At 67.4% G+C, this 47,421-nt stretch carries 47 protein-coding genes; 16 read left to right on the top strand and 31 right to left on the bottom strand.

Annotated elements, in window-relative coordinates:
* Nucleotides 1-19 precede the first annotated feature (19 nt).
* The gene (locus WB508_RS06875) at nt 20-844 is read right to left on the bottom strand and encodes a hypothetical protein (RefSeq protein ID WP_423844140.1); all 825 of its coding nucleotides are present in this window, start codon (nt 842-844) and stop codon (nt 20-22) included.
* A gap of 7 nt (nt 845-851) precedes the next feature.
* Complete coding sequence (locus WB508_RS06870) at nt 852-1,457, bottom strand: TetR/AcrR family transcriptional regulator (protein ID WP_423844139.1); 606 nt, start codon at nt 1,455-1,457, stop codon at nt 852-854.
* A 182-nt stretch (nt 1,458-1,639) separates the two neighbouring features.
* Between WB508_RS06870 and WB508_RS06865 the strand changes: the two genes are divergently transcribed.
* Nucleotides 1,640-2,386 carry a PspA/IM30 family protein gene (locus tag WB508_RS06865; RefSeq protein WP_423844138.1) on the top strand — a complete coding sequence of 249 codons (747 nt, stop codon included), beginning with the start codon at nt 1,640-1,642 and terminating at the stop codon, nt 2,384-2,386.
* Between the two features lie 9 nt (nt 2,387-2,395).
* Nucleotides 2,396-2,884 (top strand): DUF2505 domain-containing protein, encoded by a 489-nt coding sequence (locus WB508_RS06860; protein ID WP_423844137.1) that lies wholly within the window; start codon nt 2,396-2,398, stop codon nt 2,882-2,884.
* Here WB508_RS06860 and WB508_RS06855 read toward each other — a convergent pair whose 3' ends face one another.
* Genes WB508_RS06855 through WB508_RS06840 form a run of 4 tightly spaced genes read right to left on the bottom strand, consistent with a single transcriptional unit; the run spans nt 2,885 to nt 6,368 of the window.
* On the bottom strand, nt 2,885-3,190 hold the full coding sequence (locus tag WB508_RS06855) for a hypothetical protein (protein ID WP_423844136.1): 306 nt from the start codon (nt 3,188-3,190) through the stop codon (nt 2,885-2,887).
* A gap of 10 nt (nt 3,191-3,200) precedes the next feature.
* Nucleotides 3,201-4,601 carry a WS/DGAT/MGAT family O-acyltransferase gene (locus tag WB508_RS06850; RefSeq protein WP_423844135.1) on the bottom strand — a complete coding sequence of 467 codons (1,401 nt, stop codon included), beginning with the start codon at nt 4,599-4,601 and terminating at the stop codon, nt 3,201-3,203.
* Nucleotides 4,602-4,638: 37 nt separating this feature from the next.
* On the bottom strand, nt 4,639-5,760 hold the full coding sequence (locus WB508_RS06845) for an AAA family ATPase (RefSeq protein WP_423844134.1): 1,122 nt from the start codon (nt 5,758-5,760) through the stop codon (nt 4,639-4,641).
* Complete coding sequence (locus WB508_RS06840) at nt 5,760-6,368, bottom strand: hypothetical protein (protein WP_423844133.1); 609 nt, start codon at nt 6,366-6,368, stop codon at nt 5,760-5,762. The genes WB508_RS06845 and WB508_RS06840 overlap by 1 nt, the downstream gene beginning before the upstream one ends.
* Before the next feature lie 165 nt (nt 6,369-6,533).
* Between WB508_RS06840 and WB508_RS06835 the strand changes: the two genes are divergently transcribed.
* Nucleotides 6,534-6,758 carry a helix-turn-helix domain-containing protein gene (locus WB508_RS06835; protein ID WP_423844132.1) on the top strand — a complete coding sequence of 75 codons (225 nt, stop codon included), beginning with the start codon at nt 6,534-6,536 and terminating at the stop codon, nt 6,756-6,758.
* On the opposite strand, the gene WB508_RS06830 is transcribed toward WB508_RS06835, so the two are convergent.
* Nucleotides 6,747-7,250 carry a hypothetical protein gene (locus WB508_RS06830; RefSeq protein ID WP_423844131.1) on the bottom strand — a complete coding sequence of 168 codons (504 nt, stop codon included), beginning with the start codon at nt 7,248-7,250 and terminating at the stop codon, nt 6,747-6,749. The genes WB508_RS06835 and WB508_RS06830 overlap by 12 nt on opposite strands.
* A gap of 106 nt (nt 7,251-7,356) precedes the next feature.
* On the opposite strand from WB508_RS06830, the gene WB508_RS06825 reads away from it, so the two are divergent.
* Nucleotides 7,357-7,923 carry a LysM peptidoglycan-binding domain-containing protein gene (locus WB508_RS06825; RefSeq protein WP_423844130.1) on the top strand — a complete coding sequence of 189 codons (567 nt, stop codon included), beginning with the start codon at nt 7,357-7,359 and terminating at the stop codon, nt 7,921-7,923.
* Entirely contained in the window at nt 7,920-8,405 is a 486-nt protein-coding gene (locus tag WB508_RS06820) for an Rv3235 family protein (protein WP_423844129.1), read from the top strand. Before WB508_RS06825 ends, WB508_RS06820 begins: the two co-directional genes overlap by 4 nt.
* A 157-nt stretch (nt 8,406-8,562) precedes the next feature.
* On the opposite strand, the gene secA is transcribed toward WB508_RS06820, so the two are convergent.
* From secA to WB508_RS06760, 12 genes are all read right to left on the bottom strand, one after another.
* A complete protein-coding gene (gene secA, locus WB508_RS06815) occupies nt 8,563-11,304 on the bottom strand; it encodes a preprotein translocase subunit SecA (RefSeq protein WP_423844141.1) in 2,742 nt (913 codons plus the stop codon).
* A gap of 53 nt (nt 11,305-11,357) precedes the next feature.
* The gene (locus WB508_RS06810) at nt 11,358-12,566 is read right to left on the bottom strand and encodes a winged helix-turn-helix domain-containing protein (protein ID WP_423844128.1); all 1,209 of its coding nucleotides are present in this window, start codon (nt 12,564-12,566) and stop codon (nt 11,358-11,360) included.
* Entirely contained in the window at nt 12,563-13,225 is a 663-nt protein-coding gene (locus WB508_RS06805; protein ID WP_423844127.1) for a response regulator, read from the bottom strand. Before WB508_RS06805 ends, WB508_RS06810 begins: the two co-directional genes overlap by 4 nt.
* Nucleotides 13,226-13,286: 61 nt before the next feature.
* Nucleotides 13,287-13,910 (bottom strand): ribosome hibernation-promoting factor, HPF/YfiA family, encoded by a 624-nt coding sequence (gene hpf, locus WB508_RS06800; RefSeq protein WP_423844126.1) that lies wholly within the window; start codon nt 13,908-13,910, stop codon nt 13,287-13,289.
* A gap of 77 nt (nt 13,911-13,987) precedes the next feature.
* Nucleotides 13,988-14,662 (bottom strand): ComF family protein, encoded by a 675-nt coding sequence (locus tag WB508_RS06795; protein WP_423844125.1) that lies wholly within the window; start codon nt 14,660-14,662, stop codon nt 13,988-13,990.
* A 59-nt stretch (nt 14,663-14,721) separates the two neighbouring features.
* Complete coding sequence (locus tag WB508_RS06790; protein WP_423844124.1) at nt 14,722-16,437, bottom strand: GerMN domain-containing protein; 1,716 nt, start codon at nt 16,435-16,437, stop codon at nt 14,722-14,724.
* Complete coding sequence (gene mtrB, locus WB508_RS06785; RefSeq protein WP_423844123.1) at nt 16,434-17,957, bottom strand: MtrAB system histidine kinase MtrB; 1,524 nt, start codon at nt 17,955-17,957, stop codon at nt 16,434-16,436. The genes WB508_RS06790 and mtrB overlap by 4 nt, the downstream gene beginning before the upstream one ends.
* A gap of 10 nt (nt 17,958-17,967) precedes the next feature.
* On the bottom strand, nt 17,968-18,663 hold the full coding sequence (gene mtrA, locus WB508_RS06780) for an MtrAB system response regulator MtrA (protein ID WP_423844122.1): 696 nt from the start codon (nt 18,661-18,663) through the stop codon (nt 17,968-17,970).
* A gap of 6 nt (nt 18,664-18,669) precedes the next feature.
* A complete protein-coding gene (gene ahcY, locus WB508_RS06775; protein WP_423844121.1) occupies nt 18,670-20,097 on the bottom strand; it encodes an adenosylhomocysteinase in 1,428 nt (475 codons plus the stop codon).
* Between the two features lie 54 nt (nt 20,098-20,151).
* Complete coding sequence (locus WB508_RS06770) at nt 20,152-20,322, bottom strand: Trm112 family protein (protein WP_423844120.1); 171 nt, start codon at nt 20,320-20,322, stop codon at nt 20,152-20,154.
* A 10-nt stretch (nt 20,323-20,332) separates the two neighbouring features.
* Nucleotides 20,333-21,697, bottom strand: coding sequence for a phosphomannomutase/phosphoglucomutase (locus WB508_RS06765; protein WP_423844119.1), 1,365 nt, complete (start codon nt 21,695-21,697; stop codon nt 20,333-20,335).
* Nucleotides 21,694-22,026, bottom strand: a complete 333-nt coding sequence (locus WB508_RS06760; RefSeq protein WP_423844118.1) for a DUF3499 domain-containing protein — start codon at nt 22,024-22,026, stop codon at nt 21,694-21,696. The genes WB508_RS06765 and WB508_RS06760 overlap by 4 nt, the downstream gene beginning before the upstream one ends.
* A 48-nt stretch (nt 22,027-22,074) precedes the next feature.
* On the opposite strand from WB508_RS06760, the gene WB508_RS06755 reads away from it, so the two are divergent.
* Nucleotides 22,075-22,527: a metallopeptidase family protein gene (locus tag WB508_RS06755; RefSeq protein WP_423844117.1), complete on the top strand. Its 453-nt coding sequence runs from the start codon at nt 22,075-22,077 to the stop codon at nt 22,525-22,527.
* On the opposite strand, the gene WB508_RS06750 is transcribed toward WB508_RS06755, so the two are convergent.
* From WB508_RS06750 to WB508_RS06740, 3 genes are read right to left on the bottom strand one after another with little or no spacing between them, the layout of a single operon-like run.
* A complete protein-coding gene (locus WB508_RS06750) occupies nt 22,524-23,864 on the bottom strand; it encodes a DUF5719 family protein (RefSeq protein WP_423844116.1) in 1,341 nt (446 codons plus the stop codon). The genes WB508_RS06755 and WB508_RS06750 overlap by 4 nt on opposite strands.
* Before the next feature lie 38 nt (nt 23,865-23,902).
* Nucleotides 23,903-26,695, bottom strand: coding sequence for a glycosyltransferase (locus WB508_RS06745; protein WP_423844115.1), 2,793 nt, complete (start codon nt 26,693-26,695; stop codon nt 23,903-23,905).
* Nucleotides 26,696-26,739: 44 nt separating this feature from the next.
* Nucleotides 26,740-26,994 (bottom strand): WhiB family transcriptional regulator, encoded by a 255-nt coding sequence (locus tag WB508_RS06740; protein ID WP_423844114.1) that lies wholly within the window; start codon nt 26,992-26,994, stop codon nt 26,740-26,742.
* Nucleotides 26,995-27,088: 94 nt separating this feature from the next.
* On the opposite strand from WB508_RS06740, the gene WB508_RS06735 reads away from it, so the two are divergent.
* The 3 genes from WB508_RS06735 (at nt 27,089) to WB508_RS06725 (ending at nt 29,444) form a co-directional block, all read left to right on the top strand.
* Nucleotides 27,089-27,754 carry a TIGR03089 family protein gene (locus WB508_RS06735; protein ID WP_423844113.1) on the top strand — a complete coding sequence of 222 codons (666 nt, stop codon included), beginning with the start codon at nt 27,089-27,091 and terminating at the stop codon, nt 27,752-27,754.
* Nucleotides 27,755-27,838: 84 nt separating this feature from the next.
* On the top strand, nt 27,839-28,696 hold the full coding sequence (locus tag WB508_RS06730; RefSeq protein ID WP_423844112.1) for an ABC transporter permease: 858 nt from the start codon (nt 27,839-27,841) through the stop codon (nt 28,694-28,696).
* Entirely contained in the window at nt 28,680-29,444 is a 765-nt protein-coding gene (locus WB508_RS06725) for an ABC transporter ATP-binding protein (protein WP_423844111.1), read from the top strand. The genes WB508_RS06730 and WB508_RS06725 overlap by 17 nt, the downstream gene beginning before the upstream one ends.
* 17 nt (nt 29,445-29,461) lie before the next feature.
* On the opposite strand, the gene WB508_RS06720 is transcribed toward WB508_RS06725, so the two are convergent.
* Nucleotides 29,462-30,904, bottom strand: coding sequence for an LCP family protein (locus WB508_RS06720; protein WP_423844110.1), 1,443 nt, complete (start codon nt 30,902-30,904; stop codon nt 29,462-29,464).
* Between the two features lie 90 nt (nt 30,905-30,994).
* Entirely contained in the window at nt 30,995-32,443 is a 1,449-nt protein-coding gene (locus tag WB508_RS06715; protein ID WP_423844109.1) for an LCP family protein, read from the bottom strand.
* A 137-nt stretch (nt 32,444-32,580) separates the two neighbouring features.
* Here WB508_RS06715 and WB508_RS06710 point away from each other — a divergent pair, with 137 nt between their 5' ends.
* The 3 genes from WB508_RS06710 (at nt 32,581) to WB508_RS06700 (ending at nt 35,507) form a co-directional block, all read left to right on the top strand.
* The gene (locus WB508_RS06710) at nt 32,581-33,714 is read left to right on the top strand and encodes an LCP family protein (protein WP_423844108.1); all 1,134 of its coding nucleotides are present in this window, start codon (nt 32,581-32,583) and stop codon (nt 33,712-33,714) included.
* Between the two features lie 22 nt (nt 33,715-33,736).
* Entirely contained in the window at nt 33,737-34,678 is a 942-nt protein-coding gene (gene dapD, locus WB508_RS06705; RefSeq protein WP_423844107.1) for a 2,3,4,5-tetrahydropyridine-2,6-dicarboxylate N-succinyltransferase, read from the top strand.
* Between the two features lie 85 nt (nt 34,679-34,763).
* Entirely contained in the window at nt 34,764-35,507 is a 744-nt protein-coding gene (locus WB508_RS06700; protein ID WP_423844106.1) for a hypothetical protein, read from the top strand.
* A 15-nt stretch (nt 35,508-35,522) separates the two neighbouring features.
* On the opposite strand, the gene dapC is transcribed toward WB508_RS06700, so the two are convergent.
* Together dapC and fdxA are read right to left on the bottom strand one after the other, a co-directional pair.
* Nucleotides 35,523-36,638 (bottom strand): succinyldiaminopimelate transaminase, encoded by a 1,116-nt coding sequence (gene dapC / locus WB508_RS06695; protein ID WP_423844105.1) that lies wholly within the window; start codon nt 36,636-36,638, stop codon nt 35,523-35,525.
* A gap of 11 nt (nt 36,639-36,649) precedes the next feature.
* Complete coding sequence (gene fdxA / locus WB508_RS06690; RefSeq protein WP_423844104.1) at nt 36,650-36,979, bottom strand: ferredoxin; 330 nt, start codon at nt 36,977-36,979, stop codon at nt 36,650-36,652.
* Nucleotides 36,980-37,073: 94 nt separating this feature from the next.
* Between fdxA and WB508_RS06685 the strand changes: the two genes are divergently transcribed.
* Nucleotides 37,074-38,054 carry a GNAT family N-acetyltransferase gene (locus tag WB508_RS06685; protein ID WP_423844103.1) on the top strand — a complete coding sequence of 327 codons (981 nt, stop codon included), beginning with the start codon at nt 37,074-37,076 and terminating at the stop codon, nt 38,052-38,054.
* 16 nt (nt 38,055-38,070) lie between these two features.
* Here the strand turns inward: WB508_RS06685 and WB508_RS06680 are convergent, their stop codons facing one another.
* The 3 genes from WB508_RS06680 to mshB are packed head-to-tail and all read right to left on the bottom strand — an operon-like array spanning nt 38,071 to nt 41,576.
* Complete coding sequence (locus WB508_RS06680; protein ID WP_423844102.1) at nt 38,071-40,116, bottom strand: VanW family protein; 2,046 nt, start codon at nt 40,114-40,116, stop codon at nt 38,071-38,073.
* Nucleotides 40,113-40,661, bottom strand: a complete 549-nt coding sequence (locus tag WB508_RS06675; RefSeq protein WP_423844101.1) for a flavin reductase family protein — start codon at nt 40,659-40,661, stop codon at nt 40,113-40,115. The genes WB508_RS06680 and WB508_RS06675 overlap by 4 nt, the downstream gene beginning before the upstream one ends.
* Before the next feature lie 9 nt (nt 40,662-40,670).
* Entirely contained in the window at nt 40,671-41,576 is a 906-nt protein-coding gene (gene mshB, locus WB508_RS06670) for an N-acetyl-1-D-myo-inositol-2-amino-2-deoxy-alpha-D-glucopyranoside deacetylase (RefSeq protein WP_423844100.1), read from the bottom strand.
* A gap of 87 nt (nt 41,577-41,663) precedes the next feature.
* Here mshB and WB508_RS06665 point away from each other — a divergent pair, with 87 nt between their 5' ends.
* Nucleotides 41,664-43,739 carry a prolyl oligopeptidase family serine peptidase gene (locus WB508_RS06665; RefSeq protein ID WP_423844099.1) on the top strand — a complete coding sequence of 692 codons (2,076 nt, stop codon included), beginning with the start codon at nt 41,664-41,666 and terminating at the stop codon, nt 43,737-43,739.
* A 14-nt stretch (nt 43,740-43,753) separates the two neighbouring features.
* Entirely contained in the window at nt 43,754-45,010 is a 1,257-nt protein-coding gene (locus tag WB508_RS06660) for an FAD-binding protein (protein WP_423844097.1), read from the top strand.
* Here WB508_RS06660 and WB508_RS06655 read toward each other — a convergent pair.
* Complete coding sequence (locus WB508_RS06655; protein ID WP_423844096.1) at nt 45,007-45,876, bottom strand: bile acid:sodium symporter family protein; 870 nt, start codon at nt 45,874-45,876, stop codon at nt 45,007-45,009. The two genes, WB508_RS06660 and WB508_RS06655, sit on opposite strands and share 4 nt — an antisense overlap.
* Nucleotides 45,877-45,943: 67 nt before the next feature.
* Here WB508_RS06655 and WB508_RS06650 point away from each other — a divergent pair, with 67 nt between their 5' ends.
* Nucleotides 45,944-46,672: a YqjF family protein gene (locus WB508_RS06650; protein WP_423844095.1), complete on the top strand. Its 729-nt coding sequence runs from the start codon at nt 45,944-45,946 to the stop codon at nt 46,670-46,672.
* Nucleotides 46,673-46,683: 11 nt separating this feature from the next.
* On the opposite strand, the gene WB508_RS06645 is transcribed toward WB508_RS06650, so the two are convergent.
* On the bottom strand, nt 46,684-47,421 hold a 738-nt coding region (locus WB508_RS06645; protein WP_423844094.1), incomplete at its 5' end, for an aminoglycoside phosphotransferase family protein.

The following is a 47,421-nucleotide window of genomic DNA, read 5'->3' as shown; positions in this document are numbered from 1 at the left end:
CATCTTCTGAGACACGTCCTCAGAGACCGCAGTACTGACCGAAGAATCTGAACATCGCAGATCGGCGTTCAGCGCCTATCTGCAAGTAGAACGACGAGTTGTCGGGCAGACCCGGCGCCTTGACCTGCACGGGGATGAGCGTGCCGACCTTGTCCTCGCCCAGGGCGTGCGGGTCGCACCGGGCCGGGATGACCTTCATGACCAGATCGAACGGATCCCCGGTCACGGGAAGGTCGATCTGATCGTCGGAGCCGTCGGCCTGCGCGAACAACACAGTCGAGTCGAAGCCACGCAGCACGACGTCATCGCGACCTCCGGTCGGTCTGACCCGGATCGGCAGACTCAACACCGAGTTCCGGCCTGCCCCGCTCACCGTCACGTCACCGAGCGTCAGGTCAGCCGCTTGCGCCAAGGTCAGCTCGGCACAGTCACGGTCCAGAAACGAGGTGGCCGCGCCGTAGACGTCGTCGGGACGCAGGGTCGAGCGCAGTCGTTGGTCGCCGATCGAGTAATCGATCGTGACCTGGGCGTCGATCCCCTCTCCGCAGCCGCCGCGGGGCATCTGGAACTCCAGGTCCGCCTCGTAGCCCGCGCCCACGTCCTCTGGACCGGTCCAGGACACCGCCTCGAAGCGCGGCGACGTGAGGCGGAAGGACGCGACGGTGAGCTGTTGGTCGGTGTCGTTGTGCACGCGCAGGAAGACGAGGCGCGTCTTGCGCAGCACCCGCGACTGATCGATGTCCACCACGATGCCGTCCGGCGCAGGCTGCACCAGGACCTCCCCGCTGCAGGCCGTGAGTGAACCCGCCAGGAGCACCAGCACCGGGAGCCACCATCGAGCCATGAGCTCATCATGCCGTGGCGTCTGGGTCCTCGAAGACAGATACGAGCATCGGCTCGATCATCGCGACGAATCGTTCTGGGGTGGCCGCTGGATTGGTGGTCTGGCGGATGCCCACCCCGATCGAGTAATCAACCGTGGTCTCGGCGATGACCTCGATGGCGTCATCGGTCAGCATCCCGGGCGGCACGAGCCTGCCGATGATGTGGGCGATCTGTGCCACGGCGTGCTGCTGGCGGGTCACCTGCGCAGCGGCCAGCCTGCTGTCGCCGATCGAGTCCAGCAGCAGCTCGAGCTCGAACCGGATCCACCCGGACTCAGCCGCCGAACGGGCCCAGGTCCTGGCCTGCCGGACCAGCAGGTGCCGCTCGGATGCGGTCAGGTGATCACCCAGCAAGGCGATCTGCTCCTCCTGCAGCTCGGTCGCCACCTGCATCGCCAGATCGGCCTTGCTTCCGAACCCCGAATACACGATGCCGGTGGTGAAGCCGGCAGCATGCGCGATCGAAGCCACAGACGTTGCGACGTAGCCATCGCGCAGGAATGCCGCGCGGGCGACGTCCAGCAGCACCCGTCGATTGCGGTCCTGCACCTCAGAACGGGTCAGGCGCACCATGCGACCCACCTTAGTGGTCGTGGACTCACGGCAACCCCGCAGCGACAACCAGCTCGCGGCTGGCCGCCGTGGGATTCTCCGCCATGCGCTGGTGGATCCTTCGGCCCACTGCCAAGATCGAGACCTGAGGCACCCGACGTCATACAGTCACACCTAGGTAGCTCACACAGAAAGCAGACCCGATGACCCAGAAGCAGTCGATCCTCGGACGAATTGCCCAGCTGACGAAGGCCAACATCAACTCCCTCCTGGACAAGGCCGAGGATCCCGAGAAGATGCTCGACCAGCTGGTGCGCGACTACACCAGCTCGATCGCCGATGCCGAGGAGGCGGTCGCCCAGACGATCGGCAACCTGCGGATGGCCGAGGCCGATCACGTCGAGGACGTACGCGCCGCCAAGGAGTGGGGCACCAAGGCCCTCGCCGCCTCGCAGAAGGCCGACTCGCTGCGCACCTCGGGCCAGACCACCGAGGCCGACAAGTTCGACAGTCTCGCCAAGGTCGCTCTGAGCAAGCAGATCGGCTACGAGAACGAGGCCAAGTCAGCTGCGCCCCAGATCGCCGCGCAGAACGAGGTCGTCGAGAAGCTGAAGACCGGCCTCGTGCAGATGAAGGGCAAGCTCGGCGAGCTGCAGTCCAAGCGCGACCAGCTCGTGGCGCGCCAGAAGACCGCCGAGGCCCAGGCCCAGGTGCAACAGGCGGTCAAGTCGATCGACGTGCTCGACCCGACCAGCGAGGTCTCGCGCTTTGAGGACAAGGTCCGACGCGTCGAGGCCCAGGTGGCCGGTCAGACCGAGCTCGCGGCGTCTAGCCTCGACTCACAGTTCGACGAGCTCGAGGCCGACAGCGATGCTGCCGAGGTCGAAGCACGTCTGTCCGAGCTGAAGGGTGCTGCCACACCCGCCGTCGAAGCCCCGTCCGAACAGTAGGAGAACCCCATGGCCAAGATCAACCACTCCCTGAGCTACACCGGCGCCGATGTCGAGGCCGTCTACGGGCTCATCGCCAACCAGTCGTTCCGCACCGAGTCGTGCGAGCAACAGGGCTCTTCCGACATCACGGTGACTGTCGAGAAGTCAGGCGATGGCGACATCGTGACCGTCGTGCGCAAGCAGGATGCCGCCATGCCGGACTTCGTCAAGAAGCTCACCGGGGATACCGTCAAGATCAAGCAGACCGAGAAGTGGAGCGGCCCAGCCGCCGACGGCTCGCGCACCGCCGACGTCAAGGTCAGCATCATCGGTCAGCCGGCTGAGATGAACGGCACTGCCTCTTTGACCCCCGGCGCCGAGGGCACCGCGTTCGACCTGGTCGGCGACGTCAAGGTCTCCATCCCGTTCCTCGGCAAGAAGATCGAGCCTGAGGTCGCCAAGGCGATCATCGCCTCGCTCGATGAAGAGGTCGAGTACGGCTTGACCAAACTCTAGTCAGCGCGCCTCGCGGGCGCGCACCAGCTCGATGACAGCGGCGATCTCCTGCGTGCCGAACCACGCAAGGGCGCCGCTGTCGTCGATGTCGACGTGCAGCGCCTCGACGTCATCGAGATCGACAGGTCCATCGGGGTCCGACACCTCGGCAACGACAACACATCCGGCTTCCTCGCCCGCAGCCTCCAAGGCGCCGAGCTCGTCCTCCTCGTCGGTGGACACCGCGAGAAAGCCTTCAACCTGGATGGCTCCGCCGGCGACGAGCCGCCGCAGCTCAGCCGATCCGGCCGGTAGATACACCCTCACATCAGGCTCCTCACGACTTGGACGGCCGCTGGCGGCCCCGCGGGGCGCGCGTGGTGCGGGACGAGACGGAATCAACCAGCTCGGCCAGTGCATCCTCGATGCACTGGGCCAGAACGTCGACGTCGGGTACTGCATCACGGTCCGCGACGATGCCGAAGAACACCTTGCTCCGATACGACGTGACGCCGATCGACAGTGCTCGGTAACCGCTCAGCGGCACACACGGGTACACCTCGGACACTGCCTCGCCAGCCATGTAGACCGGATCCTGTGGACCGGGCACGTTGGTGATGACGATCTGGTGTCCCCGGCCGGCTTCAGCATCTGCGACGCGAGCGCCCACGGCGTGGAATGTCGAGGTCGCGAATCCCGGCAGATTGGCCAGCGTGTTGGCGGCCACGGCCGAGCCGGTCTCGCGGTGGTCCTTCAGCGCATAGGACACCTGGTGCAACCGGACCACCGGGTTCGTCTCCCCTACCGGCAACGACAGGAGGTGACCGCGCACCGTGGATCCGAGCGACGTGGGATGGCCCTCGTCCGATGCCACGGACATGGGCACCATGGCGCGGAAGCTGGTCTTGGCCGTGACGGGTTCGGCGCGCGTGAGCATCCAGCCCCGGATACCGCCCGCGATCGAGGCCAGAATGACGTCGTTGACCGTGCCGCCGTGCTCCTCGCGAACCGAACGGAAGGCGTCGAGGTCGGCGGCCAAGGTCGCGAAGCGGCGGTGTCGGGAGAGCTCGGTCGAGAGCACGGTGCGCGGGACGGAGGCGTCGGTACCAACCAGTGGCAGCCTGCGGGCGAGCCGACCGACGCTGTGCTCGGCCACCCGGAGCGCCTCAGCGGGGTGCTTCAGATTGTGTCGCAGCGTGCCGCCGACGAGTCCGGCCGTGTGGGGTGCCGGGCGCGGCCGCCACTCCTCGTGCGGGATGTCTCGCTCGCTGGCCGATTCCTCCAGCAACACCTGCGCAAGGTCGATGGTGTGCGAGCCATCGACCAGGGCTTGGTGTGCCTTGAACAGCAGGGCGAGCTGATTGCCCTGGTAGCCCTCGATCAGGTACAGCTCCCACAGCGCTCGGTCCAGGTCGAGCCGGCGGGCGATCAGGCGGCCCACCAGCTCGTGCAGCGCGTCCTGTCCGCCAGGACGCGGCAGCGCCGAACGTCGAACGTGCAGCGAGATGTCAAAGTTTTCGTCATCGAGCCACACCGGCGTACCGAGACCACCCGGCACGAACCGGGGGATCTGGCGATATCGCGGCACCAGATCGATGCGCTCATTGATCACGTGAACCAGTCGATCGTGGTCGAGCTTGGCGCCCGGCTCGAGGATCGCCAAGGATGCCACCTGCCGCGGCACCGTCGGGCTGTCCTGGTGCAGGAACATCGCGTCCAGAGGACTCAACCGTTGCATCGCACTCCTTGGTCTGTGCGACGAAGTTACCACCCGGTCACCCGCGCCCTGACTGGGCGGCGAGGCTTGAGGCGAAGGCCTCGACCCGCGCGACGAAGGGCGAGGACGGCGCCGCAGCACGTGGCGTCCTGCCAGCGAGGGCCGCGGCATCCCACACGACTTGGTCGAACGGCAGGTGCGCCTGAGGCGTGACTCCGGTGAGCCGCGCGAGCGTGGCGTCGACCTCACGGTCGGACCAGCCGAGCGTGCGGCGCGTCATGTTGACCAACACGCGGGGGGTTCGTCTGGCAGCCACTCCGGACAGGTCGTGCAGCGCTCGCACCAGCCGGGTGAGGCCCAGCGGTTCGGCTCGACCGACCACCACGATCTCGTCAGCGCGCTCCAGCACCGAGATCGTGGTCTGGTGCCGGGCCGTCGTGGCGGTCGACCCGGCCTCGATGCCATGACCGCAGTCGACGACCACGGCGTCGGACCTCTCGGCCAACCGGGCGAGCACGAGCTCGAAGGCGTTCGAACGAATCTGTGACCACATGTCGGCTCGCGGCAGACCGCTGAGCAACCGCAGGCGAGGCTCGACGATCTCGGCGTGCCGGTCGGCGTCCTCGACCCGGCCCTGGTTGGCGCCACGGCAGGCCGCGACCAGGCCCGATACGTCGCCGAGGACGCCCAACATCTGCGCCTGCGCACCTCCGTCGACGTCGGCATCGACCAGCACGGTGTCGGTCCCCCGCGCCGCCAGCGCTGACGCCACGGCGAGCGCGATCGAGCTACGACCCGGGGCCCCGGGCGGGCCCCACACGGCGATGAGTGGCGCCATCGCCGCCGGCTCCGACCGCACGGTCTGATCGAGGTCCGCCACCTGATCGAGGTCTTCGACTCCGAACGACCGTCCCAGACCGAGTCGCGCGGTCTGGTCGGTCGTGGCTTCCACAGCGACGACCCGGACGCCGGATCGCGAGAGTCGGTCGACGACGTCCAGGTCGAGTCCCGGCAGCTGGGCCGACACCAACGCCACCTGGGCGAGATCCGTGCCGATCACGGCGAGCAGGTCCGCCAGGTCGACACAGCGACGACTCAGCCGCAAGGCCGTGGATCGCTCGAGCTGGGCCAGCACCTGCGCCTCCCACGGCGCCCCACCCGCGGCAAGAACAACGTCCACTACGACACCCGGACGATCGTGACTCGGCCCGAAGCCACCGTCGTGACGACCTTCCCGGTCAATGCTGCGACTGGCACCTCGACCAGCAAGGTCCGCGCCAACGAGCCTCCGAGCGACTCTTCTGCGTCTGCACCTGAGCGCAGGACTCGCACGGGCCCCAGCACCCTGACCGACGGGCTCTGGGCCTCGTCCTGCGTGCCGGGCCCGACCCAGACCTCAACTCGGTCGCCGCGACTCAGGTCGTCGGGTGAGGCCCCCTCGATCACCGTGATCGGCAGCTGGCGCACCGCCTGGCTGTCGCGACGCGTGAGTGCGCTGGCATCAAGCAGCGATCCGGCCGAGACGTCGCGATCCCACTGCAGATCAGCCATCGCAGCCGGCAAGTTCTCGTCGACGCGCAGGTAGCGGTCAGCCGCGGCGCCGTCGAGTCGTACCGGGCTCGAGACCAGCTGATCAGAGCTGAGCGTCTCGCCGGCTCTGACGTCGCGCACGACGCTCCAGTATGCGGTGGTGTTGTCGTTCAGCGCGACCAGTCGGGCCCCGAGTGCGGTGGCGCCCAGCACCAGCAGCACCCCGAGCAGCAGTCGCGGATCCGTCCACGGCCTCACGTGTAGTCGGTCTGCTCGCACGCCCGACTCCCCGGCCCCCCGCCAGTTCTTCATGCCACGGTTCTACCGCGCGGGCGGCCTGTCGTCCAGTACCCATCGCCCGCTGTCCACAAGGCGACCGGATGGCTCGACGGGAGTGACACCGGCTCGTGCCAGACTGCTGCCATGCCAGCGACACCCCGATTTCTCACGCTTCCCGACGTCGCCGAGGTGCTCAACGTGACGGTGCGCCAGGTGTATGCGTTGGTGCGATCGGGCGACCTGCGCGGCATCCAGATCGGCGGTCGGGGCCAGTGGCGCATCGAGAACAGCGAGCTGGAGTGCTACATCGAGCGCCAGTACGCCCGCGCCAACGCCGCCCTCACCGAGGAGCAGGACTCACCGTCCTGAGGTGACCACGGAGATCGCGGACAGCGTCACGAGGCGAGGTGCCGCATCTCCGGCGACCAGTCGCACGAAGTCAGCACCCACGACCTCGATTGCGCCGTGGACGGCACGGCCGTCTTCCAGCACGACTCGCACCGGTTCTCCTCCGTCACGCAGTCGGCGCAGGGCTCGCGACCAACCGAGGGCCGCATCGATGCGGCTCGGTGGATCGGCGCGGCGCTCGGTCTTCAAAACCGATGTGACCGACCGGCCAGCGACCAGGTGATCGACCAGCGTGCCGCGCACCCGGACGAGGTGCTCGTTCACCGCAGCCATCTCGCCGGCGATCTGACCTGCCCCCCTGACCTCGAGCAGCACGTGTCCGCCCACCAGATCGCGCCACGACGTGCCGGCCCAGATCTCGTCGCGCAGATCGGCCGCCAGACCCTCCGTCTCAGCCTTCTGGATCTCGCTCACCTCGGCCTCGAGGTCGGCAAACAGCCGGTCCCACCGCATGTGACGCACGGTATCCCACAGCGATCGACCCGCATGCTTGACGTGTGCACAACGTCCTGAAATGGTGTCAAACGTCTTCAAACGTCTTCAAAGCATCGGGGGATGCATGAGGCTCACCGCCGCAGGACGACTCGCCGGCATCGCCGCCGTGCTGATGGTCGTCGCCACGGCCCCCGGCGCGAGAACCGCAGTCGCCCTGGTCCGCGGCGACGACTTTCCGGCCGCTGCGCGAGGCGCCGTCCACCTGGGTTCGCTCGGCGTGGCCTGCTGGGCCCTGCTCGTGATCCTCACCGGCCTGGCCCATCTGCCGGTGCCCGGAGCTTCGACGCGGGTGGGCGCCATGCTGTTCACGACCGTGATCGTCGCGGGTGTATCCAGCCCCGCCCAGGCAGAGTCCGCACGCGATCTCCAGGGTCTCATCCTGCCCGACCGGCCCATGATGGTCCGCGCCACGTCGACGGTCACCGTGAACCCAGGCGACACGCTGTGGGGCATCGCCGCCGATCACCTGCCCGACCACAGCTCGGCCGCCGACATCGCCAGCTCCTCCGCTCGCTGGTACGCCACCAACCGCCACGTCATCGGGCCCGACCCCGATCACATCGTCCCCGGGCAGGACCTCGCTCTCCCGCCCACGACCGACCCGGCCACTCACGATCAGGACGCACCATGAAGACTGCCCACGCGCTCGCCGCCGCTCGTCCCGCACCCTCCTGGGGATCCACCATCGAGGTCATCGACACCCAGATCCCGCTGCCGTTCCCCGGAATCGCTCCGGTGCTTCCCGTGCCGATCGAACGAGGCGACGCCGGGGCGTTGCGGCATCGATGTGCACGATTCATGCAGGCGCTGATCGAGGTGTTGTCGGGTGAGCGACCAGCTCGACAGATGGCGGCCTGGATGTCGCCCGATGTCTACACCGACCTGCAGCGTCGCCTGCATCTCAGCGCGCAAGCCGCCGTGGCTCGATCAGGTGGACGCAGCGCCGCTCGTCTGGTCAGCGTCCACGTGTCGATGGTCGACGACCAGGTCGCCGAGGTCGCGGCACGCATGGTGCACCGCAATCGCTCACGTGCGATCGCGGTGCGCCTCGAACCGCAGCCCACCCACCGCGGCGAGATGGTCTGGAGGTGTACCGCCCTGGAGTGGGCGTAGACGATTCTGTCCTGGAATGGGCGCAACCGCCCGCTCGCCAGGGAGCGTAGCGACCGTGAGGCCGAGGAACGAGGCCGAGGCGTCCCTCACCTCGAGGGCTCGCTGAAGCACTCGACCTCGCCACGCCTCGCTTCCGGGCGGCTTCGCCGCCTCGGTCTCAGCGGTTGTTCTTGCGTGACTTGCGCTGCTGGTTGGCCTTCTGGCGTGCCTTGTTCTTGGCGTTCGCCTGGCGTCGAGCCTCGATCTCGGCAGGGTCTCCCCCGTCGTCGTCGTGACCGGCGTGCACCTCGGGCTCACCATCCTCGCTGGGCGCCGAGTACGAGAGCTGCTGCTTCTTCTTCTCGCCACCCAGCCCCTTGGCGAGCAGCTGGGGCTCTGCGCCCACACCCTCGACCACGTTCGGGTCGGTCGGCGTGGCCTGCACCTGGACGTCGAGGTTGAACAAGAAGCCCACGGACTCCTCGGCGATGCCCTCCATCATGGCGTTGAAGAGCTCGAAGCCCTCGCGCTGGTACTCGATCAACGGGTCACGCTGGCTGTAGGCGCGCAGGCCGATGCCCTCCCGCAGATAGTCCATCTCGTACAGGTGCTCGCGCCACTTGCGGTCCAGGACACTCAGCACGACCTTGCGCTCCAATTCGCGCATCACGGTGGCACCGAGCTCCTCTTCGCGTCGGTCATAGCTCGCGGTCGCGTCAGCGGTCAACGCCGTGATCAGACCATCGCGCGACATGCCCGTCCGGCCTCCGGCCTCGGCCTCCGCGGCCTCGACGGTCAGCTGGACCGGGTAGAGGGTGCGCAGCGCGGTCCACAGGTTGTCCAGCTCCCACGTTTCGGGGAAGCCGTCCGTCGCGCCCGTGACGTAGGCGCGGATGACCTCGCCAATCATCTCCTCGACCCACACCCGCAGGTTGCGACCCTCGAGCACCTCACGGCGCTCGGTGTAGATGACCTCACGCTGACGGCTCATGACGTCGTCGTACTTCAGGATGTTCTTGCGGGCGTCGAAGTTCTGCGCCTCGACCTGCGACTGCGCCGAGGCGATGGCACCGGTGACCCGCTTGTTCTCGATCGGCACGTCGTCCGGGATCTTCATGGTCTGCAGCACCCAGTCGACCCAGTCTGCCTTGAACAGGCGCATCAGGTCGTCCTCGAGCGACAGATAGAAGCGCGAGACGCCGGGATCGCCCTGGCGGCCGGAGCGACCGCGGAGCTGGTTGTCGATGCGCCGCGACTCGTGCCGCTCGGTGCCAATGACGGCCAGCCCGCCCGCGGCGGTGACCTCGTCGTGCTCGGCAGCGACTTGGTCGGTCATCTGCTTCTGCGTGCCATTCCACGCCGCCTCGTAAGCCTCGGAATCCTCCAGTGGGTCGAGCCCCCGGCCGCGCAGCTCGGCGTCGGCGAGGAAGTCCACGCTGCCGCCCAGCATGATGTCGGTGCCACGACCGGCCATGTTGGTGGCCACCGTGACGGCGCCCTTGTGACCGGCCATCGCGACGATGGCCGCCTCGCGGTCGTGCTGCTTGGCGTTGAGCACCTCGTGCGGCACGCCGCGCTTGGTGAGAAGCTTTGAGAGCCGCTCGCTCTTCGCAACGCTCGTGGTGCCGACCAAGATGGGCTGGCCGTTGGCGTGGCGGTCGGCGATGTCATCGACGACGGCGTTGAACTTGGCTTCCTCGGTGCGATACACCAGATCCGGTTCGTCGGCGCGCGCAATGGGCCGGTTGGTCGGGATCGGCACCACGCCCAGCTTGTAGATCTTGTCGAACTCCGACGCCTCGGTCAGCGCGGTACCAGTCATGCCACCGAGCTTGTCGTAGAGCCGGAAGTAGTTCTGCAGCGTGATCGTGGCGAGGGTCTGGTACTCCTCACGGATGCGCACGCCCTCCTTGGCCTCGATCGCCTGGTGCAGGCCCTCGTTGTAGCGACGGCCCTCCAACATGCGGCCGGTGTGCTCGTCGACGATCAACACGTCACCGTCGATGACGACGTAGTCCTTGTCGTTCTTGAACAGCTCCTTGGCCTTGATGGCGTTGTTGAGGAAGCTGATCAGCGGCGTGTTGACGGTGTCGTAGAGATTGTCGATGCCGAGCTGGTCCTCGACGAGCGAGATGCCCTCCTCAGTCACGGCGATGGTGCGCTTCTTCTCGTCGACGTCGTAGTGGACCTCTGGCGACATGCGGCCGATGATGCGGGCGAATTCGCCGTACCACTTGACCTCGTCCTCCGTGGGTCCGGAGATGATCAACGGCGTGCGGGCCTCATCGATGAGGATCGAGTCGACCTCGTCGACGACGGCGTAGTGATGGCCACGCTGAACACATTCTGCGATGTCGTCGGCCATGTTGTCGCGCAGGTAGTCAAAGCCCAGCTCGTTGTTGGTGGCGTAGGTGATGTCGGCCAGATAGGCCTCGCGTCGCTGCGCCGGGCTCATGGTGGGCAGGATGATGCCGACGGTCAGGCCGAGGTACTGGTGCACGCGACCCATCCACTCCGCGTGATACTTCGCCAGGTAGTCATTGACCGTGACGATGTGGACGCCTTTGCCGCTGAGCGCGTTGAGGTAGGCCGGGAGCGTCGACACCAACGTCTTGCCCTCGCCGGTCTTCATCTCGGCGATGTTGCCCAGATGCAGCGCGGCTCCGCCCATGATCTGCACGTCGAAGTGGCGCTGGCCCAATACCCGCCAGGCCGCTTCTCGCACCGTGGCGAAGGCCTCGGGCATGAGGTCGTCGACGCTCTCGCCGGCGGCCAGCCGCTCGCGAAACTCCCCGGTCATGCCGCGCAGCTCGTCGTCCGAGATCGCGCGATAGTCCTCTTCGAGGGTGTTGACCTGATGGGCGACGGCCTCCAGCTGGCGCAGAATCTTGCCTTCGCCCATGCGGAGGAGCTTGTCGATGACTTTGGGCACTCGATGACTTCCTGAAGATGTGGGGGTGGAGCCTCGCCAGTCTAGCGACGCGCCAGAACAGACGTGAGTCCAGCGGCCAGGTCGCCCTTCGTCGGCGCCGACACGGTGTCCAGCCCGAGCCAATTGGCCATCAGGTGAAGCTCGTCGGCGAGATGGTCGGCGGTGTCGTCGGGTGCGTGTGACTCGGCCCAGGCGCCGTGCACGATCAGTCGGCGCTCGGACCGATCCGCCTTCAGATCCACCCGGGCCACGAGGCGATCGCCGAGGAGGAACGGCAGCACGTAGTACCCGTGCACCCGCTTGGCCTCGGGCACGTAGATCTCGATGCGGTAGCGGAAGTCGAAGAGCTTCTCGGTGCGCGTGCGCTCGAAGACGAGGGGGTCGAAGGGGCTGAGCAGGGCGCGGGCCCGCACCTGACGAGGCAGCACCGAGTCGCGATGTCGGTAGGCCGGGCGCTTCCACCCGGCGATGCTCACGGGCTCGAGCGTTCCGTCAGCGAGCAGCGCCTCGAGGGCATGCCGGCCCGGCTCCGGCGCCAGGCGGAAGTAGTCGTTGAAGCACTGCGCGGTTCCCACCCCGAGGGCACGGGCCGCGTGCTCGACCAGCGCCACATGCGCGGCGTCGTGGTCGAGCGCCGGCCGGGCCAGGACGTCGGCGGGGATCACCCGCTCGGGCAGGTCGTACTCGCGCTCGAACTGACTGTTGCGGCGTGCCGAGGTGATGCGCCCGACGTAGAACAGGTGCTCCAGTGCCACCTTGGCCTCGGACCAGTTCCAGCCCCAGCTGCTGCGATCGCGCTCGGTGTCGATCTCGATCTGCCGGGCCGTCACGGGCCCGCGCTCCACCACGTCGCGGTACACGCGTTCGACCAGCGCGGGATGGTCCCGCCCGATCCGTTGCATGCCGCCCCACATGCCGTGTCCAGATGCCATGCGGTGCTGCATCGCCGGCCAGAGCTGCACGTCCACCAGAGCCGCCACGTGCGCCCAGTACTCGAACAGTCGCCGCGGCGCGCGGCCGGCGGCGCGGTGCAGCAGATCGCGGTCGTACGCACCCTTCCGCGAGAACAGCGGCATGTAGTGGGCCCGCGCCAGCACGTTGACCGAATCGATCTGGAAGAAGCCCAGACGGCTGATCGTTTCGTTGAGATGGGCGGCGGCGACGGTGCGGCCATGAGCGCCGGGGCGCGGGCGGGTGAATCCTTGCGCGGCCAACGCGATCCTGCGGGCCTGGGTGACGGTGAGCGTCACGGCATGTCGTCAACCAGCTTGCTGCGGACGGCGAACATGGCCGCCTCCATGCGTGACTTCATCTGCAGCTTCTCCAAGATGTTGCGGATGTGGTTCTTGACCGTGTTCTCGCTGATGAACAGCTCCTCGGCGATCTCGCGGTTGCTCATGCCCCGGGCCACGTGGCGCAGGACGCCGAGCTCGCGGGGCGTGAGATTGGTGGCCGGAGCCGGGCTCTTGGACATCGTGACGAACTCATCGAGCAGCTTCGTGGCCATGCTCGGGCTGATCAGCGACTGGCCGGATGCCACCAGCCGGACGGCCTCGGCCACCTGGTCGTACGTGGAACCGTCCTTGAGCAGGTACCCCGACGCTCCGCTGCGAATGGACTCATAGAGGTCGGATTCCTCATCGCTGGCGGTGAGCATGATGATGCCGGTCGTGGGCGCGATCTCCTTGATCGCTGCACAGGTCTCGACGCCGCTGCGACCCGGCATGCGCACGTCGAGCAGCACGATGTCGAAGGGGTGGTCGGCTACGAGCTTGAGGGCAGTATCGCCGTCGTCGCACTCCTCCAGCTCGAGGTCGTCGTCGGCCCCGAGGACCATCTTGACGCCACGTCGGAAGAGTTCTTGGTCATCAACCAGGAGGACTCGGATGCTTCCAGAGACTGCAGACACATGGCGATCATGCCAGAGACTGCCTTTCTCAGCCGGTCGTGGCGTTCGACCGCACGGCGTGTCACTCACTCACGTCGAGGTGGATCACGCCGTAGTCGTATCCCTTGCGCAGATAGACCACGCTGGGCCGCATCGAATCCTTCTCCACGAACAAGAAGAAGTCGTGGCCGACCAGCTCCATCTCGTACAGCGCCTGGTCCAAGGTCATGGCCTGCGCCTCGTGCGTCTTCTCGCGCACGACCACGGGGCAGTCGCCCTCAGATTCGATACCCACGGGAATTGGTTCGTCCTCGGCTGGGGCACTGCCCTCCCCAAGCGATGCGACCGGCAAGTCTGCCGTCGCCGCAGCGAGCGACTGCGGGCTGTGCTTGCGCTGGTGCGTGCGCAGGCGGTCGTTGGTGCGACGCAGCCGAGACTCCAGCTTGTCGATCGCAGCGTCCAGTGCGGAGTGCTGGTCGGTGGACGCAGCCTCGGCGCGCACGGCCGGGCCGCCGGAGCGCAACGTCATCTCGACGCGCGCGGCGGTCTCGTGTTGACGAGGGTTCTTCTCATGCGTGACCTCGACCTCGACGCGGTGGATCTTCTGGCGGGCGTCGTACTTGTCGATCCGGTGAAGCTTCTCCTGGACGTGCTCTCGAAAACGCTCTGAGATCTCGCTGTTGCGACCGTTGACGACAATTTCCATGGGAACTCCCTCGGGTAGTGTCCGCGTTGTCACACGCGCCTCATGCCATGAGCCGACGGTAGCCCCGAAGCGGGGGATTAGCCAGTGGTACGCAGCCACGGTGTGGCGGCCACTGTGGCCGCACCGTGGACACCCCATCCCCGGACCGCGAGGGCACGCGCAGCCTCGGCCAGAGTCGACCCGGTGGTGACGATGTCATCGACCATCACCAGGGGTGTGTGGGCCGGCAGCCGCTGCCGATCCAGCGCGAAGGCGCCATGCAGATTGCGCGCCCGGTCACCGGCCCCCAGTCCGACCTGATCGACCGTGCGACGCGTTCGCCGGAGCACCGGATGCACCGTGACGCGGTGCCCGACTGCGTCGAGACGCGCGGCGGTTGCCCGGGCCAAGGAGAGCACGAGGTCGTCGCCGCGACGCCACCGCGCCACCCACGAGGTGGGTACGGGTATCAGCGCGATCTCGTCGTGGTCGGCCGCTGCAGCCGCGACGGCAGCGGCAAGGTGGTGGGCCAGAATCTCGGTGAGCGGAAATCTGCCCCGTTCCTTCCAGTCGACGACGACCCGGCGCAAGACTCCGCTGTGGTGGCCGGCCGCCATGATCGGCAGGTGGTGGGCCGCCTCAACCGTGGTGACCGCGCGGGGATCGGGGCGCATGATTCGCGCGCACCGTGCACACACCGCGAGGGCGGGATGCCCGCAGCCGGGACATGCAGCGCCCACCAACAGATCGGCTGCTGCCACGAGCGTGCGCACCACACCATCGTGGGGGGCGCCTCCCTGTCGTCGTGGCGGGCAGCGCCGCCTGTGGACGATCAGCGGCTGTTGCCCAGACTGCGGATGGGGTCGGCGTCGACCAGCTGCCAGTTGCCGCTTGGTCGCAGGTACCACAACCGGCCGCGCGGATCCGTGGCGTACGTCGAGGCGCCCGGCCCGGATCCGACGACCAGACCGGAGATGTCAGCCGCAGGAAGCAACGCACCGCCGGTGGCCGAAGCGCCGGACCCGTCGATCAGGGCGGTCTGCATCTGGATGCCGGTGTCGGTCTCCGCCAAGAAGCTGACCCGCACGTCGTCGGACCACACAGCTGAGCTGGGTCCCACAGCATTGCCGCCGATCCGGCGAGGGGTCGACAGGCCCGTGGACGCCCCCTTGGCGTCCCGAACCACCCGCCCGACGCGGACCGAGGCGTCGTCACCTGTTCCCACCGTGATGACGTAGCGGGCCGCCTCCGGCGAGATGTCGAGGCTGCGGACGTTCAATCCCTTCAGAGACGAAGCGTCGAGGGTCGTCGTACCCGAGCCCACGACCCGGATTCGCGTCCCCGAGGCGGGTCGGTCGACCAGCCAGATCTGCCCGTCCACGTCCGAGACGGGATCGATGAACGAGGTGCCCTCGACAGTTCGCTCGTTGCCGCCATCGAGTGCGGCGATGCGAACCGACGCGCGATTGCCGGCCACCAGGGCGATCCGCTGGTCGGTCATGGCCACCGCTGTGGCTCCGTCGGCATCCGCGCCCCACCGGCGGGCGATCGGCGCGATGTCGGCGCCGTCCACCTCGACGACACTGTTGTCCATCAGCGCGCGCACCGTTCCCTCGCCCTGCCCGACACCGAATTCCCCCCAGCTGGAGACCGGCTGCTCGGCGACGCTGCGGGGGCGGACGGGGCTCGACCCCACCGAGATGCGGACCCGGCTGACATCGGGAACCTGGCGCAGCGTCCACACGACCTGCGCCGAGAGGTGCTCGACATCGGTTGACTGACGCGATCCCGCCGTGAAGCCCACGTCGGCAACGCCTCCCTCCACCGGCACCGTGGCTCGTAGGTCGTCCAGAGACGGCACGAAGGTCCGCACCTGCTGTGACTCGTCGCCTCGTGCCAACGCCGTGATCAGCGCGGCAGCGAGACCGTCCTCGACCAGCACGTGGACCGGCTGCGGGACGAGGCGCCGAGCCGGTCGGTCGAAGAAGTACAGGCTGAACGGCCGAAAGTAGTCCTCGAAGAATCTTGCCGTGACCATCAGCCCCGGCTGGGGGTTGGTGATGCGCCACTGACCGTCGACTTTCTCGAGGCGGTAGTCGACGCTCGTTCGGCCACTGGCCGTTTGATAGCGACCTTGGGTGTCCAGGCGTCCCTTCTCCGCCGCGTCGACCGCCACCTTGGTCGTCTCGCCGACGTCCGCCCGAGACCGCCCGTCCTGGGGTGGCGTGGCGTACTGCGCGTCCGCATAGATGGTCACGCCGCTTTGGCGCTCCCAGGAATCGGCTGCGGCTGGCGTCAGGAACGCCGCCGCGGTACGGGTCGACGACGGATAGGCCAGCATCGCGTCGAGATACCCGCGCACCACCTCACCGGGTGACGCCCCGTTCGTGGGCAGTGCTGGCGAGTACCGCACCGTGCTCTGGCCGAAGCCGGAGTCCTCGACCACCTCGGTGACCGGCCCCGAGGTGGGGATGGCGGCGCATCCGGCCATCACCATCAGTCCGGCGACTGCACCTGCAAGGCCTCTCGCTGCGCCTCGGGCGGTCATGGCGCCAGCTCCGAGACGAGGGCGGGCACCGAGGTCTCGCCCATGTGCTTGGGGATCGTCAAGATGAATTCGGTCCCCTGCCCCAGCTGCCCCCACACCTGCAGGGTGCCGCCGTGCAGGGCGGCGTCTTCACGGGCGATCGGCAGCCCGAGCCCGGTGCCGCCCTGCACGCGAGCAGGATCGGCCCGCCAGAAGCGGTCGAAGACGCGCTGAGTCTCATCACTGTCGAGGCCGACACCGAAATCTCGCACCGACAACGAGGCGCCGCTGTCGTTCTGCGCGACCGTCACCGACACCGTGGCCGACTTGCTGTACTTCGCGGCATTGGCGAGCAGATTGCGCACGATCCGGTCGATGCGGCGCGGATCAGCCAGCACTGGTGCCGCCACGCCGCCGTCCTCGACCATCACCTCGATGCCGGCGCGCTGCAGCATCGGATCGTCGGCGCAGCTGCGAGCCACCTCGGCCAGGTCCACGGTCTCCAGTTCGAGCTGCGCTGCGCCCGCATCGAATCGGCTGAGGTCGAGCAGATCGGACAGCAGCGACTCGAAGCGGTCGAGCTCCCCCTTGAGCAGCTCGGCAGATCTGGCGGTCTGCGGGTCGAAGGCCGTGCGGGCGTCGAACAACACCTCACTGGCCATCTGCACCGTGGTCAGCGGGGTGCGCAGTTCGTGGGACACGTCAGACACGAATCGTTGTTGCAGCCGCGACAGGTTCTCGAGTCGACGGATCTGGCTCTGCAGATTGGTGGCCATCTGGTTGAACGACGTGCTCAGTCGTGCGATGTCATCTTCGCCGCGCACGTGCATGCGCTGTTCCAGGTTGCCGCTGGCGAAGCGCTCGGCGATCCGACGGGCCAGCCGGACCGGGTCGAGCACCTGGCGTGACACCAGCCACGCGACGCCACCCACCATCAGCACCATCGACAACCCACCGAGTAGCAGGGCGTTGCGCATCAAGGTGAGCGTCGACTGCTGATCCTGCATGGAGAACAGGTAGAACAGCGCGTAGGTGTCGCCGGTGCCGGGCGCGCGGAGCTGACGTCCCACGACGACGACGGGCTCGCGGTCAGAGGTGTCGCTCAGTGACAGGTCGGAGAACTGCCAATAGGTGCCGTCTCGGGTCTGCACCCGATCGACCAGTGCGGTCGGCAAGGTGGTGGCCGAGACCGCCGACGACGAGCGCACCGGCCCGAGCGCATCGTCACTGGACAACGGGCCCTTCAGCAACAGCTCGTAGGTGCGCGTGGTGCCTCTGGCCGCGGTGAGGGAGTCGACCATCTGGGTCAGGGCTTCGGACTGCGGTGCCGCCTCGGTGTCGACCGCCGAGTCGAGCTGGTCCTGCGCGTACTGGAAGCCCGATTTCGCTTCGGCGACGGCGACGTCGCGGCGGCTCTCGGCCAGTTCCGACGCCACGTCGCGCAGCAGCGCCCATCCAGTGAATCCGATCGCCAGGGCGCTCAGGACGATCGTGCTGGTGACGACCCGGGTCTGCAGGGACCGGCGCCACAGCCCCCTCATGACCCGCTGCTCACGGTGAGGGCGCTATGGCCTGATACCCGACGCCGCGCACGGTGCGGATGATCTGTGGGTCGTCAGCGTCGTCCTCGATCTTGGAGCGCAGACGGGTCATGTGCACATTGACCAGCTTGGTGTCGCCCGGGTGGTGATAGCCCCACACCTTCTGCAGCAGCACCTCACGGGTGAACACCTGGCTGGGGTCGCTCAGGAGGCACGCCAGCAGATCGAACTCCAGCGGTGTCAGATCGAGGGACTCGCCGTTGCGCGTGACGGTGTGGCCCGCTGGATCCAGCACGATCTCGCCGAACTCGAGGGTCTCGGCAAGCGCGTCGGCGCGCCGTAGGCGTGCTCGGATGCGAGCCACCAGCTCGGTGTTCTTGAAAGGCTTGGTGATGTAGTCGTCGGCCCCGGCCTCGAGGCCAGCCACGACATCAGGTGTGTCGGCCTTGGCCGTGAGCATGATGATCGGGACCGCCGAGGTCGCCCGGATCTGACGACACACGCTCATGCCGTCGAGTCCGGGCAACATCAGGTCCAGCAGCACGACATCGGGTCGGAACGCGGTGAACTCGGCCATGACCTGGTCACCTGATCGGCACACCGAGGTGGTCAACCCCTCGCCGGCCAGGACGATGGTCATCATCTCGGCCAGCGAGGCGTCATCGTCGACGACGAGGACGCGGTCGCGCTTGCTGCGATAGCTCATGGTGGCTCAGTAGCGGTAGAGATCCGACTTGTACGGACCGGCCACGTCGACGCCGAGGTACTCGGCCTGCTCCTTGGTGAGCTCGGTCAGCTCGACGCCGAGAGCGTCGAGGTGCAGTCGGGCGACCTCTTCGTCGAGGTGCTTGGGCAGCACGTGAACCCCCAGCTCGTACTCGTCGGCCTTGGTGAAGAGCTCGATCTGGGCGAGGACCTGGTTGGTGAACGAGTTCGACATGACGAACGACGGGTGGCCCGTGGCGTTGCCGAGGTTGAGCAGGCGACCCTCGGACAGCACGATGACCTTCTTGCCGTCCTCGAAGATCCACTGGTGGACCTGGGGCTTGATCTCGTCCTTGACGATGCCGGGGATCTTGGCCAGACCGGCCATGTTGATCTCGTTGTCGAAGTGACCGATGTTGCCCACGATGGCCTGGTGCTTCATCTTCTGGAAATGCTCGACCGTGATGATGTCGAAGTTGCCGGTCGTGGTGATGAAGATGTCGGCGGTCTCGATGACCGACTCGAGGCGCTTGACCTCGTAGCCGTCCATGGCTGCCTGCAGAGCGCAGATAGGGTCGATCTCGGTCACGATGACGCGGGCGCCCTGACCGCGCAACGACTCCGCCGAGCCCTTGCCGACATCGCCGTAACCACACACGACGGCGACCTTGCCGCCGATCATGACGTCGGTGGCGCGGTTCAGTCCGTCGATCAGCGAGTGGCGGCAGCCGTACTTGTTGTCGAACTTGCTCTTGGTGACCGAGTCGTTGACGTTGATGGCCGGGAAGAGCAGCGTGCCCTCACGGAAACGGTCGTACAGACGCAGCACACCGGTGGTGGTCTCCTCAGAGACTCCCTTGATGTCCTGGGCGATGTTCGTCCAGTGCTGCGGCTTGTTGGCGACCGATCGGGTCAGGACACGCAGCACCTCCTTGAACTCCTCGTTGTCGGTGCTGTCCTGCGGCGGGACGGTGCCGGTCTTTTCGTACTCCACACCAAGGTGCAGCAGCATCGTGATGTCGCCGCCGTCGTCCAGCAGCACGTTGGGGCCGCCCTCGGCGAAGTCGAACACCTTCTCGGCCTCGTCCCAGTACTCGGCCAGCGACTCACCCTTCCAGGCGAAGACAGGGGTGCCCTGCGGGTCGTCCTGAGTGCCGTCGCGGCCCACCACGACCGCCGCAGCGGCGTGATCCTGGGTGGAGAAGATGTTGCACGTCGCCCAGCGCACGTCGGCACCGAGATCCACCAGGGTCTCGATGAGCACCGCGGTCTGGATGGTCATGTGCAGCGATCCGGCGATGCGAGCGCCGGTGAGCGGCTTCTTCGCGCCGTACTGCTCACGCATGGCCATGAGGCCGGGCATCTCGTGCTCGGCAAGCTCGATTTCCTTGCGGCCGTACTCGGCGAGGGAGAGGTCAGCGACGTTGTAATCCATGGAATCCACTGTACCGGGGGGCTTCATGCGGGTGCGAATCGAAAGGGTGTGACGTCAGCCGAGGGTGCGGGCCTCGTCGACCAGCATCACGGGAATGTCGCCGCGCACCGGGTAAGCCAGGGCACACGCGCTGCACACCAGCTCCGATGCGTCGTCGTCGACCGCAAGCGTGGCTCGGCACTGCGGACACACGAGGATCTCCAGGAGGGCCGGGTCAAGGTTCATGCCGTTCATCCTAGTCACCGCGGATCAAGCCGAGAACCTCATCGCGGACGCGTTCCATCGTGGGCTGGTCGTCGGCCTCCACGTTGAGGCGCAACAGGGGTTCGGTGTTGGACGAGCGGACGTTGAACCACCACGTGTCCGCTGTGACGGTGAGCCCGTCGAGGCGATCGATCGGCCGCGCTCGATAGTGGTCGGCCAGCTTCGCCAGGGTTCCGACCGCGTCGTGCACCGTGCTGTTGATCTCGCCCGACGCCGGATATCGGTCGTACGCAGCCATCATCTCGCTAATGGTCCCGTCGGTCTCACACAGGGCGGCCATGACGTGCAGGGCGGCGATCATGCCGGAGTCGGCGAGGAAGAAGTCCTTGAAGTAGAAGTGCCCGGAGTGCTCGCCGCCGAACACGGCGCCGGTGCGCGCCATCTCGGCCTTGATCAGGGAGTGTCCCACCGGCGTGCGCACCGCAGTACCGCCATGCTCTGCCACGACCTCGGAGACGGCGCGCGAACAGATGACGTTGTGCAAGATGGTGGCGCCTGGGTGGTCGGCGAGGGCTCGCGCGGCGATCAGTCCGGTGATTGCCGAGGGCGACACCACCTGGCCGAGCTCGTCGACCACGAAGCAGCGATCCGCGTCACCGTCGAAGGCCAGTCCGAGGTCGGCGCCGGTGGAGAGCACGCGGCTCTGCAGGTCGACCAACGTGGAGTGATCGAGCGGATTGGCGTCGTGATGCGGGAAGGTGCCGTCAAGCTCGAAGTACATCGGATCCAGATCGACGTCGAGGCTCGCGAACACCGAGGGCACGGTGTGGCCCGCCATGCCGTTGCCGGCATCCGCCACGACCGACAGCCGTCGACCGGCTCGGATTGGCACGATCTGGTGCAGGTACTCCGCATACCGGGACAGCCCGTCGCGTGACTCGATGGCGCCGAGCACGGGAGGGTCCGGGGCGACGCGCTCGAGCAGCTTGGAGGCGGCGACCGCGATGGCTGACAGCCCGGTGTCGAAGCCGATCGGCTTGGCGCCGGCCCGGCACAGCTTGATGCCGTTGTACTCGGCAGGATTGTGACTGGCCGTGATCATGACGCCCGGCACGTCCAGATCGCCGGACATGAAGTAGAGCAGGTCGGTGGACGCCAGACCGATCTCGATGACGTCGGCGCCGCGGGAGCGCACCCCGTCGGAGAACGCCGCCACGAGCCCCGGCGACGTGGATCGCATGTCGTGGCCGATGACGACCGAGCCAGTGCCGCTGACCCCGACCTCGTCGGCGAATGCCTCACCCAGGGCTCGCGCGACCCGAGGATCAAGCTGTTCGGGCGAAAGCCCTCGCACGTCGTAGGCCTTGACGATCTCCGACAGCCGGGGACTGATCATCCATCCCCTCGAACCACGCGCAGCATGGGTCGTTCACCGGTCGGCACGAGAGGCGCGGTGCGGCCGGCCTCCCGCACCGCGTCGGCCAGAGCCAGCAGATCGTCGTGGGTGGGTTCGGCTGCCGCGGGATCTGGTGCCAGGCGCAGGACGTTCCACCCCTGGGGTGCCGACATGCGCTGCGTGTGATCGCCGCAGAGGTCGTAGGTGTGCGGTTCGGCGTAGGTGGCCAGCGGACCGAGCACAGCGGTCTGGTCGGCGTAGACATACGTCAACGTCGCCACCGCTCGCTGGGAGCACCCCGATCGCGTGCACCGTCTCGCCTCACCCACGTGGTGAGGGTAGACCAAGACGTGACCGCGCGGCAGTAGGCTCACCGCATGGATGGCGAAACGGGGCGATGGAACGGGGTCGTCACCGGCCCACGCACCGGTCGGATGCGCGATCGCCGCGGTCGCGGTCGCCGGGGTCCGGTCGCCTTGCCCGGCCCCCTGACGCCGCACGGCATCCGGTCCCAGCAGTCTCCTCGCGAGCAGTTCGATGCCGTGGTCAGGGCCGTCGTCACCGCGCTCGGACCGGCCTTTCGTGCTGAGCCCGATCCCGTCGAGGTCGTGGTCGAGGAGGCGCCCAGGCTTCCGCCGGAGTGGGCCGACGAAGTTCCAGCCAGCGTCGTGACGCACGTTGATGGCACCACCCGGGTCGTGGTGTTCCGCCTGCCGATCGTGCAGCGATGTGGATCACGACGCGATCTGGAGGAGATGACCTGGGCCGTGCTGCTGGAGCAGCTCGCGTCCGTGTGGCAGGTCAACCCGGACGACCTCGACCCCCGCTAGCCGTCGGCTCGACGTACCGCCGGGGCCGACATCTTGACAGGTGCGGCTCGTAGGGCCAGCGAGCTCACGCCATCGCCCTTGGCGTACTGCGCTGCGGCGATCACGTCGCCGCTGGCTCGGACCACGACATAAGCCGCGTCGTCGGCATACGGCTCCTGTGCGTCGATCGTCTTGACCTGCACCGTGGTGCCGCCGTTGATGTCGATCGAGGACGACCCCAACGAGGACATCGAGGCGTCGAAGATCTCGACGTCGACCGACGCCGCCCGGCGCGGCGCCGACACGATCAACCGGGGCGCGGCGATGCCCCTGCCGATGGCGACCGGAACGATGGCCTCCCCGTCGAGAGGTTCAGTTCCCTCGGCAATGGAGAAGTCCTTGGTCGTGGAGCTGATGCGGACCGACGCCGCCATCGGCTGGTCGCTCACGACATGAAAGGCCTGCGGTCCCGCGCCGACGGCGGTGGGGACACGCACTTCGCGGTACTGACCCGGATCGACCTTGATGCCCTGCAGATCCTGCCCCGCGAAGGTGCCGCCTTCGGCGACGACCTCGACGTCGACGCGCGCCGTGCTCTCGCCGGGATTGAGCAGCAGCAGAGTCTTGCCGCGAGCACCCCCGACGACCCCCCCGACGTACTGGTCGCGGCTCGGTGCCCGGGTGGCGCCAATCGGCTCGGTGCCCGCGAAGGTGGACGTGAAGCTGTCCTTGAGCGCCGCCGACATCGATCCTCGGGTGCGCACGACTTCGATGGCCAGTGCCGACTCACCGGCCGCCAGATCAGCCAGGGGCACGCGGCGAACCGCGTACGGATCGACCGTGATTCCGGTGGCGTCAACGGCATCGACGGGACCGTCGGGGCCCCACAGCTTGATGTCGGCCACAGCCGGGGTCGAGGAAAGGTTGGTCAGCAGGAGCGTGGAGAAGTGCCGCTTGCCAGAGCCCGCGCCCAGGAACCACGCGTCGTCGACCACGCCGGGGCACGGTCCGACCACCAGCCCACCGCCGCCCTTCGCCGACGAGATGCTGGCGAAGAATCCGCTCGCTCCGACGTTGCGGCCCGTCTCGGTCACGATGAGGGCAGCGGCATCGATTGCTGCGGTGGACCAGGCCTGCGGGTCTGCCAGCTCGGTGCTCGAGGTGCCGTCGGGCGACAGCTGCACCAATCGCTCCTCACCTGCCCGCACCTGCCCGATGGCGTTGGTGATCGACGATGCGGCGGGGCACGCGTAGGAGGTCTGGACCACATCGACCAGGCGGGGCAGGGTCGACTCCGCAGAGTCGGTCGGCACCCAGGACACCGCTGCCACGGCGCCGGCAGCGGCCAGTGGGAGCATCGCAGCTCTCCACGAACGATGCGCCCGCCGTCGACTCCTCATGAGGCCATCTCCTTCGCATCGACCACGTCCGCGCGGCGACGGCGCACCGGCGTGGTGAGCAGCACCGCCATGACCCACACGATCACCAGACCACCCGCGACGACACGCCGCCATGCGGGCACCCGTCCGTCCCGAAGCGTGGGCTCAGAGCTCAGCGTCCACACTCGGGATCGTGGATCGTCACTGCCGGACTGCTCGAGCCGCGGCACGGAATCGATGCGGCGCGCCAGTTCTGCCTCGACCTCGGGTGCGTAGATGGCGTCGACACCGGCCGCAGCCAAGGTCGTGATGTCGGCGTCTGTGCCCCGACCGAGCAGGTGCTGCACGGCTTCGGTGACATCCTTCGACGCGGACGCGCTGGGCTCGAAAGCTTCCTGGCCCAGGAAGGGACCGGGCCCGGCGACCGTGCGATAGGTGACGCCGTCGGTCGTGCTGCCGGTGATGATCAAGGTCAGGCCGGGTCGATCGGCAAGGAAGGCCGGCACCGCCAGGTCCGAGCTCGGATCAACGGGTCCATCGACGCCACCAGCCAGCCACCAGCCACCAACCCCGAGTGGCATCACGGCGGCCGCAGCCAGTGCCGCGATGGCCACGCGCCGGTCAATCCTTTGCAGCGCGGGCGCTGCCATCAGCGCCGCCGTGGCGAGAGCGGCCAGCCAGATCACGCTGGGCACCGCCACCCACGGCGCCAGGTCGACTCGGCCGGCTGACGCCTCGAACGACACGACGTGACCCAGCAGGGCCACGGCCAGCGCGATCAGGCCACATCTCCACGCCACGGAGACCGAGGCCCGGGTGTGACGTGGCACGAGGGCCACGACAGCCAGCACGAGGACGGGCACGCTGAGCCACCACGGAGCCTGCAGTCCGCCAGCGCGGCCAGCGACGATGTCGAGCAGGGACTCCGTGCCCGGCAGCGGGCGTCCGGCCTCCCACCACCAGCGCCATGGCACCGCGGCGCGATCGATCAGCCACGGTCCGAGCAGCACCAGCGGAGTGAGGACCGCCACCACCAGCTGATGGCTGACCCAACGGCCCTCGAGGAACCACAGCAACGCAAGACCGAGCAGCGCCATGGGCAGCAGAACCGGCGCGAAGGCCGCGCCGAGCGCGATCCAGATGCCCAGGCGCAGGGCCGTCTGCCATCGCGGCAGCTCGGCCAGCTGCAGGCCGAGGTTCACGACGATCGGCGTCACGATCAACGCGACGACGGTGCCGAAGCGGCCTTGGGGGACGGCACCCACTGCGGCGACGGCTGCTGCGTAGGTGAGCGCCCACACGATGCGGTGCCCGCGGTGCGGGCTGAGCCGCCGGCCCAGGCGGTGGGCTGCCACGCCTGCGAGAGGGACGGCGAAGATCAACACCGCAGTGACAACCAGGTCGGGACGGAACCAGATCGGCGTCGCCACCACCGCGAGGGGCAAGGCGAACAGCGGCCCCCACGCATCGGCCGCGAAGCCGACACCGCGATCGCCGCCGATCAGCAAGGACCACCATCCACCGGCCGTGTCAGGCGCCCGCAGCAGAGCACCCCCGGACAGGCCTCCTCCGAAGATGCCACCCAGCAACGTGCGTGAGGCCACCAAGGACAGGACCGACAGCGCGATGATCGTGACGAGCCACGGGCGACGCTGCAGGAGCGGAGGGCCTTCGTCGAGATCCTCGACATGGTCGGGCGTGTGCTCCAGCGACGAGCGACGGCCGACCGTCTCGATGGTCTCGGGGTTGACGATGGCGACAAATGCCTCCCGCGCCGCATCGAATCCGTGCTGGTATGGCAGCCACGCGGGCGCGAACAGTCCGCCCACGGCCCGGTTGGTGCGACGGGCCGTGCGCAGGCGGGCCTTGCGCGCACGCAGCAGCCGCAACGGGTGGGCGTAGACCGAGCGCACAGCCAGCAGCTCGTCGCCAGCGGCCTCGGGGTCCTTGGCGATCAGCAAGCCGAGAACGCGGATCACCGAACCACACAACAACCGCACGTACTGCCACACGAACATGACTCGACCCGTGTTGGCCAGCTGGACGAACAGCCCGGCACGGCGTCGCTCCCACAGGGGCCGGTCGCCGGACATGGCACGGCGCACGCCATGCGTGGAGGCCTCCGCGTGGAAGATGACGGCTGACGGCGCTGTCATGGTGCGGTACCCCGCGCGCGCCGCGCGCCATCCGATGTCGATGTCGTCGAAGTACAGCGGCAGCTGGCGATCGAGGCCGTCGAGCTCATCCCAGACGTCACGACGGATCAGCATGCCGGCGGTGTTGACGGCCAGCACGGTGCGCGGCCGATCGTGCTGCCCAGCATCAGGCTCACCAGCCTCAAGACCGGTTTCGCGTCCACCGGTCCCCGTGATGGTCAGGCCCACCTCGAGCAAGCGGCGAAGGGACGGCCATTCGCGAATCTTGGGACCGACGATCGCGATGTCGGGTGCGGACGTCGCGATGTCGAGCAGTCCCGACAACGTGCCCGGAAGCACCGAGCTGTCGTCGTGCAGCAACCAGATCCAGTCGGTGCGCGGCATCGCTTCGAGCCCGAGGCGGACAGCGTCGCCGAAGCCAGTCCCCCTCGGAGCGCGGACGACGCGGTCGGCGCCGAAAGAATCACGGACCAGCTCAGCGCTGCCGTCGGCCGACGCCACGTCCACGGCACGCCACACGTCTGGGGCGTGAGACATCGCAGAGAGCGAGGCCAGGACCTTGGGCAGCCACGTGGCGCCGTTGTGGGTGACCAGCACTGCGCCGACGGTCGGCGGATCGTCGAGCCAGAGGCTCACCGGCGCAGACTCACTCACCTGTGGAGCCTACAAGTCAATTGACCGAGGCCACACAGATGCCGTCAGGCGCGCTTCTTCAGCTTGCGACGCTCACGCTCGGACAGGCCGCCCCAGATGCCGAACCGCTCATCGTGAGCCAGCGCATACTCGAGACACTCTCCGCGGACGTCGCAGGTCGTGCAGACCCGCTTGGCCTCGCGCGTTGATCCGCCCTTTTCAGGAAAGAACGCCTCGGGGTCCGTTTGTGCACACAACGCACGCTCTTGCCACATGAGTTCCTCGTCGGACTCCAGCGGCAGACCCAAATCGAATGACATGTTTGGAATTACACGCCTGTCGGACGCACAAGTCAAGCGAAATGGCCGGATTGGTCAAAGCGACGGCGTGTCGGCTCACCCTAGGGTGGGCCGCATGACCCCCCTCGACCGCCTGTTGCCAGCGATCTCGAATCCCGCTGCCCCCCTCCTCACCTACTACGACCAGCACACCGGTGAGCGGATCGAGCTGAGCGGGACCACGACAGCCAACTGGGTGGCCAAGACCTCGAACCTGCTGGTCGATGATCTCGACGCCGGACCGGGCACCCGCATCCGCATCGGGCTGCCGACCCACTGGTTGTCGTTCGTGTGGTTGTTGGCGGCATGGAACGTCGGAGCCGTCGTGACCGACCACGACGCCGAGATCGGGGTGAGCGGCCCCGATCTGCTGGCTCACGAACCGGTGAAGCTGGCCGCCTCCCTCCGCCCGTTGGGCGGGCCGTTCGCGACGCCGCCGACCGGGTTCCTCGATCTCGCACTCGAGGTGCCGGGGCACGGCGACCACTTCGAGCCCTTCGACCCGCCCACCGCCGATGGCTTGGCACTGGATCTCGCCGGCACACGGTGGACCCACGCCGACCTCGCCCGGGAGTCCCCTCCCGAGCCGAGTCGCCTGCTGGTCGAGCCCGGCTCCACGACCCGCGACGCGCGGCTGATCGTGTCCGCCATGGCGGGGGGAGGTTCGATCGTGGTGGTCGCCTCGGCTGGCGTCGACGAGCTCTCCCGCATCGCAGCGCAGGAGGGCGCGGTCACGGCCTGATCGATCGACTACACTCGTGCTGCCCTCGGACGACGACCCCGAGCCAGGCCAGGGTGACATGTCAGGCGAACAGTAGGGACACGAATGACCATCGCCGACGATGCGGCGCGCGCGGGCCTTCACCGCGTGGGCGGCCGACCGCCGCTGATGGCCTATCTGGCCCAGGTCTGGCAACGACGAGAGTTCATCGTCGCGCTGGCCAAGTTCCGCCTCGAGGCCGAGAATGGGCGCAATCGGCTCGGCATGGGATGGGTCGTCCTCAAACCGTTGATGAACGCCGGCGTGTACGGACTGGTGTTCGGATTTCTGCTGCAGACTCGCCGGGGCATCGATGACTTCATCCCGTTCCTGGTCATCGGCGTGATGATGTTCGAGTACTTCTCCTCGTGCTTCACCACGGGGGCGAAGTCGATCACGTCCAATGCAGCACTGGTGCAGAGCCTCAGCTTCCCGCGGATGTCGCTGCCCTTGGCACTGGTGGGCCAGCGCCTGATCCAGTTCATTCCGATGCTGTTGATCATGCTGATCACGGTGATGGCCTACGGCCACTACCCGTCGGTCCAATGGCTCCTGTTGATCCCCCTCACGCTGCTGTTCACGGTGTTCAACACCGGACTCACGATGATCACGGCCCGCCTCACCGTCCATTTCCGCGACCTGACCCAGCTGTTGCCCTTCGTGGCGCGATTCTTCTTCTACACCTCGGGCATCTTCTTCAGCGTGCAGCAGCGGTTCGGCGCCGATTCGATCGTGCGCAAGATCGCCGACGTGCAGCCGATCCACGAATTCCTGACTCTCGGTCGCGCCATCTTGCTCGATGGCCCCGACTACACCATCCCTGGCGAGTACTGGGTGTATGCCACGATCTGGTCCTTCGCGATGCTGATCGTGGGCGTCCTGTACTTCTGGGCTGCCGAGGAGCGGTATGGCCGAACTGACTGACGCCCGCAAGCCCGTCGTCATCGTTGATGACGTCCACGTCGAGTACAGGGTGCTCGCCACCGGGAAGCGCGCCACCGGGGCCGACGCGGGACGTCGCCTGCTGCAGCGCACCCGCAAGACACGCTCCGTGCACGCACTCAAGGGCGTGTCGTTCACGGCTTACGAAAACGACAGCATCGGCGTCATCGGCACGAACGGTTCGGGCAAGTCCACTCTGATGCGTGCCATCGTGGGCCTCACGCCCACGTCTCAGGGTTCGATCTATGCCACCGCTCGACCCAGCATGCTCGGCGTCGGCGCAGCGCTCATCAAAGATCTCTCTGGAGAGCGCAACGTGATCCTCGGCGGTCTGGCCCTCGGGCTGAGCCGCGACGAGGTTGACGATCGCTACGACGAGATCGTCGACTTCTCCGGAATTCGCGACTTCATCGAGCTCCCGATGCGCACTTACTCCTCGGGCATGACGGCTCGTCTGAAGTTTGCGATCGCCACGGCCCGCACTCACGAGATTCTCATCGTCGACGAGGCGCTGGCGGTCGGCGACCGCAACTTCCGCGATCGCAGCGAAGCCCGCATCCGTGAGATCCGCGACAACGCGGGCACCGTCTTCTTGGTCAGTCACTCGATGCGCTCGATCCTCGACACCTGCTCACGTGCCATCTGGATCGACCAAGGCAACGTGATGATGGATGGGCCCGCTGACACGGTCGTCGCGGCCTACGAGGAAGCTCAGAAGACCAAGAAGTAGGTTCTGCCTGCCTGCTGCTAGCAGGCCGAGCGGAGATCGTCGGCGTTGTTGGCTGACCGTTGGGTGATCTCGTCGAAGCCCGGCGTCGTCGTCGCGGTTGGTGTCGGAGTCGGAGTCGACGTGGCGCTCGTTGCCTTCTCGGACCGCGTGATGGCCTTCTGGATCGCGTCATGGATGGCGGGAAAGTCCGGATTGGTCACGTCGACCTCAGGGGGCACGATGGACACCGTGATGATCTTCTCGTTGCGCGAGCGCAACGCCAGGTCCGCGAACTTGCCCAGCTCGGCACGCGGCATGTTGCCGCTGAACAGCTCGCTGCCCGACCTGGCGATGCCGATCGCGTTGGTCACGGCCGACGTGGGGTCGAGCTGTTCGAGCATCGCCGCCATCAGGCACTTCTGTCGCCCCATGCGGGTGTAGTCGTCGGACTGGACCCTGCTGCGCGCGTACCACAGCGCTCGCTGGCCATCCAGCTTCTGCAGGCCGGGTTCGATGTAGGTCTGCTTGTAGGCATCGTCCTTGCCGAACATCGCGATCCGGGTCTTGACGTCAATCTCCACGCCCCCGAGCTCGTTGATCAGGGTGCGGAAGCCTTTGAGGTTGACCATCATGTAGTAGTTGATCGTGAGGTCGGTGACGCCCTCGACCGCATCGATCGTGGCGTCGAGGCCGGGGTCCTCGCTGTCCGGGTAGAGATCCGCGCGGTCCTGCGCAGCCGTGTGCACCGCGTTCAGCAGGCACTCGGGGCCGCAGTTGTAGCCATAGGGGTACACCGTGCGCATCGGCGAGTCCTCCCGGAACGGCACGTTCTGCAGATTGCGTGGCATCGAGATCAGCACGGTGCGACCCGTGGTGGTGTCAATGCTGGCGACAGTCAGCGAGTCCGGGCGGATTCCGGTGCGCTCGGCCCCGGAGTCCGACCCGACCAGCAAGATGTTGTAGCGGCCCTCCAGCGGCACCGAGGTGGGAAAGTTCTCCGAGAACACTTGTTGGATGCTGGTGCGCGACACGTCCAGCAGCTGCGAGGCATAGGCGGCCGACCCCGCGACGCTTCCGAGGATCGCGACGTTCACCACCGCGACCAGCGCGGCGCGCGGCCAGGTCAGCCCGCGCGGTCGGGCGATGCGCCAGGCGTCGACGAACAACGCCATCCATCCGACGGCGAGCACGATCAGACCCACCCGCAGGAACAACAAGGTGTCGGGGTTGGTCAACACATCGATGACCCCCGCCCTGTCATCGCGGGACCGGTACGCGAGGTAGCCGATGCCGCTGAGAACGCTCAACCAGACCAGCAGCGCGACGTAGCCCACCGACTTCTTGCCGACGGCCACCTGCGCCGATCCGGGGAGGACCAGGGTCGCGAGACCCAGCACGAGGGCGCGCCGGAAACGCACGCGTGGCGAATCGAGGTGGCGGTCCTCGTAGCCGCGTGCCAACACACTGGCGCGGTGAGACATGACGTCCTGGGTTCAGGTGATCAGGGACAGACCATTATCACTGACAATTCGTCCCCGACCTACTTGAACCATCGTGAACGGTTTGGAACGTCAGCAGGCGGCGGAGAGGTCTGCACTCTGGTTCGCTTTCATGGGGTCCTTGTCGGCATCGATCTTGGGGACCGACAAGGTGGCCGCCAGCAGGCCGCTCTTCGGCTTGGTGGGCGACTTTCCTTCGGCCTTGTCGATCGCCTTGGACACCAGACGGCGGACCTTCTTGTAGTCCGGGTTGCCGGTGTAGATCACCGGCGGCACCAATGACACCGATGAGATCTTCTCGTTCTTCGCCTTGAGTGCCAGGTCCATGAAGATCCCGAGATCCTGTTGCGGGATGTCTGTGGTCAGCAACGCCTTGCTGGAGTCGGCGATCTTCTCCGCGTTCAACAGCACCGACTTGGGATTGAGCTGCTGCAGCATCGCGGTCATGACGCACTTCTGACGGCCCATGCGGGAGAAGTCGTTGTTCTCGACGCGGGACCGGGCGTACCACAGCGCCTGGCTGCCCGTCAGCTGCTGCTCACCCGGCTCGATGTAGCCGCGGATCGGTGAGCCGATCCCACCGATGGCGGTCCGCTGTCGCACATTCATCGTGACTCCGCCGACGGCGTTGATGAGCTTGCTGAAGCCGTGCATGTTGACCAGGGCGTAGTAGTTGATCTTTAGCCCGGTGATCTGCTCGATCGCCTCCATCGTGACGCGGATGCCGGGCTGATCTCCGTAGTCGGCGGGAAACTTGTCGGCGTGGTCGTTGGCCCAGGTGTTGATGGCGTTCAGATAGCAGGCATCGGCACAGGCGAAGCCATCGGGAAATTCGGTGTCCATGACCGAACCCCGCGGGAAGGGGACATCCTCCAGATTGCGCGGCAGGCCGATCAGCACGGTGCGGCCAGTGTCGTGGTCGATGCTCGCGACCGTCAGGGAGTCGGGTCGCACGCCATTGCGCCCAACTCCTGAGTCGCCGCCGAGCAACAACACGTTGTACCTGCCATCGGACGGACCCGAGACGCTGTCCGAGGCAAACACGGTGCCGATGACCGAGCTGCTGGTGTTGATCAGATGAGCCGCGAACAACATGCTGCCGGCCATGGCGAAGCACAGCGCGGAGTTCAGCCCAGTCATCCAGAGCCGATGGTTGCGCTCCATGCGCCGCGGCTGCGCGAGCCGCCAGGCGTCGACCAGCAGCGCGACCCAGGCCGCAGCTCCAGCGATCAGCAGCCAGGCACCGAGGTGCAGCAGAGTGGTGTTGGTGGCCAGCGCGAACATGCCCCGACGCGACGTCATCGAGATCAGCAGCAGCAGACCTCCGAGGGCAAGGACCCCGAGCCAGATGCGTACGGCGATCCGGCCCACGGTGCGATTGCCCGTCACGAGCTGGGCAGATCCGGGCATGAGGACCGTCATCACGGTCAGGGTGAGGCCGCGACGGAACTGGATGCGGGCCGAGGCGTCTGCAGGCCGTTCGTAGGAACCGCCCAGCACACTCGCTCGAACGTCGGTCATGGTGCCCTCACAGTGGGGAAGAGAGTGGGGATGCCGCTGTGGCGATTCTCAGTATTCACGCAAACTCTCGAGTTGAGGTTCAGGGCGCGCCGACGAGTGGAGAGTGTTTCGCGGGTGCCTCCGGTACCTTCAATCCCATGTCGGACCCCCGCTCGAACGATCAGTACGACTGGTTGTACGGGAAACCTCAGCAGCCGGACGCCCCCACGGCACAGCAGGCGTCGGCGCCGCACGGCGGCGGATCCGATCTGCCGCCGCCCAATCTCCCACCTCCGGGGCGGCGTCGTCCCAGCGGCGGTGACCGCCCCCCGCGTCGATCGGGATCCCGCAGGTCGTCATGGCGGACGATCAAGCTGGTGCTGCTGGTCTGGATCGTCTTTCTCGCCGCGGTGCCCGTCTGGGCCTGGAGCAGGATCGACCGGGTGGACGCGGAGCCCGCCGGGGAACGGCCCGGCGACCAACCCGGGATCACCTACCTGCTGGTCGGGTCTGACAGCCGCAAGGGGCTGACGGCCGAGCAGCGCGCCGACCTGTCGACCGGCAATCCTGAGGGTGCGCGGACCGACACCATCCTTCTCCTGCACATCGGGGCAGGGCCCTCGACACTCGTGTCGGTTCCGCGAGACTCGATCGTCCCGATCCGGGACGTCGGAACCACCAAGATCAACGCGGCCTACGCCGTCGGCGGCCCGAAGCTGCTCGTCGAGACCCTCGAACAGACCACCGGCGTACGCATCGACGACTACGTCGAGATCGGATTTGGCGGCCTGGTCAACCTGGTCGACTCGGTTGGCGGCATCGAGATCTGCCCGAAGGAAGACGTCAAGGACAAGGATTCTGGGCTCGACGTCAAGAAGGGGTGCCAAGAGGCAGACGGCAAGACGGCCCTGGCCTACTCGCGCAACCGGCACTCCTTCACCACCCAGGACATCGAGCGCGTGCAGAACCAGCGTGAGGTCATCGGCGCCACCGGCGCGGCACTGCGGTCGCCGTGGACCGTGATCAACCCCGCCCGCTACTTCTCCGTCGGCAAGGGCGGTTCTGAGTCGTTGACGATCGGGGAGGACGTGGGCCCGATCTCGCTGGCCCGATTCGCGCTGTCGCTGTCCTCCGTGATGGGTGGCAAGGGGCTGAACTGCACCGTGCCACTCGCCGACTTCAGCGTTCGCTGGGACCGCGAGCGCGCCCTGCAGTTCTTCGAGCTGATCAAGACCGACCGAACCGCCCAGCTCGACGACCTGTGCACCAAGGACGGTCTGCCCAAGTCGTAGGCCCGGTCGATAGGTTGGGCACATGACTGAAGAACTCCCCGGAGCGTTCGGCCACGGCATCGCGACCTTGACGCCCGACGGCACCGTGCTGGACGTCTGGTTTCCAGCACCACGTCTGGGTGCTCCGCTGGACGGATCGGTCGAGCCCCCCGAGCTCGCGGCACTGACCGGCACCGATGATGTGCGTGACGTGCAGCGGATCATGGTGCTGACCGTCATCGACGACCTTGCCCATGCGCCGGTCGACGTGTACGACGTCTGGCTACGCCTGCACCTGCTGTCGCACCGCTTGGTCCGCCCCCACGACATCAATCTCGACGGTCAGTTCGGGCTGCTCACCAACGTGGTCTGGACCTCGATCGGCCCGTGTGCCGTCGCGGGATTCGAGGCCACCCGCGCCCGCGCGCAGGCTGTCGGTCTGCACGTCGCGGTCACCAGCATCGACAAGTTTCCACGCATGACCGACTACGTCATCCCGTCAGGCGTCCGCATCGGCGACGCCGACCGCGTCCGGCTTGGTGCCCACCTGGCCGAGGGCACCACGGTCATGCACGAGGGTTTCGTGAACTTCAACGCCGGCACGCTCGGCCACGCGATGGTCGAGGGCCGCATCTCGGCCGGCGTCGTGGTGGGCGACGGCTCCGACGTGGGCGGCGGCGCCTCGATCATGGGCACGTTGTCGGGCGGTGGAACCCAGATCATCAGCGTGGGCGAACGCAGCTTGATCGGCGCCAACGCCGGCATCGGCATCTCGTTGGGTGATGACTGCGTCGTGGCGGCAGGCACCTATGTCACGGCTGGCAGCAAGGTGACGCTCCCGGACGGTCAGATCGTCAAGGCGCAGGAGCTGTCCGGTCAGGATGGCCTGTTGTTCCTCACCAACAGCCAGACCGGCGCCCTCGAGGCGCGCCCGCGCGGAGAGCGCTCCGGCATCGACCTCAACTCAGCCCTGCACGCCAACTGATCCGATGCGGCTGCGATGGTTCGTGATCCTTGGGCTGGTCGCTGCCGGAATTCTGGTGAGCGTCGCCGTGCGGGACCGTACCCCCATGCGTAGCGAATTCTGCCAGGCACAGGTCGGCGCGGTGCGGGCTCAGGTTGATCTCGAGCAGGCCCAGTGGGCCACGCTGATGGCTGCGATCGCCCAGCGGCGCGGACTGCCACCCCGCGCCACCACGATCGCGATCGCCACCGCCTTCCAGGAGTCGAAGCTGCGGAACATCGATTTCGGCGACCGGGACTCGCTTGGGCTGTTTCAACAACGACCCTCGCAGGGGTGGGGCACCGCCGAGCAGGTGCTGGATCCCTACCACTCGATCGGGGCGTTCTACGACGGGCTGGTGAAGGTCAAGGACTACGAGACGCTCCAGATCACCGACGCGGCTCAGCGGGTGCAGCGGTCGGCCTTTCCCCGTGCCTACGCCCAGCACGAAGAGGGCGCCCGAGCTCTCGCGTCGGCGCTGCGCGGCTACAGCCCTGCTGCGTTCACCTGCCAGATCAACCCCGGCAACGTGCGCAGCATCCAGCGCGCAGCCGACGACGTGCTCGCGGCGTTCGGAGACATCGACGTGCAGGTGCTTGGCGACGACGCCAGTTATCGCCTCACCGGCCCATCAGCCGACATCGAAGCCCGCGGCTGGGGCGTCGCGCACTACCTGGTCGGACATGCCGCCGATCTGGGCATCAGTCGTGTCACGTTCGACGATCGGACGTGGACTGCCGGCGATTCTGATGACGGGTGGCAGCCCTCCCCCACCCGACGCGACGACACCGTCATCTTCAGCACCAACTGAGAGCCGTTGGCCCGATCAGGCGAGTCGGGATGCTGCGGCGGCGATACGTTCGTCGGTGGCCATGAAGGCGATGCGCACGAACTCGGCCCCGCCTGGTCCGTAGAAGTCGCCGGGCGCGACCAGGATGCCGCGGTCGGCGAGCCAGTCGAGGGTCGCACGGCCGTTCTCGCCGCACCCGTCAACCACGCGGCTGGCCCAGAGATACAACGAGCCCTCGGAGTGCTCGATGCGAAATCCCGCGGCTTCCAGTGCCGCTCGCAACGTGGCACGTCGGGCCCGGTACAGCTCGCGCTGCGTGTCGACGTGCGCGTCGTCGCCGAGCACCGCCTCCATGGCTGCTGCCACGGGCGACGGTTGCATGAAACCCAGATGCTTGCGCACCTCGAGCAGCTCGTGCACGACCGATCGATCACCCACCACCATGGCGTCTCGATATCCGGCCAGACTGGACCGCTTGGATGCCGAGTGCAGGGCGATGATTCCGTCGTGCGAGTCGCCGCACACGTCTGGGTGCAGCACGGAGATCGGTTCGGCGTCCCACCCGAACTCGAGGTAGCACTCATCGGAGACCACCAAGGTGCCACGATCGCGCGCCCAGTCCACCACCTTGCGCAGGTGGTCGACGCCCAGCACTTGTCCGTGCGGGTTGGCGGGCGAGTTCAGGTAGATGAGCGCCGGCATCCTCGGCCCCAGGGCCACCGTCGAGTCGGCGGCAACGACCTCGCATCCGGCGTACCGCGCGCCCACCTCGTACGTGGGGTAGGCCAGCTCCGGCACGACGATCAGATCATCGCCGCCAAGACCGAGCTGGGCGGGCAAGTTGGCGATGAGCTCCTTCGAGCCAATCGTCGGCAGCACGGCGGACGTGTCCAGTCCCTGCACACCGAACCGGCGGGCCAGGTAGTCGGCTGCGGCTTGGCGCAGCGACTCCGGGCCGGAGACGGTGGGGTAGCCCGGCGCGTTGGCGGCCCGCGTGAGGGCCTGCTGAGCCAGAGCGGGCGAGTCGTCGACCGGGCTGCCGATCGAGAGATCGACGATCCCCTCGGCGTGGGATGCCGCACGCGCCTTCGCCGCGGCGATCGTGTCCCACGGGAAGTCCGGGAATCGAGCCGACATCCGGCGACGACCCACGGAGCTCACTGTCAGTGCTCGTCGTGGATCTGTGGAGGGAGCGCAGCAACGATCGGGTGGTCACGATCGATGACGCCCAGCTTGGCGGCGCCGCCGGGCGAGCCCATCTCGTCGAAGAAGTTCACGTTCGCCTCGTAGTACTCCGCCCACTCCGGCGGTGTGTCGTCCTCGTAGAAGATCGCCTCGACCGGGCAGACCGGCTCGCAGGCTCCGCAGTCCACACACTCATCGGGTTGGATGTAGAGCATGCGCTTGCCCTCGTAGATGCAGTCGACCGGGCACTCGTCCACACAGGCGAGGTCCTTGAGGTCGACACACGGCTGGGCGATCACGTACGTCACGGGTGGTTCTCCTTCGTTGCTCCCGACCAGTATCCCGCCCGCCATCTGGCCGTGGGTGGTCAGGTCCGATTCGGCGACATGTCAGTCTTGACCCGTGAACGATGCGCCGCAGATCGGAACCCGAATCGTGGTGCGATCGCTGGTCGGCGGCACCGGTCCCACGGGCGGGCCGGCCATGACCGACACGGTCGGACGGGTTCTCTCGATCGATGCCGAGGCGTACGTCGTGGAGCGTCGAGACGGCACGGTGCACCGGGTCGCGGTGACCGACGTGGTCACGTGGAAGCAGGTGCCCGAACGCCCATTGCGTCGTCGCCGAGCAGCCGACGTCGACACCACCACGCTGACCCAGATCACCTCACGCGGGTGGCCGCCACTGCAATCGGAGATGTTGGGCGACTGGGAGCTGCGCGCCGCCGGCGGCTTCACCGGCCGAGCCAACTCCGTCGCGGCCGTCGGCTCGCCCGGCATGGAGTCAACCGACGCGATAGCCGCCGTGGAGGCTTGGTACCTCGCCCGATCCGCTCCCCCGATGGCCCAGGTGATCGTCGGGTCGGGCGCCGAGCGCGACTTCCTCGACGCCGGGTGGGGTCCAGGCAACGGCCTGCGGGCCGGCGCCCTGGTGCAGGTGGCCGATCTCGCCCTCACCTACGCGATCGATCCAGAGGTCGAGGTGCGCACAGAGCTCAACGAGCAGTGGCTGGCCCTCTACGGACGCGCTGATGAGGACATGTCGGCCGCCCGGGCCGTCATCTCTGGGCCGACGACGGTGGGCTTCGCCCAGCTCGGCGATCCGATCGAAGCCATCGCACGCGTGGTGGTCACGGGTGAGTGGGCCGGCATCGCCGCCGTCGAGGTGCTTCCTCACCGCCGAGAGGCTGGACTCGCGACCCGCCTGGTGTCGACCTGTCTGGCCTGGGCGGTGGAGCGTGGAGCCGACAAGGCGTATCTGCAGACGATGCGCGAGAACACGGCCGCGCTGGCCTTGTACGAACCGTTCGGCTTCGTCGACCACCACGACTACCGCTACCTCCAGTCACCCTCCGCACATCCGCAGGCAGCGGGCCGGTGCTGACGAGCGCGACCTCGGATCACTCCTCGTCCTCGGGCTTCTTGCCGCAGATGACTCGGTCCGCGGCCTGATAGACGGCCGTGTCGGTCTCTGACTTGACCTTCTTGCCGCCCCGGTAGAAGGTCCGGTAGATGTCGATGTCGAAACCCTTGATGGGTGACTGCGCCACGCACTGGTCGGATTCGTCGTACTGCTTGCCCGGCTTGCGGAAGTTTCGACGAGGCGATGCGCCGGCCTTGACGTCCCAGACCTTGGTGCTCCACATCTCCACGTGCATGACCCCTTCGCGACTGGAGGTGCTGGGCACGATGTAGGAACGGATCAGCACTCCATAGTCCGTCGAGTTCTTGAACCGCAGGTCCAGACTGCCGTAGTAGACCGTCGCTTCGCGTCCCACCGGGTACCGGTTGATGTAGAACGCATGCGGATGGTGCTCGACATCGTCCATGCCGGCGAAGAAGGCTGCGTTGTACGTGGTCGTGACCACCTGCGACACGCCGCCGCCGAGCTCCTCGCGGAACACGCCACCGTTGATGACGGTGCCGGTGGTGAAGCCATTGTCCTGGGTGCGTTCGCCGACCGTGTCGTTGAAGCTGAACGTCTCGCCGGGCTTGATGATCGTGCCGTTGAGAATCGCCGCGGCACGCCCCTGGTTGATGTTGCGATAGGCGGCATTCTGGTACCTGGTCTCGAACTCGCTGACCTTCTCGGTGATCTTCAGCGCCTTGGCGTCCGCTGTGGTGAAGTTGGGCTCGACGACCTTGGCCTCGATGCTCACCGAACGATCGGCACCGGTGGCCGCCACGGCTGGCAACAGCTTGACCGACATCTCCTCGGGTTGGAGGCCGACGCCTGCCTTGCCGGGCTTCACGACCGCCTTCTTTCCGTCCTTGATGACCACGGTGGCGTCGACCGCCTTCTTGCCGATGCCGGTGGTGGAATCGGTGAGCGGCTTGGCCAGCTTCTTGGGATCGATGTACGGGGTGAGCGTGCCGTCCTCGACCCGAATGACCAGGGCCGGGGCGTAAGCGGTGACCGGCAGCTTGACGATCTTGTCGCCCACCTCGATCCTGACTGGTCCGCTGACCGCTGTGGCAGCTATGCCCGCCATGGCTTCGTCCAGACCGGCTTGATCGACCGCCGGTTGCACCGTCTTGAGCACGACCTCGACCGGCTCGCCATCCTCGACGCCGATGCCGACGTAGGCGTCCTTGATGAGCTCGGTCATGACGACCCGGTCGATGACTTCGCCGGCTGTGGGCTTGCGGGCCTTGGGCTTGGCCTTCGGAAAGGTGATCTGGGCCTCGACGACCTCGGTGTCGACGGTCTCGCCGACCGTGCCGAGGAACCCGTTGAATTTCGAGGAATCCGTGGTGACCACGGCGTCACTGGGGTGATCGCCGAACACGAGGGCGACCATGTCGCGGGGATCCCAGCTGGACTTGCCTCCTGCGGCCTCCACCGATGCGGGCACGTCGAGGGCCAGCCCAGCGTCGATCGGCTCGATGGTGAAGTCGGTGTCCTCGTACGTGAGCGTGATGGGCTTCTTGGTCTGCGGAGTGAGCTCGCGGGTGATCGTGTCGCGAGCCTCCTGCGGCGTCGTGCTCGACACATCGACACCGGCCACCGTGGCGTTGACCGGCATGCGAGCGCCGGTGAGGAAGTACCCCGCCAGGTAGACCGCACCGATCAGAACCAACACGCCGATCACGCCGTTGCGCAGTGCGTGGCTCCTGCGGGTCTCGTCGTCCCAGAATCCGCCGTCGCCGGAATGGTCATCAGTTCGGTCGCCGGACCCGGCACCGCCGTCGGAGGTGGTGGCCTCCTCGAACCCCCGTGGCGCGAACAGGTGGTCGTACGTCGTGTCGCGAACCGGCTCGGGCTCGGGCTCGGGCTCGGGCTCGGGCTCGGGCTCGGGCTCGGGAGGAGTCTGGAAGGTCTCGCTGTCACGGCGCGGCGGTCGAGAGATCGCCGCCGTGACAGCAGCAAACAGCTCGTCCTCTTCGCCGTCCAGCGTCGGATCGTCCGACGGCCGTCCGTCCGACGCGTCGGGTCGGTCGTTCATGTCGTCAATCTCCCGGGAATGTCGCTGAAAACGGTCTTCTCCGACTCATCCAGACGCACCATCGTTCCGTAGTGCGACCGGTAGTACATCAGGGGATCGTCCGCATTCTGCATGACTCCCGCGGCAACGACCTCGCCGACGATGATCGCATGATCGCCCCCGTCGTGCACAGCCTGCGTGCGGCACTCCAACCAACCCAGCGCCTCATCGAGCAGAGCGACACCCGATGTTCCGCGGTGGTGCGCGATGCCGGAGAGCTGATCCTCGAGCGGACGACCCCGGTGGGCGAACCAGGCCGAGGTCTTCATCCCTCTCTCGGCCAGGATCGAGACACCCCACGTGCCGGCCTCGAGGACGGCGTCGTGAAATCGACTCGTGCGATGCGAGCACACCAGCACCATGGGCGGATCCAACGAGACCGACGTGAACGCGCTGGCGGTCATCAGATGATCGACGCCGTCGAGCACGGTCGACACGACGGTGACCCCGCTGCCGAACCGGCTCAGGGCTGCGCGAAAGGCTGCGTCGTCGACCGAGTCAGCCATGCAGCGCGCTCACAGTCCGGCGAACAGATCGGTCTCGAGTCCATCTGGACCGACCGGACCACGCTGCCCCTGGGCGAGGCGGTAGTGCTCGGCACCCCAGACCTCGTTCCCCAGGTTGTTGGACAGCGCGAAGAATGGACCGTCGAGTGCAATCTGCGTGGCGTGCGCGCGCATGGCGTCCATCTTGGCGTCGACGTAGTCATTGCCGTCGATGACGGCGTCGAGCTCATGATCGTCGCTCCCCCACGGGAGGTTGTCAGGATCCCAGCCCTCGAAGGTGGTGGTGTCGCCGGCGGCGCGCAGGTGCCGAATTCCCTCGGCCAGCTGCGACTTGGCCATGGCCGACCAGTAGAACTTGGCCACCTGCCACGGCTCGCCGAGATCGGGACGGTAGGACCGCACGGCCGCCAGCGCAGACGCATAGGTGGCGACCCGGTGGGCCTGCACGTGGTCGGGGTGGCCGTAATTTCCGAACTGGTCGTACGTGACCATCACCTGGGGGCGCACCTCGCGGATGATCGCGACCAACAGATCTGAGGCGACGGTGAGATCAGCCGACCAGAACGTGTCGTGTCGGGTCTCGTCCGCCGCCGTGGCCGTGCCGTCCTCGGCCCACTTCATCCCTGAGTCTCGGAAATGACCCTCGCCGCCGAGGAAGCGGAAATCAGTGACGCCGAGCACGGCCATGGCGTCGCGCAGCTCCTTGACCCGGTGGGGGCCCAGCGCGTCGTCGTGGTGCACCGCCAGGTGCTCGAGCTCGGGGACCAACACCTCGCCCTCCTCGCCAGCGGTGCAGGTGACCAGGGTGACCTGGGCACCTTCGGCGACGTACTTGGCCATCGTGGTGCCGTTGCCGATGGTCTCGTCGTCGGGGTGCGCGTGCACGAAGAGGATCCGGCGATCGGGAGTCGTCATGCCCCCAGCGTACTGAGGGCAAAACATGCTTCGGTGTGCGCGGCTCCCGGCCCGCTGACGACCGGGCCTGGATGATTTGATCGAGGCATGACCGTCTCGTACCCCCGCCTGGCTGCCCGCACCCTGCGTTTCTCCCTCGGCGTGCCCCGCAACATCACGGTCTCACCGGACGGGTCGACCGTCCGGTTCGTGCGCACGCCCGACGGCGTGACGCGCACGGGTCAGCTGTGGGAGCACGACGTGGCGACCGGCGTCGAGACGCTCCTGGTCGACCCGATGGCCGTGCTGGACGGCGACGAGCAGCTGTCGGCCGAGGAGCGGTCCCGCCGCGAACGGTCCCGCGAGTCCGCGGCGGGAATCGTGTCGTACGACGTCGACTCGGCCGGTGGGTGGGCCTGCTTCGCCCTCTCTGGACGCTTGTGGACCGTCGACCTCTCGTCCCGGTCGGTCACGGCTCTGCCGTCGGCCGAGGGCGTGATCGACCCCCGTCTGGACCCCACCGGTCAGCGCATCGCGTACGCAGCCGGCGGCGCGCTGCGCATCATCGACATCGACGGGAACAACGATCGAGCGCTGGTCGCGTCCGACGGCGCGAACGTCACCTGGGGGCAGGCCGACTTCATCGCTGCCGAGGAGATGGAGCGGTTCCGGGGCTTCTGGTGGGCGCCCGATGGCACCTCGCTGGTGGTGCAGCGCACCGACGAGGGACCCGTGCAGACCTGGCACATCGCCGATCCGGAGCACCCCGAGCGGCGCCCGGTGGCTCAGCGCTACCCGGCCGCTGGCACGCCCAACGCTGACGTCAGCCTCTGGCTGGTCGAGCTGGACGGCAACCGCACGCAGGCACAGTGGGACACCAGCAGCTTCGAGTACCTCGGTCGGGTCAGCTGGACCGAGTTCGGCGCTCCGATCATCCAGGTGCTCAGCCGAGATCAGCGGACCTCGCAGATCGTGTCGATCGATCCTGCCACCGGGGCCACCAAGGTGCTACGCGACCTCACGGACCCCGCCTGGGTCGAGCTGTCCTCAGGCCCGCGGCTGATCGGATCCGGTCGCCTCGTGTCGGTCGAGGATCACGGCGGGCGCCGCCGGGTCATGCTCGACGGCACCGCGGTGTCTCCCGATGAGTGGCAGGTCCGGTCGATCGTCGAGGCCTTCGACGACTGCGTCGTGGCCACCGCTTCCGACGAACCGAGCCAGGTGCAGGTCGTCCGGTTCGGCTTCGACGGCAGCGTCACCGAGCTGACGTCCGGAGCGGCACTTCACGGGGCTGTCATGGGCGGGCCCACCACCGTCATCAGCCGCTCAGGCCTCGACGCGGTCGGCACCACGATCACGGTGCATCACGACGGCGATGAAATCGGCACCGTGTCAGTCGTGGCTGAACCGCCCCCGTTCGAGCCTGAAATCACCATGCTGCGCGGCGGCGAGCACGACCTCAGCATTGCGGTGTTGTTTCCTCGCGGACATCGGCGCGAAAGCTGCCGGTTGCCCATCGTGATGGACCCCTACGGTGGGCCGCACGCGCAGCGCGTGCTGTCATCGGCCCGCGCCTTCCTCGAGGCCCAGTGGCTGGCCGATCAGGGTTTCTGCGTCATCGTCGCCGACGGACGTGGCACTCCCGGACGCGGAAGCGACTGGGAGAAGGCGGTGCGCAACGATTTCGTCGGCGTGACGCTCGACGACCAGGTCGAGGCCCTCCAGGTGGTGGCCGCCAGGTTCCCCGATGACGTCGACATGGACCGGGTCGGCATCACCGGCTGGTCCTACGGAGGCTATCTCTCGGCGCTGGCCGTGCTGAGGCGTCCCGACGTGTTCCACGCCGCCGTGGCCGGCGCGCCCGTGACCGAGTGGCGCCTGTACGACACCTGTTACACCGAGCGCTACCTCGGGGACCCGAACACCCAGCCCGAGGTGTACGACGCCAACTCACTGCTGCCGCTGGCGCCGTTGCTGGAGCGTCCGCTGATGCTCATCCACGGACTCGCCGACGACAACGTGGTGGCGGCCCACACGCTGCGACTGTCGTCGGCGCTGCTCGCCGCGGGCCGTCCGCACACCGTGCTGCCGCTGTCCGGGGTCACTCACATGACGCCGCAGGAGATCGTCGCCGAGAACCTCAAGCTGCTGCAGGTCGACTTCCTGAAGCGGCACCTGGCGTAGCGCACACTGGACCGGTGACGACGCAGCGCACGGACACCAACTGGGCCGGTAACGTGAGGTACGGCGCCAGCGTGCTGCACGAACCGACATCGGTGGAGGAGCTGCAGGAGATCGTCGCCGGGGCGTCGCGGGTGCGTGCGGTGGGATCACGGCACTCGTTCAACTCGATCGCGGACACCAACCATGCCCAGGTGTCGGTCGCCGGCCTGCCCGCGCGCGTCGAGATCGACGAGGAGCAGCGCGAGGTCACCGTGTCAGCGGGGACTCGCTACGGCGAGCTGGTGCAACAGCTGGACGCAGCCGGCTGGGCACTGCACAACCTGGCCTCGTTGCCACACATCTCGGTGGCCGGCGGCATCGCCACGGGTACGCACGGCTCGGGTGACCGCAACGGCAGCCTGGCTAGCGCCGTCTCCGCCCTCCAGCTGGTCGGCGCCGACGGCGAGCTGCGCGAGGTCTGCCGCGGCGACCGGGACTTCGCGGGCATGGTGGTGTCGCTCGGCGCGCTGGGGGTGGTCACCGCGGTGTCCTTGGACATCCGGCCCACCTTCCAGATCAGGCAGGACGTGTTCGAGCACCTTCCGTGGAGTGATCTCGTCGAGCACTTCGACGAGATCACCTCAGCCGCCTACAGCGTGAGTGTGTTCACCGACTGGAACAAGGTCGGACCCACCTCGGTCTGGCTCAAGTCCGGCACGACGTCGCGATCCGATTTGTTCGGCGCCCTCCCTGCTACCAGTGGGCTGCACCCGCTCCCGGGGATCGATCCGGAGTCGACGACAGACCAGCTGGGCCGCCCCGGCCCGTGGTGGGATCGCCTGCCCCACTTCCGGCTCGGGTTCACGCCCAGCAACGGAGACGAGCTGCAGACGGAGTACCTCGTCCCGCGCGACCACGCGCTGGCGGCCATCGACGCGGTGCGGTCGATGGCCGACATCGTCCGGCCGGTGCTGCTGATCTCCGAGATCCGTACCGTGGCCGCCGACCCGCTGTGGCTCAGTCCCAGCCACGACACCGACTGCGCGGCCCTGCACTTCACCTGGCGTCGGGACGTGCCGGGGGTGATGGCCTGCCTGCCGGCGCTCGACGACGCCCTCGCTCCGTTCGCGGCCCGCCCCCACTGGGGCAAGCTGTTCACGACCACGCCCGAGCGGCACCACGCCGCCTATCCACGGCTGGTCGATTTCGGTCGTCTGGTCGAGCGGATCGATCCCACCGGCACGTTCGGAAATGCCCTCGTCGATGGGTGGCTGGGCCGCAGCAACATCTAGCTGGTGGAAGTGGTCACCGACGCCCGACGCGACAGCAGCGAGCCCCACAGCCCGGCGAAGACGAACATGATGATCGAGTAGACAGCTGCCGGAACCGAGATCTCGGTGGAGTTCAGCACTTCGACCGCGACGTAGATGGCGAGCGTTCCGTTGTGGACCCCGATCTCCATCGAGCTGGCGATGGCTTGCTTCTCGACGACCCCGAATGCCTTGGGCACGAAGTAGCCGACCAGCAGGCTGATCGCGCAGAACAATGCCGTGGCGAGGCCGACGTCGGCAAAATAGGTCGCGGCGTTGTCGCGCTGGTCGAGCAAGATTCCCACGACCAGGACGGCGAGGATCACGGCAGAACCGATGCGCACCCCTCGGTCGCTGCGCGCGGCGATGGCTGGCTTCCTGGCCCGAACCAGCATGCCGAGCAGCACGGGCACCAGGACGATCGCGAAGACCTCGAGGACCTTGCTGAACTGCAGGGAGACGGTGTCTTCGCGGCCGTAGTGGTTGATCGCCCAGTTGGTGATCAACGGCAGGGTCGCGATCGAGATGATCGAGTTGATGGCGGTCAGCGTGACATTCAGCGCGACGTCGCCGCGGAACAGGTGGCTGAACAGGTTGGCGCTGGTTCCGCCGGGCGAGGCCGCGAGCAACAGCAAGCCGATCGCCAGCAGCGGCGACAGGTTGAGCAGCTCCACGATGCCGAAGCAAACGGCCGGCAGCAGCACGATCTGGCATCCGAGCGCGACCACGACGGCCCGCGGGTGATGGCGGACGCGGCGAAAGTCCTCGAGCGTGAGCGACAGGCCCAGACCGAACATGATGATGCCGAGTGCCACGGGGAGGGCGACAGTCGTCAGGGCTGAATCCATGGCGCCACCCTAGGGGTGCCACAGGTCACCACCCGGCGGAACGCGCCAGCCTGCGAGACCATGAAGCGTGAACTTCGACCCGGTGGCGCCCACGCTTCGGGGACCGCGGTTGATGGTGCAGGACTGGGATCGGATCACGTTCGTGCACTGGGCCGTCGATCCTGAGCGGGTGGCCCCGCTGCTCCCGGCCGGGACCAGACCGGACGTCCTCGACGGCGCGACCTACGTCGGACTCATCCCTTTCCAGATGCACGGCGCGGGCTTTGGACGGGGTCCCGCCGTGCCCTACTTCGGGACCTTTGCCGAGACCAACGTGCGGCTGTACTCGATCGATCCACAGGGACGCCACGGAGTCGTCTTTCGGTCGCTGGAGGCATCGCGGCTGATGGTCTCGCTGGGCGCCCGGTTCTCCTTCGGACTTCCGTACACCTGGGCGCACATGCGGGTCCGCCACGATGGGGACCGCCTCACCTACACGACGCGTCGCCGGTGGCCAAGACCGCGTGACGCTGGCGGGACCATGCAGGTCCGCGTCGGCGACCCGGTCGTGCCGTCGCCGGTCGACCAGTTCGTCACCGCCCGGTTCGGCCTGCACACCCGCTGGCTGGGCCGCACGCTGTGGATCCCCAACCACCACGAGCCGTGGCCCTTGCGGTCTGCGCAGATCGACAGGCTCGACGACACCCTCGTCGCAGCAGCCGGGCTACCTGGCATCGTGCACCGCCCGCCCGACTCGGTGGTGCACTCGGACGGCATCCGAACCACCTTCGGACTCCCCCAGCATGTCGCGCCCTGACGTCACGGCCGTCAGAGTGCAGCGTCGATGGCCGCGATGCGCGCCCGGAACGCCTCGACCCGTTCGCGGGTGCGCTGCGGCTCGCCCACCTTCTGCAGATTGGCGATGCCCTCGTCGCCGCGAGCGATGCCGGCCTCGATGCGGTCCGCGGCAGCAGCCATGCGATCGACCACAGCGTTGAGCAGGGTGAACGGGCCCCACTCGCCATAGGCATCAGCCAGCAGACCGACACGGCGGGCGACGTCCTCGATCGGGGTCTCGCGATACAACGGGATGCCGGTCCATGCGAGAAAGGCCAGGTCATCGATCGGGTCCCCAGGGCCAGCCATGTCCCAGTCGATCATGGCGACGAAGTGGCCACTTTGGATGATCCAGTTGTAGGCACCGGGGTCGTGGTGACAGATGATCTGGTCGTCGGCCAGCTCGACCTCACCGGCGCCGCGCCAGTGGCGGGTTCCAGCGGGTCGGAACGCGTCGACCGTGTCGTGGAAACGACGCAGCCACTCTCCCGCCTCGATCAGCACGGAGTCGAGCACCACCTCGGCGTCGACCGGCACGCCGCGGCCCTCGACGTAGGACAGGATCTCGCGCCCGTCATCGCCGATGCCGTGCACCTCCGGCACGCCGGGAAGGTCGTGAAGCCGCAGGTGTTCCAACAGCTCGTGGACCGCCGGGGTCCAGGGCCCCGTCGGTCGGCGGACCGTGCGCCCCACCCGCGTCGCGCCACCCACCCCGCCGGGGAAGTGTTC

It is taken from the genome of Aeromicrobium sp. (genome assembly GCF_049586495.1).
Classification (GTDB): Bacteria; Actinomycetota; Actinomycetes; order Propionibacteriales; family Nocardioidaceae; genus Aeromicrobium.
The sequence above is the reverse complement of the archived record's forward strand: the minus strand, read 5'-3'. Positions and strand labels throughout refer to the sequence as shown.

Coding starts and splice junctions, on each gene's coding strand:
- mtrB (WP_423844123.1), bottom strand. CDS start 17,957: ATGAGGGGGCTGTGGCGCCGGTCCCTGCAGACCCGGGTCGTCACCAGC.
- WB508_RS06755 (WP_423844117.1), top strand. CDS start 22,075: ATGGATGGCGAAACGGGGCGATGGAACGGGGTCGTCACCGGCCCACGC.
- WB508_RS06750 (WP_423844116.1), bottom strand. CDS start 23,864: ATGCTCCCACTGGCCGCTGCCGGCGCCGTGGCAGCGGTGTCCTGGGTG.
- WB508_RS06715 (WP_423844109.1), bottom strand. CDS start 32,443: ATGACCGACGTTCGAGCGAGTGTGCTGGGCGGTTCCTACGAACGGCCT.
- ahcY (WP_423844121.1), bottom strand. CDS start 20,097: ATGGATTACAACGTCGCTGACCTCTCCCTCGCCGAGTACGGCCGCAAG.
- WB508_RS06720 (WP_423844110.1), bottom strand. CDS start 30,904: ATGTCTCACCGCGCCAGTGTGTTGGCACGCGGCTACGAGGACCGCCAC.
- dapD (WP_423844107.1), top strand. CDS start 33,737: ATGACTGAAGAACTCCCCGGAGCGTTCGGCCACGGCATCGCGACCTTG.
- WB508_RS06725 (WP_423844111.1), top strand. CDS start 28,680: ATGGCCGAACTGACTGACGCCCGCAAGCCCGTCGTCATCGTTGATGAC.
- WB508_RS06770 (WP_423844120.1), bottom strand. CDS start 20,322: ATGAACCTTGACCCGGCCCTCCTGGAGATCCTCGTGTGTCCGCAGTGC.
- WB508_RS06835 (WP_423844132.1), top strand. CDS start 6,534: ATGCCAGCGACACCCCGATTTCTCACGCTTCCCGACGTCGCCGAGGTG.
- WB508_RS06790 (WP_423844124.1), bottom strand. CDS start 16,437: ATGACCGCCCGAGGCGCAGCGAGAGGCCTTGCAGGTGCAGTCGCCGGA.
- WB508_RS06765 (WP_423844119.1), bottom strand. CDS start 21,697: ATGATCAGTCCCCGGCTGTCGGAGATCGTCAAGGCCTACGACGTGCGA.
- WB508_RS06665 (WP_423844099.1), top strand. CDS start 41,664: ATGACCGTCTCGTACCCCCGCCTGGCTGCCCGCACCCTGCGTTTCTCC.
- WB508_RS06870 (WP_423844139.1), bottom strand. CDS start 1,457: ATGGTGCGCCTGACCCGTTCTGAGGTGCAGGACCGCAATCGACGGGTG.
- WB508_RS06850 (WP_423844135.1), bottom strand. CDS start 4,601: ATGCAACGGTTGAGTCCTCTGGACGCGATGTTCCTGCACCAGGACAGC.
- WB508_RS06820 (WP_423844129.1), top strand. CDS start 7,920: ATGAAGACTGCCCACGCGCTCGCCGCCGCTCGTCCCGCACCCTCCTGG.
- WB508_RS06860 (WP_423844137.1), top strand. CDS start 2,396: ATGGCCAAGATCAACCACTCCCTGAGCTACACCGGCGCCGATGTCGAG.
- WB508_RS06865 (WP_423844138.1), top strand. CDS start 1,640: ATGACCCAGAAGCAGTCGATCCTCGGACGAATTGCCCAGCTGACGAAG.
- WB508_RS06830 (WP_423844131.1), bottom strand. CDS start 7,250: ATGCGGTGGGACCGGCTGTTTGCCGACCTCGAGGCCGAGGTGAGCGAG.
- WB508_RS06735 (WP_423844113.1), top strand. CDS start 27,089: ATGACCCCCCTCGACCGCCTGTTGCCAGCGATCTCGAATCCCGCTGCC.
- WB508_RS06710 (WP_423844108.1), top strand. CDS start 32,581: ATGTCGGACCCCCGCTCGAACGATCAGTACGACTGGTTGTACGGGAAA.
- WB508_RS06740 (WP_423844114.1), bottom strand. CDS start 26,994: ATGTCATTCGATTTGGGTCTGCCGCTGGAGTCCGACGAGGAACTCATG.
- WB508_RS06675 (WP_423844101.1), bottom strand. CDS start 40,661: ATGGCTGACTCGGTCGACGACGCAGCCTTTCGCGCAGCCCTGAGCCGG.
- WB508_RS06700 (WP_423844106.1), top strand. CDS start 34,764: ATGCGTAGCGAATTCTGCCAGGCACAGGTCGGCGCGGTGCGGGCTCAG.
- WB508_RS06730 (WP_423844112.1), top strand. CDS start 27,839: ATGACCATCGCCGACGATGCGGCGCGCGCGGGCCTTCACCGCGTGGGC.
- WB508_RS06875 (WP_423844140.1), bottom strand. CDS start 844: ATGGCTCGATGGTGGCTCCCGGTGCTGGTGCTCCTGGCGGGTTCACTC.
- mshB (WP_423844100.1), bottom strand. CDS start 41,576: ATGACGACTCCCGATCGCCGGATCCTCTTCGTGCACGCGCACCCCGAC.
- hpf (WP_423844126.1), bottom strand. CDS start 13,910: ATGGAAATTGTCGTCAACGGTCGCAACAGCGAGATCTCAGAGCGTTTT.
- WB508_RS06680 (WP_423844102.1), bottom strand. CDS start 40,116: ATGAACGACCGACCCGACGCGTCGGACGGACGGCCGTCGGACGATCCG.
- mtrA (WP_423844122.1), bottom strand. CDS start 18,663: ATGAGCTATCGCAGCAAGCGCGACCGCGTCCTCGTCGTCGACGATGAC.
- WB508_RS06825 (WP_423844130.1), top strand. CDS start 7,357: ATGAGGCTCACCGCCGCAGGACGACTCGCCGGCATCGCCGCCGTGCTG.
- WB508_RS06655 (WP_423844096.1), bottom strand. CDS start 45,876: ATGGATTCAGCCCTGACGACTGTCGCCCTCCCCGTGGCACTCGGCATC.